At 55.2% G+C, this 57,453-nt stretch carries 52 protein-coding genes, 9 tRNA genes, 3 rRNA genes, 1 other RNA gene and 2 pseudogenes (1 of these 67 only partly in view); 9 read left to right on the forward strand and 58 right to left on the reverse strand.

Features of this window, described 5'->3' with window-relative positions:
* Positions 1-257, forward strand: a 257-nt coding sequence (locus D3H35_RS34955) for a methyl-accepting chemotaxis protein (RefSeq protein ID WP_411675163.1), incomplete at its 5' end; no start/stop codon positions are given.
* A gap of 156 nt (positions 258-413) precedes the next feature.
* Positions 414-974: a hypothetical protein gene (locus tag D3H35_RS21360; RefSeq protein WP_119151265.1), complete on the forward strand. Its 561-nt coding sequence runs from the start codon at positions 414-416 to the stop codon at positions 972-974.
* On the opposite strand, the gene D3H35_RS21365 is transcribed toward D3H35_RS21360, so the two are convergent.
* The 5 genes from D3H35_RS21365 to D3H35_RS21385 all read right to left on the reverse strand — a co-directional run bounded on the left by D3H35_RS21365 (position 975) and on the right by D3H35_RS21385 (position 3,795).
* Positions 975-1,259: a sterol carrier protein domain-containing protein gene (locus tag D3H35_RS21365; protein ID WP_119151266.1), complete on the reverse strand. Its 285-nt coding sequence runs from the start codon at positions 1,257-1,259 to the stop codon at positions 975-977.
* Entirely contained in the window at positions 1,237-2,154 is a 918-nt protein-coding gene (locus D3H35_RS21370) for a GNAT family N-acetyltransferase (protein ID WP_119151267.1), read from the reverse strand. Before D3H35_RS21370 ends, D3H35_RS21365 begins: the two co-directional genes overlap by 23 nt.
* A 147-nt stretch (positions 2,155-2,301) precedes the next feature.
* Positions 2,302-3,072, reverse strand: a complete 771-nt coding sequence (locus D3H35_RS21375) for a sugar phosphate isomerase/epimerase family protein (protein ID WP_119151268.1) — start codon at positions 3,070-3,072, stop codon at positions 2,302-2,304.
* A gap of 124 nt (positions 3,073-3,196) precedes the next feature.
* Complete coding sequence (locus tag D3H35_RS21380; RefSeq protein WP_119151269.1) at positions 3,197-3,595, reverse strand: hypothetical protein; 399 nt, start codon at positions 3,593-3,595, stop codon at positions 3,197-3,199.
* Entirely contained in the window at positions 3,592-3,795 is a 204-nt protein-coding gene (locus D3H35_RS21385) for a TetR/AcrR family transcriptional regulator (RefSeq protein ID WP_158594217.1), read from the reverse strand. The genes D3H35_RS21380 and D3H35_RS21385 overlap by 4 nt, the downstream gene beginning before the upstream one ends.
* A gap of 97 nt (positions 3,796-3,892) precedes the next feature.
* On the opposite strand from D3H35_RS21385, the gene D3H35_RS21390 reads away from it, so the two are divergent.
* Positions 3,893-5,053 carry a C45 family peptidase gene (locus D3H35_RS21390; protein ID WP_119151271.1) on the forward strand — a complete coding sequence of 387 codons (1,161 nt, stop codon included), beginning with the start codon at positions 3,893-3,895 and terminating at the stop codon, positions 5,051-5,053.
* A gap of 83 nt (positions 5,054-5,136) precedes the next feature.
* Here the strand turns inward: D3H35_RS21390 and eno are convergent, their stop codons facing one another.
* From eno to D3H35_RS21420, 6 genes and pseudogenes are all read right to left on the reverse strand, one after another.
* Entirely contained in the window at positions 5,137-6,429 is a 1,293-nt protein-coding gene (gene eno, locus D3H35_RS21395) for a phosphopyruvate hydratase (RefSeq protein ID WP_119151272.1), read from the reverse strand.
* A 454-nt stretch (positions 6,430-6,883) separates the two neighbouring features.
* Positions 6,884-8,427: pseudogene (gpmI, locus tag D3H35_RS21400) on the reverse strand (2,3-bisphosphoglycerate-independent phosphoglycerate mutase).
* Position 8,428: 1 nt separating this feature from the next.
* Positions 8,429-9,184 carry a triose-phosphate isomerase gene (tpiA, locus tag D3H35_RS21405; RefSeq protein WP_119151273.1) on the reverse strand — a complete coding sequence of 252 codons (756 nt, stop codon included), beginning with the start codon at positions 9,182-9,184 and terminating at the stop codon, positions 8,429-8,431.
* A 10-nt stretch (positions 9,185-9,194) separates the two neighbouring features.
* Positions 9,195-10,376 (reverse strand): phosphoglycerate kinase, encoded by a 1,182-nt coding sequence (locus tag D3H35_RS21410; protein WP_119151274.1) that lies wholly within the window; start codon positions 10,374-10,376, stop codon positions 9,195-9,197.
* Between the two features lie 176 nt (positions 10,377-10,552).
* Entirely contained in the window at positions 10,553-11,557 is a 1,005-nt protein-coding gene (gap, locus tag D3H35_RS21415; protein WP_119151275.1) for a type I glyceraldehyde-3-phosphate dehydrogenase, read from the reverse strand.
* 79 nt (positions 11,558-11,636) lie between these two features.
* Positions 11,637-12,659: a sugar-binding transcriptional regulator gene (locus tag D3H35_RS21420; protein WP_119151276.1), complete on the reverse strand. Its 1,023-nt coding sequence runs from the start codon at positions 12,657-12,659 to the stop codon at positions 11,637-11,639.
* A gap of 229 nt (positions 12,660-12,888) precedes the next feature.
* On the opposite strand from D3H35_RS21420, the gene D3H35_RS21425 reads away from it, so the two are divergent.
* The 3 genes from D3H35_RS21425 to sda all read left to right on the forward strand — a co-directional run bounded on the left by D3H35_RS21425 (position 12,889) and on the right by sda (position 14,163).
* Positions 12,889-12,963, forward strand: a tRNA-Arg gene (locus tag D3H35_RS21425).
* A gap of 146 nt (positions 12,964-13,109) precedes the next feature.
* Positions 13,110-13,691, forward strand: a complete 582-nt coding sequence (clpP, locus tag D3H35_RS21430; protein ID WP_119151277.1) for an ATP-dependent Clp endopeptidase proteolytic subunit ClpP — start codon at positions 13,110-13,112, stop codon at positions 13,689-13,691.
* 217 nt (positions 13,692-13,908) lie between these two features.
* Complete coding sequence (gene sda, locus D3H35_RS21435) at positions 13,909-14,163, forward strand: sporulation histidine kinase inhibitor Sda (RefSeq protein WP_119151278.1); 255 nt, start codon at positions 13,909-13,911, stop codon at positions 14,161-14,163.
* Between the two features lie 156 nt (positions 14,164-14,319).
* Here the strand turns inward: sda and D3H35_RS21440 are convergent, their stop codons facing one another.
* The 18 genes from D3H35_RS21440 to D3H35_RS21525 form a co-directional block, all read right to left on the reverse strand.
* Positions 14,320-15,090 (reverse strand): SIMPL domain-containing protein, encoded by a 771-nt coding sequence (locus D3H35_RS21440; RefSeq protein ID WP_119151279.1) that lies wholly within the window; start codon positions 15,088-15,090, stop codon positions 14,320-14,322.
* Positions 15,091-15,262: 172 nt separating this feature from the next.
* Complete coding sequence (locus D3H35_RS21445) at positions 15,263-15,532, reverse strand: HPr family phosphocarrier protein (RefSeq protein WP_119151893.1); 270 nt, start codon at positions 15,530-15,532, stop codon at positions 15,263-15,265.
* A gap of 102 nt (positions 15,533-15,634) precedes the next feature.
* Positions 15,635-16,576 carry a DNA-binding protein WhiA gene (gene whiA, locus D3H35_RS21450; protein ID WP_119151894.1) on the reverse strand — a complete coding sequence of 314 codons (942 nt, stop codon included), beginning with the start codon at positions 16,574-16,576 and terminating at the stop codon, positions 15,635-15,637.
* A 7-nt stretch (positions 16,577-16,583) separates the two neighbouring features.
* Entirely contained in the window at positions 16,584-17,576 is a 993-nt protein-coding gene (locus D3H35_RS21455) for a gluconeogenesis factor YvcK family protein (RefSeq protein ID WP_119151895.1), read from the reverse strand.
* Between the two features lie 7 nt (positions 17,577-17,583).
* Positions 17,584-18,474 carry an RNase adapter RapZ gene (rapZ, locus tag D3H35_RS21460; protein ID WP_119151280.1) on the reverse strand — a complete coding sequence of 297 codons (891 nt, stop codon included), beginning with the start codon at positions 18,472-18,474 and terminating at the stop codon, positions 17,584-17,586.
* A 129-nt stretch (positions 18,475-18,603) separates the two neighbouring features.
* The gene (locus D3H35_RS21465; RefSeq protein ID WP_119151281.1) at positions 18,604-19,554 is read right to left on the reverse strand and encodes an ROK family glucokinase; all 951 of its coding nucleotides are present in this window, start codon (positions 19,552-19,554) and stop codon (positions 18,604-18,606) included.
* Between the two features lie 593 nt (positions 19,555-20,147).
* Positions 20,148-21,095 (reverse strand): thioredoxin-disulfide reductase, encoded by a 948-nt coding sequence (trxB, locus tag D3H35_RS21470; RefSeq protein WP_119151282.1) that lies wholly within the window; start codon positions 21,093-21,095, stop codon positions 20,148-20,150.
* Positions 21,096-21,141: 46 nt separating this feature from the next.
* On the reverse strand, positions 21,142-22,881 hold the full coding sequence (locus D3H35_RS21475; protein ID WP_119151283.1) for a tetratricopeptide repeat protein: 1,740 nt from the start codon (positions 22,879-22,881) through the stop codon (positions 21,142-21,144).
* 225 nt (positions 22,882-23,106) lie between these two features.
* Positions 23,107-24,057 (reverse strand): ribose-phosphate diphosphokinase, encoded by a 951-nt coding sequence (locus tag D3H35_RS21480; protein WP_119151284.1) that lies wholly within the window; start codon positions 24,055-24,057, stop codon positions 23,107-23,109.
* Between the two features lie 70 nt (positions 24,058-24,127).
* Positions 24,128-24,934: a histidinol-phosphatase HisJ gene (gene hisJ, locus D3H35_RS21485; RefSeq protein WP_119151285.1), complete on the reverse strand. Its 807-nt coding sequence runs from the start codon at positions 24,932-24,934 to the stop codon at positions 24,128-24,130.
* Positions 24,935-24,949: 15 nt separating this feature from the next.
* On the reverse strand, positions 24,950-25,612 hold the full coding sequence (gene hisIE / locus D3H35_RS21490; protein WP_119151286.1) for a bifunctional phosphoribosyl-AMP cyclohydrolase/phosphoribosyl-ATP diphosphatase HisIE: 663 nt from the start codon (positions 25,610-25,612) through the stop codon (positions 24,950-24,952).
* On the reverse strand, positions 25,609-26,367 hold the full coding sequence (gene hisF / locus D3H35_RS21495; RefSeq protein ID WP_119151287.1) for an imidazole glycerol phosphate synthase subunit HisF: 759 nt from the start codon (positions 26,365-26,367) through the stop codon (positions 25,609-25,611). The genes hisIE and hisF overlap by 4 nt, the downstream gene beginning before the upstream one ends.
* A 52-nt stretch (positions 26,368-26,419) precedes the next feature.
* Positions 26,420-27,157 carry a 1-(5-phosphoribosyl)-5-[(5-phosphoribosylamino)methylideneamino]imidazole-4-carboxamide isomerase gene (hisA, locus tag D3H35_RS21500; RefSeq protein WP_119151288.1) on the reverse strand — a complete coding sequence of 246 codons (738 nt, stop codon included), beginning with the start codon at positions 27,155-27,157 and terminating at the stop codon, positions 26,420-26,422.
* Positions 27,158-27,957: 800 nt separating this feature from the next.
* Positions 27,958-28,560, reverse strand: a complete 603-nt coding sequence (gene hisH / locus D3H35_RS21505) for an imidazole glycerol phosphate synthase subunit HisH (protein WP_119151289.1) — start codon at positions 28,558-28,560, stop codon at positions 27,958-27,960.
* Positions 28,561-29,172 (reverse strand): imidazoleglycerol-phosphate dehydratase HisB, encoded by a 612-nt coding sequence (gene hisB / locus D3H35_RS21510; RefSeq protein WP_119151290.1) that lies wholly within the window; start codon positions 29,170-29,172, stop codon positions 28,561-28,563.
* On the reverse strand, positions 29,169-30,458 hold the full coding sequence (gene hisD, locus D3H35_RS21515; protein WP_119151291.1) for a histidinol dehydrogenase: 1,290 nt from the start codon (positions 30,456-30,458) through the stop codon (positions 29,169-29,171). Before hisD ends, hisB begins: the two co-directional genes overlap by 4 nt.
* A 15-nt stretch (positions 30,459-30,473) precedes the next feature.
* Positions 30,474-31,112 (reverse strand): ATP phosphoribosyltransferase, encoded by a 639-nt coding sequence (gene hisG, locus D3H35_RS21520; RefSeq protein ID WP_119151292.1) that lies wholly within the window; start codon positions 31,110-31,112, stop codon positions 30,474-30,476.
* Positions 31,109-32,323, reverse strand: a complete 1,215-nt coding sequence (locus D3H35_RS21525; RefSeq protein ID WP_119151293.1) for an ATP phosphoribosyltransferase regulatory subunit — start codon at positions 32,321-32,323, stop codon at positions 31,109-31,111. The genes hisG and D3H35_RS21525 overlap by 4 nt, the downstream gene beginning before the upstream one ends.
* Before the next feature lie 240 nt (positions 32,324-32,563).
* Here D3H35_RS21525 and D3H35_RS21530 point away from each other — a divergent pair, with 240 nt between their 5' ends.
* Positions 32,564-32,695 (forward strand): DUF4023 family protein, encoded by a 132-nt coding sequence (locus D3H35_RS21530; RefSeq protein ID WP_119151294.1) that lies wholly within the window; start codon positions 32,564-32,566, stop codon positions 32,693-32,695.
* 262 nt (positions 32,696-32,957) lie between these two features.
* Here the strand turns inward: D3H35_RS21530 and D3H35_RS21535 are convergent, their stop codons facing one another.
* The 5 genes and pseudogenes from D3H35_RS21535 to D3H35_RS21555 form a co-directional block, all read right to left on the reverse strand.
* Positions 32,958-33,434 carry an acyltransferase gene (locus D3H35_RS21535; protein WP_119151295.1) on the reverse strand — a complete coding sequence of 159 codons (477 nt, stop codon included), beginning with the start codon at positions 33,432-33,434 and terminating at the stop codon, positions 32,958-32,960.
* 2 nt (positions 33,435-33,436) lie between these two features.
* Entirely contained in the window at positions 33,437-34,099 is a 663-nt protein-coding gene (ppaX, locus tag D3H35_RS21540) for a pyrophosphatase PpaX (RefSeq protein ID WP_119151296.1), read from the reverse strand.
* Entirely contained in the window at positions 34,062-35,144 is a 1,083-nt protein-coding gene (lgt, locus tag D3H35_RS21545; RefSeq protein ID WP_119151297.1) for a prolipoprotein diacylglyceryl transferase, read from the reverse strand. Before lgt ends, ppaX begins: the two co-directional genes overlap by 38 nt.
* Before the next feature lie 24 nt (positions 35,145-35,168).
* Positions 35,169-36,100 (reverse strand): annotated as a pseudogene (gene hprK / locus D3H35_RS21550) (HPr(Ser) kinase/phosphatase).
* Positions 36,101-36,217: 117 nt separating this feature from the next.
* Positions 36,218-38,134, reverse strand: coding sequence for an LTA synthase family protein (locus D3H35_RS21555; protein WP_119151298.1), 1,917 nt, complete (start codon positions 38,132-38,134; stop codon positions 36,218-36,220).
* Between the two features lie 347 nt (positions 38,135-38,481).
* On the opposite strand from D3H35_RS21555, the gene D3H35_RS21560 reads away from it, so the two are divergent.
* Together D3H35_RS21560 and D3H35_RS21565 are read left to right on the forward strand one after the other, a co-directional pair.
* On the forward strand, positions 38,482-39,804 hold the full coding sequence (locus tag D3H35_RS21560; protein ID WP_158594218.1) for an FAD-dependent oxidoreductase: 1,323 nt from the start codon (positions 38,482-38,484) through the stop codon (positions 39,802-39,804).
* Entirely contained in the window at positions 39,798-40,181 is a 384-nt protein-coding gene (locus tag D3H35_RS21565; protein WP_119151300.1) for a hypothetical protein, read from the forward strand. Before D3H35_RS21560 ends, D3H35_RS21565 begins: the two co-directional genes overlap by 7 nt.
* A gap of 168 nt (positions 40,182-40,349) precedes the next feature.
* On the opposite strand, the gene D3H35_RS21570 is transcribed toward D3H35_RS21565, so the two are convergent.
* From D3H35_RS21570 to D3H35_RS21685, 24 genes are all read right to left on the reverse strand, one after another.
* Positions 40,350-41,471: an ABC transporter ATP-binding protein gene (locus tag D3H35_RS21570; RefSeq protein WP_119151301.1), complete on the reverse strand. Its 1,122-nt coding sequence runs from the start codon at positions 41,469-41,471 to the stop codon at positions 40,350-40,352.
* A 90-nt stretch (positions 41,472-41,561) separates the two neighbouring features.
* Positions 41,562-42,650, reverse strand: coding sequence for a PucR family transcriptional regulator (locus tag D3H35_RS21575; protein WP_119151302.1), 1,089 nt, complete (start codon positions 42,648-42,650; stop codon positions 41,562-41,564).
* A 106-nt stretch (positions 42,651-42,756) separates the two neighbouring features.
* On the reverse strand, positions 42,757-43,704 hold the full coding sequence (locus D3H35_RS21580) for an MraY family glycosyltransferase (protein ID WP_119151303.1): 948 nt from the start codon (positions 43,702-43,704) through the stop codon (positions 42,757-42,759).
* Positions 43,705-44,243: 539 nt separating this feature from the next.
* Positions 44,244-44,319: transfer RNA gene (locus D3H35_RS21585), tRNA-Lys, on the reverse strand.
* A gap of 6 nt (positions 44,320-44,325) precedes the next feature.
* A tRNA-Tyr gene (locus D3H35_RS21590) sits at positions 44,326-44,409 on the reverse strand.
* Between the two features lie 56 nt (positions 44,410-44,465).
* Positions 44,466-44,541 (reverse strand) — tRNA-Phe (locus tag D3H35_RS21595).
* Between the two features lie 18 nt (positions 44,542-44,559).
* Positions 44,560-44,636: transfer RNA gene (locus D3H35_RS21600), tRNA-Asp, on the reverse strand.
* Between the two features lie 13 nt (positions 44,637-44,649).
* Positions 44,650-44,725 (reverse strand) — tRNA-Val (locus D3H35_RS21605).
* A gap of 19 nt (positions 44,726-44,744) precedes the next feature.
* Positions 44,745-44,821: transfer RNA gene (locus tag D3H35_RS21610), tRNA-Met, on the reverse strand.
* Between the two features lie 153 nt (positions 44,822-44,974).
* Positions 44,975-47,903: ribosomal RNA gene (locus D3H35_RS21615) — 23S ribosomal RNA — on the reverse strand.
* Positions 47,904-48,067: 164 nt separating this feature from the next.
* Positions 48,068-48,143, reverse strand: a tRNA-Ala gene (locus D3H35_RS21620).
* Between the two features lie 16 nt (positions 48,144-48,159).
* A tRNA-Ile gene (locus D3H35_RS21625) sits at positions 48,160-48,236 on the reverse strand.
* A gap of 66 nt (positions 48,237-48,302) precedes the next feature.
* Positions 48,303-48,419, reverse strand: a 5S ribosomal RNA gene (gene rrf, locus D3H35_RS21630).
* A gap of 103 nt (positions 48,420-48,522) precedes the next feature.
* Positions 48,523-50,074, reverse strand: a 16S ribosomal RNA gene (locus D3H35_RS21635).
* The 16S, 23S and 5S rRNA genes sit together here with 8 tRNA genes alongside, the layout of an rRNA operon.
* Before the next feature lie 396 nt (positions 50,075-50,470).
* Positions 50,471-50,737: a pro-sigmaK processing inhibitor BofA family protein gene (locus D3H35_RS21640; RefSeq protein WP_119151304.1), complete on the reverse strand. Its 267-nt coding sequence runs from the start codon at positions 50,735-50,737 to the stop codon at positions 50,471-50,473.
* Positions 50,734-50,994 (reverse strand): DUF2508 family protein, encoded by a 261-nt coding sequence (locus D3H35_RS21645; RefSeq protein ID WP_119151305.1) that lies wholly within the window; start codon positions 50,992-50,994, stop codon positions 50,734-50,736. The genes D3H35_RS21640 and D3H35_RS21645 overlap by 4 nt, the downstream gene beginning before the upstream one ends.
* A gap of 132 nt (positions 50,995-51,126) precedes the next feature.
* On the reverse strand, positions 51,127-51,726 hold the full coding sequence (gene recR / locus D3H35_RS21650; RefSeq protein ID WP_119151306.1) for a recombination mediator RecR: 600 nt from the start codon (positions 51,724-51,726) through the stop codon (positions 51,127-51,129).
* Between the two features lie 46 nt (positions 51,727-51,772).
* Positions 51,773-52,084, reverse strand: a complete 312-nt coding sequence (locus D3H35_RS21655) for a YbaB/EbfC family nucleoid-associated protein (protein WP_119151307.1) — start codon at positions 52,082-52,084, stop codon at positions 51,773-51,775.
* 14 nt (positions 52,085-52,098) lie between these two features.
* Positions 52,099-53,877: a DNA polymerase III subunit gamma/tau gene (dnaX, locus tag D3H35_RS21660; protein ID WP_119151308.1), complete on the reverse strand. Its 1,779-nt coding sequence runs from the start codon at positions 53,875-53,877 to the stop codon at positions 52,099-52,101.
* A 35-nt stretch (positions 53,878-53,912) separates the two neighbouring features.
* Entirely contained in the window at positions 53,913-55,067 is a 1,155-nt protein-coding gene (locus D3H35_RS21665) for a two-component system sensor histidine kinase NtrB (protein WP_119151309.1), read from the reverse strand.
* Positions 55,068-55,211: 144 nt separating this feature from the next.
* An RNA gene (gene ffs, locus D3H35_RS21670) (signal recognition particle sRNA small type) lies at positions 55,212-55,309 on the reverse strand.
* Between the two features lie 75 nt (positions 55,310-55,384).
* A complete protein-coding gene (locus D3H35_RS21675) occupies positions 55,385-55,819 on the reverse strand; it encodes a hypothetical protein (RefSeq protein WP_119151310.1) in 435 nt (144 codons plus the stop codon).
* A 106-nt stretch (positions 55,820-55,925) separates the two neighbouring features.
* On the reverse strand, positions 55,926-56,123 hold the full coding sequence (gene rpmE, locus D3H35_RS21680) for a 50S ribosomal protein L31 (RefSeq protein ID WP_119151311.1): 198 nt from the start codon (positions 56,121-56,123) through the stop codon (positions 55,926-55,928).
* 95 nt (positions 56,124-56,218) lie between these two features.
* Positions 56,219-57,453, reverse strand: the 3' portion of a protein-coding gene (locus D3H35_RS21685; protein ID WP_119151312.1) for a radical SAM protein. The gene runs 22 nt beyond the window's last position; 1,235 of the gene's 1,257 nt are visible here — the last part of the coding sequence; the start codon falls outside the window, past its right edge; the stop codon is at positions 56,219-56,221.

Consider the following 57,453-nt stretch of genomic DNA (forward strand, 5'->3'; position numbering starts at 1 on the left):
CGGGAATTTCGAGAAGCTTTCGTCATGATCGCCACATGTCAAAGCTGATCGACGACATAGCGAGCCAGACCCAGCTGCTAGCCCTGAACGCCAACATTGAGGCGGCACGCGCTGGAGATCATGGCACAGGCTTTGCGTCGTTCGCCAAGAGGTATCCAAGCTCGCGCTGCAAACCCGGAATCCGCCGTCCGCATCACCGAACAGATGACAGCAGCGACGCGCGAAGCGCCGTCTTGAGGAAGCCGTCGAACGGATGAAGGCATCCGTTCTCGAAAGCTCTTCCGCCATGGAAGAAACGACCGAACGCTTCAAAGGATTCGCCAAATTCATCGCCGATACGACGGCCAACTGCAGCGAATGAACGGCAACCTCCGCGCCGTGACGACTCGACCTCCTCCCTCTCCGAGGCGGTCATGAGTACGTCCGCGATGGTCGAGCAGATGGCGGCCGGAACCGAGGAAGCGCTCGCCTCCGTCGACGTCCAGCAGCACAACATCCTCTCCATGAACGAATCGGTTCGGCAAGCTGTCAGCACCGGCATGTCGCTCCGTTCAGCCGTTTCCCAGTTCAAGCTTCCGGCAGAGAACGGAATGACCCCTCTTTCCTCCGCAATCGAGAGCTGGATGGAAGGAGCACTCGGGGTACGAGCCATTATGCTGTCCATGATTGAGTGCCGCGCTCCCGAAGACATCCGGGCTTGGAACGAGCGCAAGCTCGCGATGGAGCAGCAGCTGGAGCAACGGTTCGAAGAGCTTGCCGTTCATTGTGCGGATTCGCGAGATAGCCGCTGTCTCGCCGAGCTTCGCGAAGCTTGGGAAAGCTTCCATCGGACCAAAGATCGCAATGCGGGCTACATGCTGAACGGCGAATACGAAAAAGCGCGCCAAGGTCTGACCCAACAAGGACGGCAATTGTTCAAGGCGGCGCTGGATCATGCCATTCAATGGATGGAAGACGAGCCTATCGCCGTCTGATCAGAAGAAATCCGCCAAATAAGTCGGGCCGCGGGGAATCCGGCGCTCCATAATCGCCAGCGCCTCCTCTTCGGCCTTCAATCTCCCTACAGAGGCGAACGCTGCCGGACGTCGTCCTCCGGCGAGCATTGCAGTCCATGTCTGAATGTCGCACGCAGCCGAGGGAATTCCCGGAGCCGCCATCTCTGTCCGCTCGACCAAGGCCGATCGTCCGTTCGCGGGAATCGTCAACCGGAACCAGCCGTCGTTCCAATCCGCCCGTTCATCCTCTACCCGGATCGCCAATACATCCTCCGCTCGGAAGCCGCAAAGGAATACGGCTCGATGAACCGCTCCACATCCACGATACGCGACATGAAATAAGGCAACAGCTCTTGCTTGAACCGCGGCTCCGGCAGCAAGAAAGGCAGGTCATCGTCCTCCGGGCCATCATGACGAGCTGATCGATCATCGAATCGTGATTGCCAATGAAGCTCCACAACGCCGCCCGAGCCGTTTCGGTCGTATGCACCCACTCATGTATCCGCATCTTGCGGTCCGCCGCCTCATACAGCAAATAACCTTCCGCGATTCCGTCCGGATTTCGGTATAGAGCGGCCACCCCCGGCTTGGACAGCACCTTTCTCTCCCACCAGTCGTCCGTTCTCGCCAGCGTACAGCTATATTTTGCAGCGTATTGTTCGTACACGTCGTTCAGCAGTTCCGAACGTTTCGGCACAATGGCAACCGTCCCCGGCACATCTGCCCGAGGAGGAAAATGCTTCGTCTCGATCGTGTACTGCTTTCTCGTCACCGTCAGCTCATACCCGTATTTGCGGTAAAAGGGAACCGAGAACGGATGCAGCATGCTGATCGTCTGTCCCGCTTCGCGCATTTTTCGGAGCGCATGGTGAAGCAGCTTGGTCACTCCCCCTTGCCTGCGCGCGTCCGGCCAACTGGATACGCTCGCGACTCCGCCCATTTTCATCCGAACACCGTGGATCCACACCTCAAGCGGCAAAATAGACAAATTCGTCAGCAGCCTGCCATTCTCGTCGAACAGCCCCCAATGATTGTCTGCACGGAACGATTCGCGCTCCTTTTCCACTCGCTCCGGCGGCATTTGAATTTGAAAGGCGAACTGCCACAGCGCCATCAGATCATCGAATTCGTTCTCTCGAACATTCCTTAACGTCATCATTGGATGCTTATCCTCTTTTCCGTTGATTTCATACCTATGCTTTCATCTTAACCGAACCGTGCGAGCAAGGCCAAAAAAAGAACCCGGCATCGCTGCCGGACCCTCAATTCGTGTCATATTTACCAATCCAAGATGTATGGCGGGGACTTAATTCCAGCCGCGTTCCTTGAACCACGCAAAATTGAGCTGCGCACTCTCCAGAGACGAGATGTCGTACCGCTCCTGCTCGATAATGACGTACTCGACGCCCGCTTGCTCGCTTGCGGCAAGAGCGGTGTCCCAGTCGACCGTGCCGCGGCCGATTTCCGTATCGACGCCGTCGGGTTTGAAATCCTTTGCGTGAACGAGCGGCAGGCGACCCGCATATTTAGCGACGTAAGCAGCCGGGTCTTGCCCTGCGACTTTTATCCAACCAAGATCGAATTCGGCGAACAGCTTGTTTGCCGGGATGCTTTCCAACAATTCGTCGATAATCAGCTTGCCGCTTGGAGCCGGCTTGAATTCGAACGCGTGATTGTGGTAGCCGAACGCAAGCCCCGCTGCCGTCACGACATCGGCGGCGCGCCCGAGCGTATCGATGAACTTAGCCACATCGCCCGCTGTCGGGTTTTCCGGCAACGGATACCCCGGCACGACGAATTTCGGAAGTCCGAGCTCGATCGCGTATTCGATCTGTTGCTTCAAGTTCTCTTCCAGCTTCTCCGGCTCGTTCACGGTCAATCCGACGTGCGCGGACGATGCATGGAGACCGTTGTCGGCGAGAGCCTGCTTCAAATCTTTGGCGGAAACTCCGTAATACCCGGCCAGCTCTACGTTCTTGTATCCGATTTCAGCAATCTGTCTAATGGTGCCAAGGAAGTCTTTTTCCGCGAGGTCGCGTACGGAATACAATTGAATGCCCAACTGCGGTTTACTCATCTGTTCATCCACCAATCTATCGTTAGAGTGTCATCCCCCCTTCATTATAGGCAAAAAAGTCACTCCCCACGAGGAAGGTTTTTGCCCACTTTTTATGGCATTTGGGGTTTCCACTTTATCCGAGCTAGCCGCGCCGCAGGAGGCCGATAATTCTGCAGCCTCTATCGACGAACTCCCGCACCAGATTGTCGTCGGCATCGTGATTGATCATTCCCAGTCCGCTGACGTATGAGAAGTACGACCAACCGGTAGCCTCGGGATCTCCCGGCAACAGCTCGCCCGCCGCCTGCCCTTGCTCGATGAGACGAGTCAGTGCGGTGACGATTTCGCTCGAATAGGCGAAGACGGCCTTCGACTGCTTGTCGAACACGGCTGGCTGGCTTAGAACGATTTGAACGATTCTTAAATACGACCCCTTCCGAATATGAGATTCGACCTGTTCCTTGACGATAAGCTCCAGAATGCGCCCGGGCGCTCCTTCTTGGCTAAGAAGCTTTCGCAGCCGCGAAGACTCCTCCTTCAAGGACCTTGTATAATCGCGTCCAGCAGCTCCTCCTTGCTTGAAAAATACGTAAACACCGCCGCATGGCTCATACCCGCTTCCTTGGCGATCTCGGACACGGTCGTCGCGAAAAACCCCCTCGTGGAAAACAACGAAGAGGCTGCATCTATAATTTGTTGTCGCTTCTTTTCCCGCAATGCTACATTGACCGTTCTTGACATTCGCATCACCCCGCCCAATTATATCATCTAAGCTGAATATTTACATTAACTGATCAGTCAGTTATATTATAATTGAAAAGCAGAAGGAGGCAATCACATGTCACTATTCAAAAGCGAAACCCAGCTCCCTTTGGACACGAGCGGCTTCATGACCGTCCGGCACCTCACCTTGAAAGGGACATCCTATGAAATCGGCAGCCATCTGGCGTCGTTGGCGCGATCGCGCCACCATGTGGAGCCCCGCCGTCAACCTTCCGAGACGTTGCGCAACCGGTTCCAGAGGGAATACGTCCAGAGGCGCTACCCTATCCATTTCGAGAGGATGAAAGGGATTGCGGCCGCTTTTGACTCAAAGCTGGATGACGACGAATTGGACTTCAACCAATTGATGTACAATATGGAGCCCTTCGGATGCTCCGCCGTGTTCTATCCTCCTTCAAAGACAAAATCGGGGCAAGGGTTCCTCAGCCGCAACTTCGACTTTTCCTTGAAGACGATGGACGACCGGGAAGCGTCGGAGAATCATCCCGCCGTCGTCGGCAGCCCTTATATCATGGAGCTCTATCCCGATGACGGTTACGCTTCGCTGGCTATGTGCAATTACGATCTGGTGAACGGCGTTCTCGACGGAATCAACGAGAGAGGACTTGTCGTATCCATTCTCGCCGACGACGAATCGGCGAATACATATCCGCGGGAGCCCGCTTTCACTCGCCAAGTAGGCTTGAACGAATTGCAGATCATGAGGCTGATTCTCGACTCCTGCGCCAACGTGGAGGAGGCTAAGCAGGCGCTGTTGTCCCATCGGCTATACTACGCCCACATCCCGCTCCACTACTTGATAGCCGACCGCAGCGGCAAAAGCTTCGTCTTCGAGAGCTCCTACACGAACAACCGCTATCACATCCTGGACGGCGGGACGGAGCCTTTCATCGTCTCCAATTTTCTTCTTCATCGGTATGCGGACGGCACCCCTTTGCCCGAGGACGACAATCCTAACGGCATGTATGCCAGGTACAACAGGATAAGGGAGAAAATCGCCGCCCATTCCGAGCCTTTCTACACCGATGAGGAAGTCCGGGAGTACAATAGATGCGCCTATATCGATCCCTCCTTCGACAAAACCTCCCGAACCTTATGGCACTCGGTCTACGATACGTGCGAGAACAGCATGAAGGTCGACTTCTACGTGAAGGATTTGCCGGAAGGCAGCCAGCGTTCCGAATCGTTCACGTTTCGGTTGAAGCCGCATCGATAAATCGGCCATATAAAAAGCAGAGAAGCGATAAGCGCCTCTCTGCTTTGTTGTATGGAGCGGTTATTTCATGTGCTATAAGAGTATTACTTGAGGTTTTTCAGGTTGTAAAATGCGTCTTTGCCGCCATAGATCGCGGTGGAAGCCAAGCGATCCTCGATGCGGAGCAATTGGTTGTACTTAGCGACGCGGTCCGTACGGGAAGGTGCGCCCGTTTTGATTTGGCCGGCGTTCGTAGCGACTGCGATGTCAGCGATCGTGCTGTCTTCGGATTCGCCGGAACGGTGGGAGATAACGGCCGTGTAGCCTGCGCGTTTAGCCATTTCGATCGCGTCGAACGTTTCAGTCAGCGTACCGATTTGGTTAACTTTGACGAGAATCGAGTTGCCTACGCCTTGTGCGATACCGTCGGACAGACGCTCGGTGTTCGTAACGAACAGGTCGTCGCCTACGAGCTGGACTTTGTCGCCCAATTTCTCGGTCAGCAGTTTCCAGCCTGCCCAGTCGTCTTCGGAGCAGCCGTCTTCGATCGAGACGATCGGATATTTCTCTACCCAGCTAGCGAGCAGATCCACGAACTCGGCGGACGTGTAGGACTTGCCTTCGCCTTCGAGGTGGTATTTGCCGTCTTTGAAAAACTCGGTGGAAGCGACGTCCATGCCCAGGAAAATTTCGACGCCTGGCTTGTAGCCCGCTTTTTCGATAGCTTCAATGATCGTGGACAGAGCTTCTTCGTTGGAACCAAGGTTCGGTGCGAAGCCGCCTTCGTCGCCGACAGCCGTGTTCAGGCCTTTCGCTTTCAGAACGGATTTCAGCGCGTGGAAAATTTCCGTACCGGCGCGAAGAGCTTCCGAGAACGTAGGCAAGCCGATCGGCAATACCATGAATTCTTGAACGTCAACGTTGTTGTCGGCATGAGCGCCGCCGTTAACGATGTTCATCATTGGAACCGGCAACGTTTTGGCATTGAAGCCGCCGAGGTACGTGTACAGAGGAACGTCAAGAGCGTCAGCCGCAGCGCGGGCAACCGCGATGGATACGGCAAGAATCGCGTTGGCTCCGAAGTTGGCTTTGTTCGGCGTGCCGTCGAGCTCGATCATTTTGCGGTCGATAGCGACTTGATCGAGAGCGTCGTAGCCGATGATTTCAGGAGCGATCGAAGCGTTGACGTTCTCAACGGCTTTCAGAACGCCTTTGCCGAGGTAACGGTCTTTGTCGCCGTCGCGAAGCTCAACGGCTTCGTATGCGCCGGTCGATGCGCCGGACGGAACGATTGCGCGTCCTTTGGCGCCGGATTCGAGGGATACTTCGACTTCCACGGTCGGATTGCCGCGGGAGTCGAGCACTTCGCGTGCGTAAACGTCGGAAATGATAGTCATGAATATGCACTCCTTTGTTCTTATGGGACCTTGGCCCCTAATTTAATTAACCCACTAAAGCTTCAAAACCAACCCACTACTCCTGCACCCAGCCGCATTCGAGCAGACGGTAGATGCAGGCGGCACTTTCCGTTTTTCGAAAAGACGGTAGATGCAAGCGGCACTTTCCGTTTTCGAGCAGCTAACTGCATTTCATACCGTTAATCAACTGACGGACGTATGCGAGCGGTAAGCAACTGCAGTTCGTACATCTAAATCACGGGAAACCGACGTATACATGCAGCTTCTCCGGCACTAGCAGCAAGTTCTGCAGTTAACTCGCCCAAATACGCCTTCCGAACCTAATTTAACTGTATCTTCTGCATTTAATCAAGCCGGGAGGCAACAATTCCCGTTTGTAGGGACTCAGCCAAACCCGGTCTGTCATTTTATCCAAGCGCCGACCTGCCAATTGCTAGCCCTCAATAAGAGTCGCGCCCGTCATTTCCTTCGGCTGCGGAAGCTGCAGCAGCGACAACAGCGTCGGGGAGACGTCGGCCAGAATGCCGCCGTCGCGCAGCTTGACGTCCTTGCTCGTTACGATGAACGGAACCGGGTTCGTCGTATGCGCGGTGAACGGACGCCCGTCGTCGTCGATGACGAGATCCGCGTTGCCGTGATCGGCCATGATGACGGCTACGCCGCCCTGCGCGAGAATCGCCTCGACGACTTTGCCGAGGCAATCGTCGGTCGCTTCGACCGCTTTGATCGTCGGCTCCAGCTTCCCGGAGTGTCCGACCATGTCGGGGTTCGCGAAGTTAAGAATGATCGCGTCGTGATGACCCGCTTCAATCTCCTTCACAGTCGATTCAGCGAGCTCGTACGCACTCATCTCCGGCTGAAGATCGTAAGTGGCTACCTTCGGCGAATTGATGAGGATGCGAGTCTCTCCGTCGAGCTGATGGTCGCGTCCGCCGCTGAAGAAGAACGTCACGTGAGGGTACTTCTCCGTCTCCGCCGTGCGAAGCTGCTTCAACCCGTTCTGCGCGATCACTTCGCCCAGCGTATTGTCGAGCTCCTTCGGCTTGTAGGCGACAAAGCCTCCGACCGTCTCTGCGAACAGCGTCATGCAGACGAAGTACAGGTTTTTCGGATATTTCGGCCCGCGGTCGAAGCCGCGGAAGTCTTCGTTCGTGAACACGTTGGAAAGCTGAATCGCGCGGTCCGGACGGAAGTTGAAGAAGATAACCGCGTCTTCGGATTCCACCAGACCGACCGGCTTGCCCTCCGCCCCCACGATAACCGTCGGCATGACGAACTCGTCCATGACCGACTTCTCGTACGATTCCTTCACGGCCTGAATCGGATCGGAGTAGGCCGGGCCGTCGCCGTATACCATGGCGCGGTAGGATTTCTCCGTCCGTTCCCACCGCTTGTCGCGGTCCATCGCATAATAACGCCCTTGCACCGTAGCGACTTGTCCGACGCCGATTTGTTCGATTTTTGCCTGAAGCTGCTCCAGATAGCCGACCGCGCTGTCCGGGGACACGTCGCGTCCGTCCAGAAAAGCATGAATGAATACTTCCGTCAGCTCTTCCTTCTTCGCAAGCTCAAGCAAGGCGAACAAATGGGCAATGTGGCTGTGAACGCCGCCGTCGGACAACAGCCCGTACAGGTGCAGCTTCTTGCCGTTTGTCTTCGCATGGCGAACGGCGCCAAGCAGCGTCTCGTTATCGTAGAATTCGCCTTCGCGAATCGACTTGGAGATGCGGGTCAAATCCTGATAGACAATGCGGCCGGCTCCGATGTTCAGGTGACCGACTTCGGAGTTGCCCATCTGTCCTTCCGGCAAACCTACCGCTTCCCCGCAAGCCGTTAATTCGGTGTGAGGGTAAGTGGCCCAGTAGCGGTCGAAGTTAGGCTTGTTCGCTTGAGCGACGGCGTTGCCGTGCGTCTCCCCCGAAGGCCGAAGCCGTCGAGGATGATGAGCGCGACCGGTTTTGGACGTGGGGAGCCCATCTTATTTCGCTCCTTCGACCAGCGCCACGTAAGACGCCGGCTCCAAGCTGGCTCCGCCGACGAGAGCGCCGTCGATGTCCGGCTGGCCCATGTACTCGGCTACCGTGTTCGGTTTTACGCTTCCGCCGTACTGAATGCGAACCTTCGAAGCGACATCTGCGCCGTACAATCCGGCAACGACGCCGCGAATGTAGGAAATCGTCTCGTTAGCGTCGGCAGCCGTCGACGATTTGCCCGTTCCGATCGCCCAGATCGGCTCGTAAGCGATGACGACTTCGGACGCTTGCTCGGCGGACAAGCCGACGAACGCGCCTTCCGTCTGTACGCGAACGACTTCGTTCGTCGTGCCGGCTTCGCGCTCTTCGAGCTTCTCGCCTACGCATACGATCGGAGTGAGTCCATGCTTGAACGCAGCATGCGTCTTCTTGTTAACGATCTCTTCCGTTTCGCCAAAATATTGACGGCGCTCCGAGTGACCGATGATGACGTAATGAACGCCGAGATCCTTCAGCATAACGCCGCTGATTTCTCCCGTGAAAGCGCCGTTGTCTTCGAAGTGGAGATTTTGCGCGCCGACTTTGATCGTCGTGCCCTTAACCGCCTCGACAAGCGCCGGCAGCGCCGTGAAAGGAGCGCAAATGACGCTCTCCACACCGGCTACTTCGGCTTTGCCTTTCACTTCGGAGACGAAGGATACCGCTTCGCCAGCCGTCTTGAACATTTTCCAGTTGCCTGCAATAATCGGAGTTCTGCTCATCGTCTCTACCTCACTTATCGTTAAGCGCTACGACGCCCGGAAGTGCTTTGCCTTCCATGAACTCTAGGGACGCGCCGCCGCCTGTGGAAATATGGTCCATTTTGTCAGCCAGGTGGAACTTCTCAGCAGCAGCAGCCGAATCGCCGCCGCCGATAACCGTGTAAGCGGAAGTATCCGCGCAAGCTTGAGCGACTGCACGGGTACCGTGAGAGAAAGGCTCGATTTCGAAAACGCCCATCGGCCCGTTCCATACGACGAGCTTGGAGTTCTTGATGACGTCGGCGTAGATTTCGCGGGTTTTCGGCCCGATGTCGATGCCTTCCCAGTCGGACGGGATACCGTCAAGACCTACGATATTCGTGTTAGCCGTCGCGCTGAAGTCGTCGGAGATGACGATGTCGACGGGAAGAAGCAGGTTTTTGCCGGCTTTCTTCGCTTTCTCGATGAACTCAAGCGTCAGATCCAGCTTGGAGTTGTCGCACAGCGATTGGCCGATTTCGTAGCCTTGCGCTTTGAAGAACGTGTAGGACAAGCCGCCGCCGATGAGGATGTTGTCGGCGATCTCGATCATTTTGTTGATGACGTCGATTTTGTCCTTAACCTTGGAGCCGCCGACGATTGCGGTGAACGGGCGCTCAGGGTTGTTCAGCGCTTTGCCCAGAACGTCGAGCTCTTTCTCCATCAGCAGACCGGATACGGCCGGGAGATGATGAGCGATGCCTTCGGTGGAAGCGTGAGCGCGGTGAGCGGCGCCGAACGCGTCGTTCACGTACAGGTCGGCCAGCTCCGCGAATGCTTTCGCCAATTCGACGTCGTTCTTCTCTTCGCCCGCGTAGAAACGAACGTTCTCAAGCAGCAGGACGTCGCCGTCCTTCAAAGCTGCGACAAGACCTTTCACGCTCTCGCCGATCGCTTCGTCAGCCTTAACGACCGGCTTGCCGAGCAACTCCGACAAACGAGCCGCAACAGGCGTCAGGCGCAGACCTTCCACGACTTCGCCATTCGGACGTCCCAAGTGGCTGGCCAGGATGACTTTCGCGCCATTTTCGATCAGGAATTTGATCGTAGGCAGCGTCTCGCGAATGCGAGTGTCGTCCGTAATCGCGCCATTCTCCAGCGGAACGTTGAAATCTACCCGAACAAATACCTTCTTGCCTGCCAATTCCACGTCGCGAACGCTCTTCTTGTTCATGGTCCCAGCCTCCTATGCAACAAATATGTCTCTACGCATGAAGCAGGACCCCGATGTCGGAGTCCGCTTATGGATAACGCATGACGCATTCAATCGCTAACCTCGTTAAGTAAAGCGTGTCCCGGAATTGCGAATGCAAGTCCGGGACGAATGCGAGCCTAAGATGAAACTAAATATTACAGACCTTTGCTGGCGATGAACGCCGCAAGATCGACGACGCGGTTGGAATAGCCCCACTCGTTGTCGTACCAGGAAACGACTTTAACAAGGTTGCCTTCGACGACCATCGTGGACAGCGCGTCGATCGTGGAAGAAGCAGGGTCGCCGTTGTAGTCGCTCGATACAAGCGGCTCGTCGGAGTAGTTCAAGATGCCTTTCAGAGGGCCTTCAGCGGCAGCTTTCAGAGCCGCGTTAACTTCTTCAACCGTTACGTTGTTTTTTACTTCGGCAACGAGATCGGTTACGGAAACGTTAGGCGTAGGAACGCGGAACGACATGCCGTTCAATTTGCCTTTGAGCTCAGGCAGTACGAGGGAAACGGCTTTCGCAGCGCCAGTGGACGAAGGAATGATGTTTTCCGCGGCAGCGCGAGCGCGGCGAAGGTCTTTGTGCGGAAGGTCAAGCACTTGTTGATCGTTCGTATACGAGTGGATCGTCGTCATCATGCCTTTGACGATGCCGAATTGCTCGTGGATGACTTTCGCGAAAGGAGCCAAGCAGTTCGTCGTGCAAGATGCGTTGGAGATGATCGTATGTTGAGCAGGATCGTATTTGTCTTCGTTAACGCCCAGAACGACCGTAATGTCTTCGTTGGTAGCAGGAGCGGAGATAATAACTTTCTTCGCGCCGCCTTTCAGGTGAAGCTCGGCTTTATCTTTAGCGGTGAAAATACCCGTCGATTCAACGACGATTTCAGCGCCGACGGAAGCCCAAGGAAGGTTGCCAGGATCGCGTTCTGCGAACACTTTGATCGACTTGCCGTTGACGATAAGAGCGCCTTCGCCTACTTCAACGGTTCCGTCCAGACGACCATGAGTTGTGTCATACTTGAGCAGATGAGCGAGCGTGCTTACGTCCGTCAGATCGTTGATTGCTACGATCTCTACGTTAGGGTTGTTCAGGGATGCGCGAAACACGTTGCGGCCGATCCGGCCAAATCCGTTAATACCGACTTTTACCATGATGGTTTCCTCCTTGAAAGGCTTAAATTGTTTGATCTATTGTCAGGCGCCGTTAGCGCCAAGACCACATAATTGGAACTTACAAATGCCGTAATGCTTCCTCGGCGGCCGCTTCGTCGGTGACGAGAATGTCGTCGTGTCCGAAGCGCAGCACGGATGAGATCGCCTCGCCTTTGCTGCGGCCGCCCGCTATGCCGATAACGACGCCGGCCGCTTCGATGTCTTCGAGCCTGAGACCCGCCGTCGCCATTCGATGCACGACCTGACCGTTCCGGTCGAAGTAGTAGCCGAACGCTTCCGCCAGCGCGCCTTCCCGCTTCATCTCTTCCATCGTGTCCGGGCCGACCTTCCGTCTTCTTGCCATCGTCATCGCGTCGCCGATGCCGTGAACGACGATCCGCGCTCCGCGAATCATATCGACGACTTCCTTCACGTTCGGCTCTTGCATAATCGTCTGATAAGCTTCCTCGCTCAGATGGTCGGGAACATGGAGCATTCGATATCTCGCACTCGTCAGCTTGGCTAATTCCGCGGCGATCGTGTTCGCTTGGTAATCGACGCTTTCGCCGAGTCCGCCTCTTGCCGGCACGAACCAGTTGTCCCGCATCGGAGCGGATACCGGAAATTGCGACGCCATTCGCGCCATCGTGGAGCCGCCCATTACCGCCACTACGTCGCCTCGCGAGAGGCTTTCGCGCAGCACGCGGCCGCCGGCGCGTCCCATCTCCCGTTTCACATGATCGGATTCGTCGGAATCTCCCGGCACAATAACAACCTTGGACAATCCGAACGCTTCGCGCATCGCTTTCTCCAGATCGGACAGCCCGAACAATTCCTTCACGAGCGGCTCCAGCTCTTCGACAAGCTGGCGGCCGGCCTCGCTAAGCGCCATTCCTCCGGCGCTCGTATCCACGAGCCCTTGCTCGCGCAAAATATCGAGCTCCGTCCGGAGCACGCGCTCCGTCAAATCCACGCTGATCGCCAACGTTCTGCGGCCAATCGTCCCCGATAAAAAAATCCGCTGCAAAATTTCATACCGCTTGTGCATGACTTGCATTAGATCGGGTATTAGCTTGCGTTCGATCTCGAGTATTTTCCGCATTCTTTCCGAGTCTCCCCCTGCGGCCGGTTGGCATCGGCGTGAACGCGGGCGGTTTGGGTTGGACTTAAAATGTCCCGCCGCTTCTTTTTATGTCCCACTTACATTTTATCCGAATCCCGCTTTTGTTGCAACCCTAAACGTCCATGAACCCGTCAAATTTAACAGCATCGTTTTGCTTGCTTTTTCTAGTGCCATGACCTATAATAACTCTTGCTGTTCCAATAAACATGCGCCCGTGGTCCAATGGATATGACGTAGGCCTCCGGAGCCTGAGATAGGGGTTCGATTCCCTTCGGGCGCGCCAACTTCTAGCTTTGACAGAACCGACCGTTCCATACGGCCGGTTTTTTTGTTTTTTCACCCTTTGACTTTCTTTGACTTTAGACGCGGAATTGGATATGATTAAGAAACCAATTTTCAATCCAACCTTAATAAGGAGGGGGAATCACAATGAGTTTCGTCCCTATGGTCATTGAACAGAGCAATCGCGGAGAGCGGGCCTACGACATTTACTCCCGTCTGCTGAAAGACCGCATTATTTTTCTAGGTACCGGCGTCAACGATGTGGTTGCCAACTCCATCATCGCCCAAATGCTGTTCCTGGCGGCCGACGATCCGGAGAAGGATATCCACCTTTATATTAATAGCCCGGGAGGATCCATCACCTCCGGTATGGCCATCTACGACACGATGCAGTTCATTAAGCCGGACGTTTCCACGATCTGCGTCGGCATGGCCGCCTCCATGGGAGCGTTCCTGCTGACTGCCGGCGCGAAGGGCAAGCGCTTCGCTTTGCCGAACAGCGAAATTATGATTCACCAACCTCTCGGCGGAGCCGAAGGACAAGCAAGCGATATCGAAATCCGGGCACGCCGGATTCTGAAGATGCGCGACAAGCTGAACAAAATCCTGTCCGAGCGCACCGGTCAACCGATCGAACGCATCGAGAAGGATACCGACCGCGACAACTTCATGGACGCGGACGTCGCCCAGCAATACGGCCTCGTAGACAAAGTCATCGAAAAGCTGTAAGCGCCGCAATAGAAAAAAAGCTGCCTTCTGCCCTTTGCCGGCGCGGAAGCAGCTTTTTTCTATTACCACACATTTTGTGTACTGTCAACAAAAATTCACGGCGGTGAATCCCCCCTCTTCGGATCGAGAAATTCGTGATATGCTTTATCCTGAGGTTATCCCATAAACCTCCAGTTCTAGTTCGATCTTAGGAACTCTGGAAAAGGGGGACTGCACAATGAACCAAAAGGCCTATCCGTACTTAGTCAAACCAAACAGACAGCCCGAAATCCCGCTTCGATTCGATGAACCCATCGACTACGTGCCGGCTCGCCGGTTAAGCGATAAAGCTGCTCTGCTTCGTCCGCTTCAGGACGAGCACTTGCTTGAGGTGTACCGGGAAGCGAAGAAGATGAATCTCTCTAGCGAATTCATCGAATTGCTGGAGGAAGCCATTTCCATCCGCCAATTGGAGCATCGCCGGGAAGCTTAGGGATCAGGGAATTCCAACAAAACCGAATGGTTGCCGCCGCCCTAACGGGAGGCGGCTTTTTGTTTTGTCCAAGCCTGTGCGCGCCCAAAAAAGACTGTTCCGACAAGTCATCAAATGGACGACTCGGGAACAGTCTTCTTGGGCGTTGCTTGTATCTTATTTCAAGCCGTATTGAACCGTCACGCTGGCGGAAATCTCGATTTGCCCGACTTGCACGGAGCTGGAGGCGGATGCCCCAGACTCGGATGCGACCTTAGCCACCTGATCGTACATGATGACAGGCACATTCTGAGCGTTTCCTTGCACGATATTCAGCACGCCGCCGAGCTGCCGCTTCGCGGACACGGCCAGTACGCCCGCTTTCGCGTCTGCGTTCGCCATTGCTTGTTTCAAGGCGTCAAGCTCGTATTGGTCCTTCTTCTCCGTCGAGAATTGGACGCCGTCCGTCCGGTTCGCTCCGGCGGCGGTCAAGTCGTCCAGCAGCTTGCCAATCCCGTCCAGCTTGCGATACGTAACCTGCAGCGAATGGGAAGCGTTGTAGCCCGTCAGCTTGCGTCCTTCCTTCTCGGTATAATTATATTCCGGCTGCACATAAAAGCCTGTCGTCTTAACGTCCTTCTTGCTAATGCCGTATTTCTCGTACAATGCTTTCTCCACCGCGGCGAACTTGTCGGCGTTCGCCTTCTGAGCCGCATTGGCCGTCGTTCCTTGAGAATCGACCGAGACGTTCAAGTACGCGACGTCCGGCTCCACCAAGATCGAACCGCTTGCTCCTACCGTTACCGTATTCACAACCGCCGATTGTGCGCTTGCGGTCGTCGGCGTTTCTGCCGCCACGATCGTTCCCTCCCCTTTGCCAAACCCGATCCACCCGATGACGACGACGGCCAACGCCACCGTCAGCACTTGCCATGAACGCTGCTTCATTTGTACGAATACCCCTTTCAGCTTGTTTGATCCTATGGACGCAAGCCGTTACCAAAATGTTTCAATTTCCGGAAAAGAATTATTCCACGCCTTCACTCCACGACGAAAATTGCTTTTAAAAAGGCAAAAAGCCCCCGCGTCGGGAGCTTTGAGCGGTTCCGCTTATGGACGTTTACTGGTTCTCCAGCTCTTCTTTGCTAACGAGTTGGACTAAAGCGGTTACAGCCTGCTCTGCGTCGGAGCCTTCCGCGCTGATGGCAACTTCCGTACCCGAGCTGATCGCCAAGCTCATAATACCCATGATGCTCTTGGCGTTCACTTTCTTCTCGTCCTTCTCCACAAAGACATCGGAGGAGAATTTATTGGCTTCCTGCACGAAGAGTGCGGCCGGTCTGGCGTGAAGCCCCGTCTTTAGCCGAACAACCACCGGCTGTTTCGTCATGGAACGGATACCCCCTATCTTTGATTCGCCCCACATATGGGAATCGCCGAAAATCTTTTCGAACAATATTATAACATTGTTTAGAACCAAAGCGCTATACGCTTATGCGCCGCCATTCCGGATTTTTTCCGCCCATTCGTCAAGTTTCCGTAGCCGGTGATTGACGCCGGACTTGCTGACCTGGCCTTTCAGCATATCCCCGACTTCCTTCAAATTAATATCGGGATACTGAAGCCGGATCTCGGCTACTTCGCGCAGCTTTTCGGGCAGGCTCTCCAGCCCTACCTCTTTCTGGAGCAGCTTAATGTTTTCGATCTGGCGCACCGCCGCGCCGATCGTCTTGTTAAGGTTCGCCGTCTCGCAATTGACGATCCGGTTCACCGAATTGCGCATGTCGCGCATAATGCGAACGTCCTCGAATTTGAACAGCGCTTGATGCGCGCCGATCAGGCTCAAAAACTCGATGATTTTTTCGCCTTCCTTGATGTAGAGGATGAATCCCTTCTTCCTCTCGATGAACCGGGCGTTCAGTTGAAACCGATTGGCCAGCTCCACAAGAGCTTGACAATGCTCCTCGTACATTGATGCGATCTCCAGATGATACGACGAACCCTCCGGATTGTTGACCGAACCGCCTGCGAGGAAAGCGCCGCGCAAGTAAGCCTTCTTGCAGCATGTCTTGCGCACGATATTCTTGTCGATGCTTGGATGGAATTGAAACCCTTCCGTGGCGGTTATAATGCCAAGCTCCTTAAGCAGCTCTTCGACCCCCGCCGGAATTCGCACGACGTATACGTTGTTCTTTTTGAGCCGCATCTTTTTGCGCACGAGCAATTCGGTCGGAATCGAGTAGTGGCGCTTAAGCAGCGTATACATCCGTCTGGCGATAGCCGCGTTCTCGGTTGCAATATCGAGCACGATTCGCCTGTTCGTAAGAGAGACCGAGCCGTTCATCCGAATGAGTGCGGACAGCTCCGCTTTCTCGCAGCAGGCTTCGGCTTCGACGAGCGTCAGCTCTTTCTTCGTCTGCGCGGCAAAGGACATGGACATCTCACCCCTTTCGCTGCATCCAGTCTTCCACCAGCTGATAAATATGCTCGCTCAGCCGGTCGGCGTCATGGCGCAAATAGGTGCGGAACAGCACGAGCTTGTCGGCGATAACCTTGTACCCTCTGCGTTCCACTTCCTCCAAGTCCAGATGGACCGCCTTCGAGCCTTTCTCGGCATAGAGGCTTTGGACTTGCGGAGGAATTTCCCCGTTGTTCACAATGACATAATCGAATAGATGATGGCCGATATGCGCATGTACGGCGCTAAGATGATCGCTGACCGAGTAGTTGTCCGTCTCCCCCGGCTGCGTCATGACGTTGCAAATAAATATTTTTACCGCGTCCGATTGAACGATAGCTTCGGCCAGCTTCGGCACGATCAAGTTCGGAATAATGCTCGTATATAAGCTTCCCGGGCCGATCAGGATCGCATCCGCGTCGCGAAGCGCTTGCACGGCTTCCGGAAGCGGTTCGACGTCGGCGGGTTCAATGAATACGCGCTTGATTTCGAGACCGGATTTCGGAATGGTCGATTCGCCTACGACGATCGTGCCGTCGTTCATCTCCGCTTTCAGGACGATAGCCTGATTCGCCGCCGGAAGCACTCTTCCGCGTACGGCGAGCACTCGGCTCAGCTCCGTTATGCCGGTGACGAAATCGCCGGTAATATCGGTCATCGCGGCCAATATCAGGTTGCCAAGACTATGTCCGGCCAGACCTGTGCCGTTCTGGAACCTGTACTTCAGCATCTCCGCCAGTAACGGTTCGGCATCTGCGAGAGCCGTAAGGACGCTGCGAATGTCGCCGGGCGGAGGCATCTGCATCTCTTCCCTTAAGATGCCCGAGCTCCCCCCGTCATCCGCGACAGTGACAATTGCGGTAATATCGAGCGGCTTCTGCTTGAGCCCCCGAAGCATAACAGACAAGCCCGTCCCGCCTCCGATGACGACAATTCTCGGAAGACGAACGGCTTTCGGCTTTTGCTGCGCCTGCATCATGCCCTCACCCGTGACCGTCGCGACCGGCGTCGCGATGATGCACGCGCACCGTTTCGGTCTCGCCCGCCGAGAGCATTTTACCTAAGTATTCCGCCAGAGCGACGGATCGATGCTTGCCGCCGGTACAACCGATGCCGATGACGATCTGACTTTTGCCTTCTTTGTGATACAAGGGAATGAGATACTGCAGCATGTCGAGCAGCTTCGTCAGAAACAGCTGCGTATCCGGCCACTTCATGACGTAATCGTACACTTCTTGATCTTGACCGGTCTTCGGCCTCAACGTGTCCACGTAATGCGGGTTTGGCAAAAACCGGACATCGAAAATGAGATCGGCGTCGATCGGAACTCCATACTTGAAGCCGAACGACGTCACATTGATCGATATGGCGTTTTTGTCTAAATTACTGAACCGGCCGATAATCTTTTCCTTAAGCTGCGCAGGCTTCAGATTGCTCGTGTCGATGACTTGCGTCGCCCAGCCCTTCAGGTCCTCCAGCAGCTTGCGCTCCATATGAATGCCGTCCAAAGGCATTCCTTCCGGAGCCAGCGGGTGACGGCGGCGGCTCTCCTTGTAACGCTGAACGAGCACAGAATCGATCGCGTCCAGAAACAAAATTTCGTTATGAATCGTAAATTGCTCCCGCACGTAATTCAGCGATTCGGACAGCGCGGTAAAAAACTCACGGCCCCTCAGATCGATAACGAGAGCGACCTTCGCGATCCGGCCCTGCGATTGATCGATGAGCTCCGCGAATTTCGGAATAAGTACGGGAGGCAGATTGTCGACGCAAAAAAAGCCGAGATCCTCGAGGCTCTGCACCGCGATCGTCTTGCCGGCGCCCGACATGCCCGTAATGATGACTAGCGTTGGTTTCGAAGTGAGCGTATCCATCCGATTTCCTCCTCCTGAACGTAAGAGCGGTCCACCCGGCCAAGGGATGACGGGCAGCCCTCGCCTTAGAAAGAAAACAGCGCCTGCTCCCTGCGGCTCTCGGCCGGCGGTACAGGCGCCTTGATAGGATTATGCGTCCAGCAAAAGCCCGGCCGCACCGACCACGCCGGCATTGTTCCCGAGCTCGGCCGCCACGATATCGACGCCTTCCTGCGCTTTATCCAAAGCGTACTTGTGGAACACCGTGCGGATCTGCTCGAACAGGAACTCTCCCGCCTTGCTGACTCCGCCGCCGATGATGAAGCGCTGCGGGTTTACGACGACCGCTACCGTGGCCATCGACTTGCCGATATAGTAAGCCGCACGGCTTACTATGCGCTGCGCCACTTCGTCGCCGTTCTTGGCGGCGTCGAATACTTCCTTGGCCATAATGTTCTCGACGTCTGCGAGAGTCGTTCGATCTCCGCGCGAGACGGCGTCATGAGCCATCCGGATAATCCCCGTAGCCGAGGATACCGTCTCCAGGCAGCCCATCTTGCCGCAGCCGCACTGAATCGCTTCAAGATCGGGCACAATCGACATGTGCCCAAGCTCCCCGCCCATGCCGGAGAAGCCTTCGATCAGACGGCCGTTAACGACGATGCCGCCGCCGACTCCCGTACCGAGCGTATACAGGACGCAGCTATGCACCCCGCGCCCTGCGCCCCCCCATGCTTCCCCTAGAGCGGCAACGTTAGCGTCGTTGTTCACTCTTACTTTCTTATTTAGCTCCGCTTCCAGGATGTCTTTCAGCGGCACGTTATCAAGCGGTAGATTAGGAGAAAACTTAATAAAACCTTTCGCCATGTCAATAAAACCGGCGATGCCGATCCCGACTCCGGCGACTTGTTCCCAGTCGTACGGAGATTCCTCGACGATGCGGCGGGCATATCCCGCAATGTTGGCAAGAATCTTCTGCGTCCCTTGCTCGGTTCCGGTCGGCCCCTCAAACGTATGAAGAAGGTCGCCCTTCGCGCTGCAAATGCCCACTTTAATTGCTGTTCCGCCGATATCGACACCGACGTAGATCGTCTCAGACATACCAAGGCACCTCTAATATAAAAGATACGTTATTCAAAACAACCACAGTACCCACTATAAGCGAACGCCCCCCACGGTCAAGACGTAGGCGAGTTGTGGCCGCTCACACTGGTGGCTAGCCCAAAATTGGTGGGTTACTGTGGCGGATGAGCGCCGCAGCCGATGATTAGCCCAAAATTAGTGGGTTACTGTGGCGGATGAGCGCCGCAGCCGATGATTAACCCAAAATTGGTGGGTTACTGTGGCGGATGAGCGACACAGCCGATGATTAACCCAAAATTGGTGGGTTACTGTGGCGGATGAGCGCCGCAGCCGATGATTAACCCAAAATTGGTGGGTTACTGTGGCGGATGAGCGACACAACCGATGATTAACCCAAAATTGGTGGGTTACTGTGGCGGATGAGCGCCGCAGCCGATGATTAGCCCAAAATTAGTGGGTTACTGTGGCGGATGAGCGACACAGCCGATGATTAACCCAAAATTGGTGGGTTACTGTGGCGAAGTGGGATTAAGAGACGCATCCGACCCGCCATAATAAAAAGAGCGGACGGACACTGGTCCCCGCTCTTTTCGTTATGCGATTTTGTCGCCTTACACCGACTGGCTCCAGTCATGGGTCGCGTGGCCTTCCAAATACTTCTCGCAATCGAGAGCCGCCATGCAGCCGCTGCCTGCCGCCGTAATCGCTTGACGGTATTTGGTATCCTGCACGTCGCCGCAAGCGAAGATGCCCGGCACGTTCGTCTCCGAGGAATCCGGCTTCGTCACGATGTAGCCGTGCTCGTCCGTCTCGATTTGACCGCCCAGAAACTTCGTGTTCGGCGTATGGCCAATCGCCACGAACAACCCTTGAGTCTCGATAACTTCCTCTTCGCCGGTTTCGTTGTTGAGCACTTTCAGCCCCGATACGACGTTGTCTCCGGCGACGACCTCAACTGGCGTGCGGTTGAGGCCCAACGTGATTTTCGGATTTTCGCGGACGCGATCCTGCATGATCTTCGAAGCGCGCAGCTCGTTGCGACGGTGGACGAGCGTTACTTCCGATGCGAAACGGGTCAGGAAGTGAGCTTCCTCCATCGCCGAGTCTCCGCCGCCGACGACGATGATTTTTTTCCCGCGGAAGAAAAAACCGTCGCAAGTAGCGCAAGTGCTAACCCCGTGGCCGACGTTCTCGCGTTCGCCGGGGATGCCGAGGTACTTTGCGGAAGCGCCGGTCGAGATAATGAGAGTCTCGGCTTCGAGCGTTTCTCCGCCTTCCAAATTCAACGTGAACGGGCGTTTCGCCGTGTCCACGGAGTTGATCCAGCCGGTGCGGAATTCCGCGCCGAAGCGCTCCGCTTGCTTGCGCATATTGGCCATCAGATCGGGACCCATGATTCCTTCGGGGAAGCCTGGGAAGTTCTCAACCTCCGTCGTCGTCGTCAATTGGCCGCCCGGCTCCGGACCTTCGATGACCAGAGGGCTCAAATTCGCCCGAGCGAGGTAGATAGCCGCTGTAAGTCCGGCAGGTCCTGTGCCGATTACGATGCTTTTGTACATGGTTGTTCCTCCTTGCGTCTAACGCCTGCGCGCTGAGTGACTGTTGTTATTTTTTCCCCCGGAAAGACGGGGACGTTAAATCGAGCTTTTCGCGAATGCCGCACGCTTCGTCGATCCGGTTCGCATAACGGCTGATGCTCGCTTGGGAAGCTCCGTAGCGGTCGACCAGATCGGAATACGTTACCGTTCTTCTGTGCATCTTGGCGGTCCAATATTCCAACGCCGCCGCCCAGCCCGAAGATTTGTGCAGCTTGGGCACTTCCGGGTAGACACGCGATAAGTAGTCGACCCATAAGGTCATCATGTCGTGCTGCTGAACGACGTCATAACGCCCCGACATGCCTTCAAGCGCTTGCTCCAGCACGATCTGCCAGCTGCTGTCCCATACCGGAAGCCGCTCCGACTTGCGGCGCGCTTCCAGCGTCAGAGGCCGTCCGCCGAACGTTACGGACAACGAATCCTGCACTCCGATCGAACGGAGGACGAGAACCGCCACCCTCTTCAGCTCGTCTTCTTCCTTCGGGTCGACGAGAAAAGCCTTCAACGACTCGATAACCTCCTCGTCTGCGACGAGGCCGAGAGCTTGAATGACTTGAACCTTCGTCTTGCGGTCTCCATGACGGAGCGCCCAGAAGAACGAGGATCGGATAAGCGGATCTTGCTTGAGCGCTTCCGATACGAGTCCCGGCTTCGTCTCCCACTGCCGGAATTGCTCCTCGAACGGAAGGTGGTAATGATAATGAACCGGCGGCTTCTCCTCGCCGGATCTTACTTGAGGCAGCCGCCGCAGATGGAAAGCGGCCACGGACGAATTGGGATCCAGCTTCTGCGCTTGGTTCCAGTGCCTCTCGGCCTCGTTGTACCGGCCGAGATTGACGGCGGCCACAGCTGCAAAATGATGCAGGCTCGGTTCATTCGCGAGCTCTCCCGTACGGATGAGCCTGCGAAAATGGCGATAAGCCTCCCGATGATCTCCGATAATGCCGAGCGTCGTCGCCAGCTTGAATACATGCTCCGGATGGAACGGCACCGTTTTTCGCAGCTTCTCGAGCAGTTCGCGCAGCGGACTTTCCTGATTGCCGTGCTGATAGAAAATCGCCATGTTGCACAGGGCGTGAAGATTGCCCGGCTCGGCTTCCAGCACTTCCGATATCGTCGAGATCGCCTTGTCGAACAGTCCCATGTAGTAGTATGCCAATCCAAGGTTGTTGCGGACGGCGACGAAATCTGGCTGGCGAACCAGTATCTCCTCCAGCATCCGAACCGCTTCGGCGAATCTTCCCGCTTCCAGAAGCTCGCGCGCCTTGTCGTGGGCATACAAATTCTCGCGGGACTTGATCGTCGACAGCTTCGTCGGGCGATTCAGCTCGTAACCGAGCAGGTCGAGCAATTCGTCCGCCTCGTCGAGAAACTGGCCTTCCTCGTCATGCTCAAGATAGTGAACGAGCGCCTCTTCCGCGGCTTCGTACTGTTCCATATTGGCGTAATTGTTCGCCAAGTAGTAGTAGCATTCGGTCATGGCAGGGTCGATCTGGTCAATGACGGAACGAAGGATGACGTTCGATTCCTCGTATCGTCCCATTTCCGACAAGATGCCCGCCATGTTGCAGTGGTTAACCGGGTTCTCCGGTTCATATTCTACGGCCCGGCGGAAATATTTCAATGCCTTGTCGTAATGGTATCGATCCAGCGACTGAACCGCTCTTTCGAAGAAGAAAGTGGCGTCCAGACGCATGGGAATCACTTTGGAACGACGGCTGCTAGCCGCGCGCTTCCGCTGACTCATCGGCAAGGCACCTCCCCGGTTGTTGTCGTTTCGTCGCGCCTTTTCATCATCCAAGATTATAACACAGCGCGCGCCATCCACGAAACAATATCCAACTGGGAGTCTGTCTTGTTTAGAATTATTATAATATAAGTTTAGATATAAATAAAGCACTGCACTTCGCCAAATAAAAAGAAAAGCTGTCCGAGGATTGTTAGCTACAATCTTCGAACAGCCGTTTATTTATTATACCCCTGCGTCCTTGAAGAGCGTGCTGATCGAGCCGCCTTCCATAATAATGCGGATCGCTTCGGCCAGCATCGGCGCGACCGAGATCGTCTGGAAGCGCGTCGAACGGTCATCCGGCAGCAGGATGGAGTCGGTTACGACAACTTCCTTGATGCTCGGATGGTCGAGCTTCTGAAGAGCGTTGGCCGAGAACAACGGATGTGTCGCGCAGACGTAGACGTCTTCCGCTCCGCGTTCCTTCAAGCCTTCAACGACGTTAACGATCGTCGATCCCGTATCGATCATATCTTCGATGATGATCGGCGTACAGCCTTCCACATCCCCGATTACGTGGGTGATGACCGATTCGTTGTGCGCCGGGCGCTTCTTGATCATAATGGCGAACGAGCAGTCCAACTGGTTGGCCAGCTTCTCCGCCGTGGAAGCTCGTCCGGCGTCCGGAGATACGACGACCGGGTTGCGGATATTTTTCGCTTTCAAGTAATCGCTGATCAGATCGAGCGCAGTCAAATGATCGACCGGAATATTGAAAAAGCCCTGAATCGCGTTAGCGTGCAAATCGATCGTAATAATGCGGTTGGCGCCGACCGTCGTCAAAACGTCCGCGACCATCTTGGCCGAGATCGGCTCCCGTGGTGCCGCTTTTCGTTCTTGACGAGCGTAGCCGTAATAAGGCAGCACAATGTTGATCGTACGGGCGGAAGCCCGCTTGGCAGCATCGATCATAATAAGCAATTCGACAAAATAATCGTTGATGGGATGCGACAGCGACTGGACGATGAATACGTCGCAGTTGCGGATCGTCTCCTCATAGTGAACGTACACCTCGCCGCTCTTGAATCTGGAAAGCTTGATTTTCCCGAGCGGGAGTCCAAGCTGGTCGGCCATCTTCTCGGCCAACTTCGGGTTGGAAGAACCCGAAAAAATACGAAGTTTGCTGCTGTCCATGTGCCCCTCCACCATATCTAATCCGTTACCCTGACATCCATCCCTATTATACATGAGTAAGTCCCCTTCTTCAAAAAGGAATTAACGTCCGCTTACGTCCTTCAAACGTCGCCAAGTGCGAATATCCGACATTTTTCAACATCGTTTGCGCTTCTGCTCCTTTTTGTCCGACCTTACCCGGGTGATGGGCATCCGAGCCGAACGTTACCGGAATATGATAGGCTTTTGCCCGCTCCAGCATGCGGAAGGAGGGATACATTTCTTTGGCCGCCGTATGAATGCCCGCCGCATTCAATTCGATGGCCAGCCCATGCTTCGCTACCGTCTCAAGAGCGGCGTCTTCCAGCGTGCTGACGTCCTCCTCGGGCCGGAATCCGAATCTCTTGATTGCGTCGATATGTCCGATGTAATCGTACAGCCCTGTCGCAGCCGCCTTGCGAACCGCATCGTAATACCGCTCGTACACTTCGATCGCCCGCTTCCCTTCCCAGTTGTGAACTTGCCGAAAATCGGTAATGTCCCACGTCCCGAGAAAATGAACTGAACCGATCACGTAATCCCAAGGGTAAGCTTCGATAATGCGGGAAATCGGTTCCTCGTAGCCCTCTATAAAATCGCCCTCGAGCCCGACTTTTACTTTTATCCGGTTTTTGTAGCGTTCCTTGAGGGTCAAGCATTCCTCAACGTACCGCGGAAGCTCGTCCATCGGCATCGCCATCTCCGGATAGTAAGTGGCCGGATCGACATGAAGAAGGGGCATGTGGTCGGATAAGCCGATTTCCTCCATGCCCTTCTCAATGGCGCTTTCGATATATTCAGGCAGCGTTCCGACGGCGTGACCGCAACGGACGTTGTGCGTGTGATAGTCGATGCGCATCGTCATACTTCCCGCCTAATCTTTCTTGACCGGCTTGCGGTGCCTGAATTCCAGCTCCTGCAGCACGTCGTCGAACGGAATTTGCTGCTCGCGCAGCAGGACCATTAGATGGAAAATAAGGTCGGCCGCTTCGCTGCGAAGCTCCTGCGAGTCGCGGTTTTTGGCGGCGATGATTACTTCCGCGGTTTCTTCTCCGACCTTCTTAAGTATTTTGTCCAGGCCCTTCTCGAACAAATACGTCGTGTACGCGCCCTCGGTACGTTCCGCGTCGCGCTGCGCGATCGTCTGCTCCAGGCGGGACAGCGGACCGAAACGATCGGCTTCAGGCGCGATCCCGCCGCCTTCCGCATCGCGATAGAAGCAGCTGTAAGCGCCGGTATGGCAGGCAGGCCCTTGCTGCTTCACCTTGACCAGCAGCGTATCTCCGTCGCAATCGTAGCTTAGGCTAACGATCTGCTGCGTGTGTCCGCTGGTCGCGCCCTTGTTCCACAGTTCTCCGCGCGAACGGCTCCAGAACCAGGTTTGACCGGATTCGAGCGACTTCAGCAGCGATTCCCGGTTCATGTAAGCAAGCATGAGCACTTCTTTGCTGATCGCGTCCTGCACGACGGCGGGAACGAGCCCGTGCGCGTCGAATTTGACCTGATCGAGCAAGGATTGCGATTGTTCTTGAGTCATCGTACGTTCACTCCTCTGCCGCGCAACGTTTCTTTAACCTCGCGAACGGTCAATTCTTTGTAGTGGAATATGCTTGCCGCCAGCGCCGCGTCCGCGAGCCCCTCCGAGAATACGTCGGAAAAATGGTTCGCGTTGCCCGCGCCGCCCGATGCGATGACGGGAATGCCGACGCTCTCCGATACGCGCGCGGTCAGCTTCAGGTCGAAGCCGTCCTTCGTTCCGTCGGCGTCCATGCTGGTTAGCAGAATTTCGCCGGCTCCGCGGCGTTCCGCTTCCTTCACCCACTCCAGCGCCCGAATCCCGGTCGAATTACGGCCTCCGTGCGTGAACACTTCCCACTCGCCCCACTCCGCATTAAACTTCGCGTCGATGGCAACGACGATGCATTGCGCGCCGAACGTCCGCGAGCCGTCCGTAATGAGCTGAGGGTTGCGAATAGCCGCCGTGTTGATGCCGATCTTGTCGGCGCCCGCCCGGAGCAGCCGCTTCATGTCCTCGACCGCCGAGATTCCTCCGCCCACCGTGAACGGAATCGATATTTCTCCTGCCGTTCGGCGGACGACGTCGACCATCGTTGCTCGCCCTTCGACCGAAGCGGAAATGTCGAGAAACACGAGCTCGTCCGCGCCTTCACGGTCGTACAGCGCCGCTAATTCCACCGGATCCCCGGCGTCGCGCAAATTAACGAAGTTAACTCCCTTAACGACCCGTCCGTCTTTGACGTCCAGGCAAGGAATGATTCGTTTGGCCAGCATGAGGGCTCGCCCCCTTTCTAGAGTTGAATAGATCGTTTCGCGCAACCTGCTATTAGAGAGCCGCCGTCTTCCGTACGGCTTCGGCCAAGTCAATGCTTCCGGTATACAGCGCCTTGCCGACGATCGCTCCGCCGACTCCATCCTTCGCATGCACCGCGAGGCGGTCCAAATCTTCCGGCTTGCTCACGCCGCCGGATGCGATAACGGAGCGGCCCGAAACTTTAGCGAGATTAACGATGGCTTCCACGTTGGGACCGCCCATCATGCCGTCGCGGGAAATATCGGTGAAAATGAACGTCTGCGCTCCTTCGCCCGCGAGCTGTACGGCCAGATCCTCCGCTTTCACCTCGGACGTTTCCAGCCAGCCTCTCGTTGCGACGAGCCCGTTGCGCGCGTCGATGCCGATGGCGACTTGAGCGCCGTACTTGGCGAGAACGCGCGATACGAATGCGCGGTCTTCAATCGCCGCGGTGCCCAGAATGACGCGAGATACGCCGAGACCGATCAACCGCTCGACATCCTCTTCCTTCCGAAGTCCGCCGCCGACTTGCACGGGAACGTTAACGGCTTTAGCAATTCGGCCGATCAACTCGTCGTTGACGGGATGTCCCGCTTTCGCGCCGTCGAGATCGACGAGGTGAATCCACTTCCCGCCTTGCGCCTCCCAATCGCGCGCCGCCGATACCGGATCGTCGTTGTACACCGTCTCCTGGTTATAATCGCCTTGGACTAGCCGCACCGCTTTGCCGCCGCGGATGTCGATGGCGGGATAGATGATGAAATTGGACATTTCGTATTGAGCCTCCAAATCAATGAGCTGGTTTTGATGCGCTTGCGCTCCGGCCTAACGGTGGCCGGAGTTGTATCGCTTTGCGGCACTGCTATCTTCCTCGTCCGCAGCATTCGGCGGAGTTGTGACATTTCACGGCACAATTACCTCGCTCACATGCTGCGTACGTTGGAATTGTGACGCTTTGTGCCACTACTGCTTCCGTTGCCCGCCGCATTCGGCGGAGTTGAGACATTTTCCGGCACAATTACCTCGCTCACATGCTGCATACGTCGGAGTTGTGATGCTTTGTGCCACTACTACTTCCCTCGTCCGCCGCATTCGGTGGAGTTGTGACTTTTTCCGGCACAATTACCTCGCTCATATGCTGCATACGTCGAAGTTATGTCGCTTTGTGCCACTACTGCTTCCCCCGTCCGTCGCATTCGGCGGAGTTGTGACATTTTCCGGCACAATTACCTCGCTCACATGCTGCATACGTCAGAGTTGTGACGCTTTATGCCACTACTGCTTCCCTCGTCCGTCGCATTCGACGGAGTTGTGACTTTTTCCGGCACAATTAACTCGCTCACATGCTGCATACGTTGGAATTGTGACGCTTTGTGCCACTACTGCTTCCCTCGTCCGCCGCATTCGGTGGAGTTGTGACTTTTTCCGGCACAATTACCTCGCTCATATGCTGCATACGTCGGAGTTATGTCGCTTTGTACCACTACTGCTTCCCTCGTCCGCCGCATTCGGTGGAGTTGTGACGTTATAAGTCACATCCCCTCACCCCCGCGCAAGCCGCTTTTTCAAGCTCAAGAAGCTAGCTCCACGAAACGCTTCAGCAACGCCATTCCCAAGTCGCTGCTCTTCTCGGGGTGGAACTGCATCCCGAACAGCGAGCCTCGTCCGACAATAGCGGTAACCGGCCCGTTGTAATCGGTCACCGCGAGCAAATCCTCTTTCCGCTCCGGCAACGCATGGAACGAATGAACGAAATATACGTGCCCTGCATCAACGTCCTTGAACAGAGGACTCTCTTGCTTGAACGACAGCTCGTTCCAGCCCATATGCGGCACTTTGAAATCGCCTTGAAAACGAACGACGCGTCCCGGCAGCAGATCGAGCCCGCGATGAACGCCGTGCTCCTCGCTTTCGGTGAACAGCAACTGCATGCCCAGACAGATGCCCAGCAGCGGCTTGCCCGAAGCGGCGTATTCCTTCACGACCGCATCGAGCCCCGTGTCCCGCAAGTTGATCATCGCATCGCCGAAAGCGCCGACACCGGGCAAAATCGCACCCTCGGCAGACAAAATAACCGCCGGATCGGAAGTGACGACCGTCTCGCAGCCGAGACGCTCTACCGCTTTGCTTACGCTGTGCAGGTTGCCCATGCCGTAATCGATGATTGCGATCACCTACAGCACCCCTTTCGTGGATGGCACGCCTTTCACGCGAGGATCGATCAAGGTCGCTTCGTCCAGCGCGCGGCCCAAAGCCTTGAACACCGCCTCGATCATATGGTGGGTATTGCGCCCGTAGTGGACGATAACATGCAGCGTAATCCGGGCTTCCAGCGCAAGCTTCCATAGAAACTCGTGAACGAGCTCCACCTGAAAGCTGCCTACCTGCGCGGACGGATATTCGGCGCGGTACTCGAAATGCGGTCGGTTGCTCACGTCGACAACGACTTGAGCAAGCGCCTCATCCATCGGAACGAACACGCTGGCGTAACGTTTGATCCCTTTTTTGTCGCCGAGAGACTCCCGAAGCACCTGTCCCAAGCAAATGCCGATGTCCTCAACCGTATGATGATCGTCGATGTCCACGTCGCCGCGGGCTTCCACGTTCAAATCGAATTGGCCGTGTTGGGCGAACAGATCGAGCATATGGTTCAAAAAGGGAACGTCCGTCTCTAAGCCGACTTGCCCCGATCCGTCTACATTCAGCGACAGCTTGATGTCGGTTTCGTTCGTTTTGCGGGATACCGAGCCTTTCCGGCCTTGATTTTCTTGCGTGAATTCACTCATTTGCCGTCCCGTCCTTCCAATCGGATTTCCACCGCTCTCGCGTGGCCTTCAAGCCCTTCATGACGCGCCAGCAGCGCGATTCCGGCTGCGTCTCTGCGCAGTGCTTCCTTGCTGTATCGGATCAAGCTCGATTTTTTCAGAAAATCGTCCACGTTCAGCGGAGACGAGAACCGCGCGGTTCCGTTCGTCGGCAGAATGTGGTTAGGCCCTGCGAAATAATCGCCGACAGCTTCCGCGCTGTAAGGCCCGAGGAAAATCGCCCCTGCGGTTTCGATCCGTCCGAGAAGCTCCAACGGATCTTCCGTCATAATCTCCAGATGCTCCGGCGCAAGCTTGTTGACGACGTCGACGCCTTCGCTCATATCCTGCGTCACGATAATGGCTCCATGCTGCTCCATCGACTTCGAGGCGATCTCCCGCCTCGGCAGCGTCGCAAGCTGACGTTCAAGCTCCGCCGCAACCGCATCGGCCAGCTTCGCCGACGGCGTTACGAGCACTGCGGAAGCCATCTCGTCATGCTCCGCCTGCGACAGCATGTCCGCGGCTATGTAACCCGGATCCGCGCTGTCGTCCGCCAGAACGACGATCTCGCTCGGGCCCGCGATGCTGTCGATGTCGACCGCTCCGAACACGGCGCGTTTCGCCAGCGCCACATAAATATTGCCGGGGCCGCAAATTTTATCGACGGCAGGAATGCTGTCTGTCCCGTAAGCCAATGCCGCAACGGCCTGAGCGCCTCCGACCCGGTACATCTCGGTCACTCCCGCTTCCGCGGCCGCCACGAGAATATATGGATCAATGCCTTGACGGCCTCCAGTCGCGGGCGGCGTCACCATCACGATTTCCGGCACGCCCGCCACCTTGGCCGGAATGACGTTCATAAGCACCGACGAAGGATAGGCCGCTTTGCCGCCCGGCACGTATAGGCCGACCCGGCGCAGCGGACGAAGCACCATGCCGAGCATCGTTCCGTCCGGCTGTACGTCTACCCACGTGCTCCGCTTCTGCTTCTCGTGGAAGGAGCGGATGTTGGCCGCCGCTTGCCGGAGCGCTTCCACGAATTGTGCGTCCACTTTCTCGTACGCCGCTTGAATCTCTTCCTGCGGAACCCGCAGCTCCTCCGGAGTCAGCGTCGTCTTATCGAACGCCGCCGTATACCGCAGCAGAGCCGCGTCGCCTTCCCGCCTGACCGCTTCGACAATCTCGGCTACCGCCGCGTTTTGCGCGGGAGTTCCGTATTCATTTTCCCGCTCCAGCTTGAAGCCTTGCGCAGGTCCCTTATACATCGCAATTCGCCTCCCTTATCCCTGAACCGTCATCGATTGTCCAAGGCGATCGCACAACGCTTGGATGGCCGTATTTTTCAAACGGTAGCTGACCCGGTTCGCGATGAGCCGACTCGTCACCTGAAACATCTCTTCCATCTCGACCAGTCCGTTCTCGCGGAGAGTCTGGCCCGTCTCCACCATGTCGACGATGCGGTCCGCAAGACCGATCAGCGGGGCAAGCTCAATCGAGCCGTTCAGCTTAATCACTTCAACCTGCTGACCCCGCTCGCGAAAATATTGAGAAGCTACGTTAGGATACTTCGTCGCCACGCGAGGATGGATAACCGGCTTCCAGTCCGGAAGACCGATAACCGACATCCGGCAGCGTGCGATGCCGAGATCGAACAGCTCGTAGACATCCTTCGTCTCTTCCATCAGCACGTCTTTGCCGACAATGCCGATGTCCGCGACGCCGTACTCGACATAAGTCGGAACGTCTACCGGCTTCGCCATGATGAATTCCATGTTCGCTTCAGGAACCGGAATGATGAGCTTGCGCGAATCGTCGAAGTCCTCCGGAATCGGAAGTCCCGCCTGCCGGAACAGCTTGCTGGCCTGCTTGTAGATTCGCCCCTTGGGCATCGCTACCTTCAATATGCCGTTATCCGTCATGCCCGCTCCCCCTTCCCGTCGAATACAATAAGATGCTCGAACAGCGTTCCTTGATAGACGAAGCCGTCTTCCACCTTCACCGTATCCGGCCACTCTTCTCCGATAACGCCGGCCGCCACGACGGCCGAGCCTTCCGTTCGAAGCTTTGCCGCTTCGGCCAGCGCCCGCACTCGCGCCGCCGCCGTATACATAATCAACGTCTTCCCGGAGCCTTTGCCCGACGCAGCTTCGTCTTCGACAACTTCGAGAATGCGAGTCGTTTTAAGCGCAAAACCGGTAGCCGGAGCCGGACGGCCGAACTGCGCCAGCAGATTGTCGTATCTGCCGCCGCTGCATACCGGGAAGCCCATATTGGATGCATACCCTTCGAATGTCATGCCCGTATAATAGGTGAAATCCCCGATCATCGTCAGGTCGATGAGAACATGCTCCTGAACGCCGTAAGCTTCCAGTACGTCCCATACCTCGCACAGATGGCGAATAGCTTTATGCGCTTCTTCGTTGCCGCTCAATTGAAGCGCCTGCTCGCATACTTCCTGACCGCCTCGCAGGCGCAGAATGTCTTCCAGCTCGCGCTTCGATCCATCCTCCACCGATAAATTCCGCAGAATGTGACGGTAGCCGACGTGATCTCTCTGCAACAGGCATGCTTTCAACGCGTCCTGCTCCGCATCCCGGCCAAGAAGCGTCTCCTCGAACAATCCGTTCAGGAAGCCGACGTGGCCTACCGCGATTTTGAACGACTTGACTCCCGCCGACTTGAGCGACTCGATCGCCAAGGCGATCATCTCCGCGTCCGCTTCCGGAGAAGGATCTCCTACCAGCTCCACGCCGGTCTGAAAAAATTCCGCATCTCGCCCGGCTTCCTCCTCGAAGGCGCGGAACACGTTACCGTGGTAGCTAAGACGCAACGGGAAAGACTGCTCCTTCAACAGGGAGCCGACGACGCGGGCAATCGGCGCCGTCATATCCGAGCGCAGCACGATCGTCGTTCCGCGATGGTTAAGCAGCTTAAACAGCTTTTGGTCGGATGTGGCGCTCGCCACTCCTACCGTATCGTAATATTCCAGCGTCGGGGTCATGATCTGCTCGTAGCCCCACCGGCGCATGCATTCCAGTACGTCGCGCTCGATTCGGCGCAGCTTGGCGACCGCGTGCGGGAGATAATCTTTAACTCCGGTCGGTTTTTCGAATACTTTTGGCTTGGACAAGAGGATACCCTCATTTCTTTAATACGTTAAAGTGCTACCAAGTTACCATATTACCAAAAGAAAATGAATAATGGCTATTTTACCACTCTCCCGCGCTAGCGTCAATTGGCATTGCTGAGCTCGTCCGCCGTTTTATCGCTCTTAGCTTTGCCATCCGACGCCGACAAAAAGAATCATGATTTGCCGCCAACGTGGTTAAAGTAAATCGAACGTTATCTACGAGGAGGCAAAGCTACCGATATGGACAGCACCCGACAATTCGTCGACAAAGTACAGGACACGCAGCGCAAAGCGAAAAACAATAAGCGTCGCTCCGGCAACGGCAGTCAGGGAGAGCATCTTCCGGGCAAGCAGCACAGCACGAACAAGTAACGGCATTCTTCCCGCCATACGCCTTCGAAGCTTCCGCGAAGGCGTATGGCGGCCCCTCCTGCTCCTGTCCGACTATTGAAGTGTTTCCCCCGTTTCATCGTCCGCACGCTTTGTAACCCAGCTATTTTTGGTTATTAACGCCGGAAATAGACGGGAATAATCGGACTGCAGCCCCTGCGAGAACAGCGCGCGAGTCTCAAAAAAAGGCTGGCAGGGATGCGCTCCCAACCAGCCTTTTTATCGCTGCGGTCTGCCATAGCCGTCATCCAAGCTCCCGTAGCGGATTGCCGCCGACTTTGGCGCCAGGCGCCACGTCTTTATGGACGACCGCTCCGGCGGCCACGACGGCCCCGTCGCCGATTGTGACGCCGGGCAGCACCGTCACGTTGGCTCCGATCATCACGTTCTCGCCAATGACGATCGGGCCGATCCGGTATTCCTTGATTAGATATTCATGGGTAAGCAGCGTCGTATTGTAACCGATAATCGAATTGTCTCCGACTGTAATTCGTTCGGGAAAAAAGACGTCAACCATGACCATGAGCGCGAATGCCGTATGGCGTCCGACCTTCATTCCGAGAACGCGACGGTAAATCGCGTTTTTGACCGGCAGGATAGGGCAATACCGGGCCAGTTGAATAAAAATGAAGTTCCGAACCGCCTTGAACGGCGACACCGTCCGATAGACTTGCCACAGCGCGTTCGGTCCCTCCACCGGATACCGCTCCACATTCCTCAATCTTAAGCTCCCCCGATTCCGCACATGGCCACAAGCTCGTCCATATCGAGCACGACATGATCCGCTCCGGACTCCCGCAGCTTCGCTTCGCCTTTCAATGACCAGGCTACGCCGACGGCTACCGCTCCCGCCCTTCGCGCCGATTCGATGTCAACCGGACTGTCGCCGACCATGATCGTCTCCTCCGGCAACGCTCCGAGCGCCTCGATCGCTTTCAGCACCGGCTCCGGATGAGGCTTCGGATGCTCGACATCGTCGAGAGCTACGATTGTCCCCATGTATTCGTAAATGCCGAACAGCTTCAATGCGCGCTCCGACGTTTGACGCATCTTCGTCGTCACGACGCCCAGCTTGATGCCCGCTTGATGGAGCTGGGGCACGACTTCGGCTACTCCCTTGAACAAGGTCACCATCTCGTCGTGCCTGCCATGGTTGTATTCTCGGTAAAGCCGCGTAAGCTCCTCAACGTCATCGCGTCCCGAGAAAAGCTGCAATTGCACGCTGAGCGGCATGCCCATGCTCGGAATAATGTGCTCCCGGTCAAAATCGGGAGGGACGATGCCCTTCAGCGCATGAAGAAACGACTGGATAATCAGTTCATTCGTATCGATAATCGTACCGTCAAGATCAAAGAGAACGGTCGTTATTTTCTTTTTTAAGCTCATCTGTTGATGTCTCCGTTTTCTCCGCTGCTTGTTCTTGCTCGCCATTCTCGCGTTCAATCGCACCGGGCTTCTCGTTCGAATCCGTCGCCGCATCCCCAGCCGCTGCCGTCTCTGAGGTCGCAACTGCCGGATTCACGCGCCGCACAATCGGATCCACATAACGCTCGCTCGCTTGTCCTGTCCGTCTGCGAATAACGATCAGGGCGATGCCGACTACAATAATGAAGATCGCCATCAGCTGCGAGCTGCGAACGTTGCCGTATGCCGGATCGAGGAAGCCTTCATCAAACACGACCTTCATAGGCGACCATAGCCCGTCCACGAGCGAAGCAAGCCATGCCGGACCTTCGAACGCCAAGCTGTCCGTACGCAATCCCTCGATATAGAAGCGGCCGATGGAGTACCAGATGAAGTAACCTAGGAACAGCTCTCCGGCTTTCAAGAACCGCTGTCTGCGCACAATGAAGAGAAGAGCCAAGCCTACCAAGCTCCACAGCGATTCGTACAGGAACGTCGGATGATGATAAACCCCGGTAATATTCATTTGATCGACGATGAAATCGGGCAAATGAAGCTTATCGCGAAGAAAGGATTCCTCTACCGGTCCGCCGTAAGCTTCCTGATTGACGAAGTTGCCCCATCGGCCGATCATTTGCCCGGCCAGCAGGGACGGGGCGCAAACATCGATGATGCGCCAGACCGAATAGCCTTTTTTCCTTATATAGATAATGCCGCAGATCAGAGCTCCGAGAAGAGCTCCGTAAATGGCGATCCCGCCGTTCCATATCTGGATAATCTCGCCGGGATGCTTGCTGTAATAATTCCACTTGAACAGCACGTAGTACAGCCGGGCGCCGATAATAGCCGAAGGCACTCCGTACAGAAGCAGATCGAGGAAGAAATCCGGTACGATTCCGAACCGCTTTCCTTCCTGTATAGCCAGAAGCAAGCCTACTAACGCAGCCGATCCGAGAATGATGCCGTACCAGTGCACCGGCAAAGATCCGATCGAGAATGCAATAGGGTTAAGTTCCAATGGAAACATGCTCTTCCTCCGTCGCTCTATCGATTATTCGAAATCGTCTTCGGCAATCGCTTCGGTCAGCTTGTTCGTGAACTGCTGCGCCGCGTTGTAGCCCATCCGCTTCAAGCGGAAATTCATGGCCGCCACCTCGAGAATAACCGCCAAGTTCCGGCCGGGACGCACCGGAACGGTCAGAAGAGGAACTTCAGTGTCGATAATCTTGGTCGTCTCTTCGTCCAGACCGAGACGGTCGTATTGTTTGTCCTGCTGCCAATTCTCCAGCTTCACGACCAAGCTGATATGCATTTGGTTGCGCACCGCTCCCGCACCGAACAACGTCATGACGTTCAGGATGCCGAGACCGCGAATTTCAAGCAGGTGCCGAATAAGATCCGGGGCGCTGCCGTATAACGAATTGTCCGATGTCTGGCGAATTTCCACCGCATCGTCGGCCACGAGCCGGTGTCCGCGCTTGACAAGCTCCAGCGCCGTTTCGCTTTTGCCGATGCCGCTGCCGCCGGTAATGAGCATGCCGATCCCGTACACGTCGACGAGTACGCCATGAATGGTAGCCGAAGGGCCAGCTTCCTTTCCAGGAAGGTCGTGATCCGGCTGAGCAGAATCGTTGTAGCCATGCCGCTGCGCAGTACCGGGAAGTGACGTTCGTTCGCGACTTCCACGAGCTCCGCCGGAGGTTCGAGCCCTCGCGTGATGATAATGCACGGAGTAGCCTCGTCGCAAAGGCGCTCCATACGGTCGCGTCTGGCCGCTGCAGTCAGCGTATCCAGAAACGCCAGCTCCGTCCGTCCGAGAATTTGCGCCCGGTCCGTCGGATAATAGTTGAAATACCCGGCCATTTCCAAGCCTGGCCGATTCAGGTCGTCCGTTTCAATCGTCCGGCGCATGCCGTCTTCCCCGGCGACCACTTCGAGGTGAAATTGCTGCACGAGCTCGGAAACTCTCACTTTTTTAGCCATCGTACAGCTCCTTTGTACTTTCTCTTCCTTCATCGTATCGAAAATAGCCCGACAAATCAAACAAAAAGACGGGAGCCTCCTCCCGTCTTTCAGCCTAGCCCGCATCCCTATTCCCGACTAGCGGAACTCGCGGATCAAATCGTTGTAAATAAGCTTATCGGAGTTGCCGAGCTGCTTGCTCGCTTCCTGGGCTCCCGCCCGGCACGGCTCCAAGTCCACAGGAGCCCGGGTGCCAAGATCGTAACAGACCCCTTTGTTGAAGTCGCCGTCCTTCGAAGCTTTGAAATACACTTTTCCGTCCGTGAACGAGCCGTAACGGAACACGACCAAATGATTTTGCATCGTCATCATGTCGTTGCCCATCAAGTACAAGCCGCTTGTATCAATGCCGAGCAAGTTCAGAATCGTCGGCTCCAGGTCGATCATGCCTGCGGTCTGCTGCATTTCGCCTTTGGCGTCAACACCAGGCACATGCAGGAACAGCGGCACTTCGTTCTTTATCTGATCGAGCGTCAAATCGTCATACGTTTCGCCGATGAACTTCGCGATGTCCTCGTCCGGCTTGATTCCGTTATCGTGGTCGCCGTACATGACGAGAATCGTATCGTCCCACAGCCCCTCCTGCTTCAAGCGAGAGACCAACTCGCCGACCGCATAGTCGACATAGTGAACCGCGTACAAATAATCGCCAAGTATGTTCCCTTTATAAGGAGTTACATCGATCGTCTTATACTTGGCCGGAATGTTCGTGTAAGGGTGATGGCTGGACAAAGCCACCATAAAGCTATAAAAAGGCTGCTTGCCGGCTTTCATCGCATCGATTCCTTGGTCGAAGAACTGCTTGTCCCCAAGCGCCCAACCGACGATTTCGCCCGGCTTCAGATCCTCCATCCCATAGAACTTGTCCAGACCGTAGTTGCCGGAATACATCGCTTGACGGTTCCAGAAGCTTTTCTCGAACGCGTGGAATGCATAAGAAGCATAACCTTGCTCCTTCAGAAGTCTAGGCAGCGAATCGTACTTGTGCTGTGGGTATCTCACGTATACCGAGCCGGAAGGCAGCGGGTAAAGCGAATTGTTCGTCAGGAACTCGGCGTCGGACGTCCTTCCTTGACCGACTTGCGTATAGAAATTGCTGTAGTACATCATCTCTTCGCGCAGCTTGTTCAAGTTCGGCGTAATTTCTTGCCCGTTCACCGACTTGCCGATAACGAAGTTCTGGAACGATTCCAGCTGTATGACGATGACGTTCTTGCCTTTGGCCGCACCGGTTGACGGCGAGCCTGCGGCAAGCTTCTTCTGGTGATCGTCGAACCAGGCTTTAATGGATGCCTCTTGCTCGGCAGTCACTTTGTTCGAACTGAACACATTCTCGTCCATATAACGCTTAATATCGTAAGCATGGAAGCCAAGCAGTCCCGTTACATTGAATATGGACATGTTCCACCAGTTGTTGAGGAACAGCGTTTTGCCATTTTTGGACGTATAGTCTGTAATCGGATAGTACACCGCTCCATAAGCGATGGCTGCGGCGAGCACCGTCAACGGAATTCGCTTCCACATCCCGACCGGCCATCTCCGGAACCATCTGCGTACGAAAAACAGCGGAATCGTGATCAGGATGTCCAGGAAAAAGACGATGTCCTTCCATGCGATCAGGTTCTCTATGCTTCCCCCGAGCGCACCGACCTGACCGGCCTGCTGCAGCACCGGTATCGTAATGAAATCGCTGAAATAGCGGTAATACACCAAGTCCGAAAAAATGATGGCCGAAAGCACAAGGTTAAGGATCCACAGCGCAACCCAGCGGGAAAACCGCGGCAGCAGCAGCGTCCAGAACGAGACGACCATAATCGAGCCGAAGGTAATGACGATCATCCGATTGGAAGTAAATACGAGACCTAAATATTTGTCGAACAAATAGAGCTTGAGCATAATAAAAAACAAAAAACACCCGTATTCGACAACATCAAGCGGAATGCGAACGATTTGCAAAATGCGCTTTTTCCATTCCGACCCATCCAGCAATTGCAACCTCTGTCCCCTCACCTTCGTATAGCTTACAGCGACATCATCATAGCAAAACGTGACATTTTACACAATCTTAACGTTACGTTAACAAATCGCAGCATGTATAATAATCATGATTTCTACGGACAAAGGAATGGGGCCCTCATCTTGCTGAAAATGAAAAAACATGTCACAGTCTGGACTTATATCGTCATTCTCTTGGCAACGGTCGTCACCGGCTGCAACGCGGCATCATCCAATAATTCTCAGGCGAACAAAAACAAATTCATCGAAAAATACCAACCGCCGGCTAACCCGCCAAAATTCGCCGCCGCTTACGACGTCATCGTCATTGGAGGCGAAGCGGAGGGGTGGCTGCAGCCGTCTCCAGCGCTCGCAACGGCGCCAAAACTCTGCTCGTCGAAAAACGCAACGGCTTGGGCGGGCTGCTTACGTTCGGAATGCTCAACTTCCTCGATATTAAGCACGGCTCGGACGGCAAGTCCATCAACAAAGGGCTGTTCACCGAATGGCACAAACTAGTCGGAGGAGACAGCGCCTTCGACATCGAGCTGGGCAAAGCCGCCTTCTATAAGATGGTTGCCGACGAGAAGAATCTGACGCTGTCGCTTAGCACTCAGCTCGTATCGGCCCAGCTCGGAGCAGACGGCAGCACCGTTGAGGGAGTTAAGCTGCGCAACAAGAACGGCGAGTTCTCCGTCTCCGGCAAACGATTCATCGACGCCACGATTGATGCGGACTTCGCCGCCATGAGCGGAGCTCCGTTCTTCATCGGAGGAGAAGACATCTTCGACAAAAGCAGGCTTATGTCCGTAACCCCCGTCATTCACTTGAAGGGGATCGATTGGGCAAAGCTGAAGAAAGCGTCCAAAGCAAGCGGCTGGAAGTTCGGCAAGGTCGATTTCAATGATACGACTGCGTGGGGCTTCGCCGAGCTGTTCACTCTGTACAAACCGGTCGAGAACAACACCCGCTTGCGCGGACTGAATCTCGTCCGAATTCGCCAATCGGACGGCGATCATTTCTATATCAACGCGCTCCAAATATTCGGCGTCAACGGCCTGAACGAGAATGAGAAGAAAACGGCTTTGGAAGTAGGCCGGCGCGAAACCGACCACATTGTCGAATACTTGCGCAAAGAAATGGCCGGGTTCGAGAAGGCGACGGTCGCCAGCGACGCAACCGAGCTTTACGTTCGCGAGACGCGCCACCTTAAGGCGCTGTACCAGCTGCCGATGTCGGATGTCTGGCGCAACCAGGATCATTGGGACAGCATCGGGCACGGCGGTTACCCTGTCGATATTCAAGGCACGTCGCTTAAAGATCTCGGGACGGTCGTCTCCAATCCGAAGACGTACGCCATTCCGCTCCGCTCGCTCATTCCGCAAAAATTAACGAACATGCTCGTTGTCGGCCGCGCCGCAGGCTATTCCTCTATCGCAGCCGGAAGCGCGCGCGTCGTCCCTACCGGGATGACCACCGGGGAAGCCGCGGGAGCAGCTGCCGCGCAGTCCATTAAGAGCAACGTTAATTTTCACAAGTTCTCCGCGGACGAAAAGCTGGTCGAGACGCTTCGTACGACGTTGGAGAAGCAAGGCGCTCTAGTAAAACATTTCAATTCGAAATACCCTTACCAAGGGAATGGTACGATAATGCAGTTACGTTCTTGGTAAACTACGGCCTGACGCCGGCATCCTACTCCAATGACCTTAAAGTCGGAGACCCGCTCAAGACGAACCATCTTGCCAACGTCATTGCGGGAGGAATGAAACGAATTAACCCCGAGGCATTGAACAAAAACGAAAACAGCATTCGCAGCCTTTACGTCAAGTCCAACGATACGCTCCTTACTCGCGATCAAGCGGCGAAATATTTGATTACCGCCTTCTCCAACGAGAAGAGCGGCGCCAACGACTGGGATTCGGCGCTTAGACTGAAGCTCATCGACAAGACTACTCATGACAAGATCGCCAAAGAGCGGACTTTGACCAAAGCCGAAGGTTATGCCATCGCTGCCGGTCTGCTGTCCAAATTCGTCATCCAGCATTAAAATACGCGTAAAACGCCCCAATACCCGTCAGACGGCTTCAAGCCCTTTTGACGGGTATTCCTTATCCAACCCAACGCGCGCGGCATAAGCCGCTTCCCTGCTCGCCGCCGCATGACAAAAAACCGCCCGGCCGATTGGCCGGGCGGTTCGTGTATGATTCGAGAGAAATTAAGCTTCGAAAATGTTCAGTTCGCTGTCTTTGTCGAAGACATGAATTTTGTTCATGTCGATCGCCAGCTTCACGTTCTGACCTTCTTGCAGTCCGGAACGGCCGTCAACGCGAGCGATGACGCTGTCTTTGCCCAGACCTGTCAGGTACAGGAACATCTCGTGACCGAGGTTCTCGGATACTTCGATGCTGGCGTTGATTACGCTGTTCGGGGAAGCTTCGATGAACACAGGCTCTTCATGGATATCTTCCGGACGAATACCGAGAATCAACTCTTTGCCAACGTAGCCTTTGGAGCGAAGTACTTTCGCTTTGCCCTCTGGAATTTCAACGTTAACGCCCGTTGCGCGGAAGCGAACGGCACCGCCTTCTTCAGCTACTTGACCCGTGATGAAGTTCATCGCAGGAGCGCCGATGAAGCCTGCAACAAACAGGTTAACCGGGTGGTTGTACAGAACTTCAGGCGTAGCGGCTTGTTGAATGAAGCCGTCCTTCATAACGACGATACGATCGCCCATCGTCATAGCTTCCGTCTGGTCATGGGTTACGTAGATGCAAGTCGTTTCCAGACGTTTCATCAATTTGGAGATGTTAGCCCGCATTTGCGTACGAAGCTTGGCATCCAAGTTGGAAAGCGGTTCGTCCATCAAGAAGACTTGCGGTTCACGCACGATTGCGCGGCCCAAAGCAACACGTTGACGTTGACCGCCGGACAGAGCTTTCGGTTTACGCTCGAGCAAGTGCTCGATTTCCAGCGTGCGAGCCGCTTCGCGTACGCGACGGTCGATTTCGTCTTTGCGAAATTTACGCAATTTCAGACCGAACGCCATGTTTTGGTACACGTTCATATGAGGATAAAGAGCGTAGGATTGGAATACCATCGCGATGTCGCGATCTTTCGGAGCTACGTCGTTCACGACGCGGTCGCCAATGTACAGCTTGCCTTCGGAAATTTCTTCGAGACCGGCGATCATACGCAGCGTCGTCGATTTACCGCAACCGGAAGGTCCAACAAGGACCAGAAACTCTTTGTCTTGAATGTCAAGATTGAAGTCGGTTACCGAAGCTTTGTCGGTACCCGGATATTTTTTGAATACATGCTCTAAACGTACGCCTGCCATTAATATTTCCCCCTAAACATCGTTTGAAGGTACAGCATTATCTTACCTCACGACCGGGCAAAATGACTATGCACAAAGCGTACAAAAAATTCATTTCCTTTTCGTAACTTTGTACAATAGCAACAGAATCCTCATCATAACGGCGTCGTTGAAAGACCTCACGTCGAGCCCGGACTCCTGTTTCAGCTTGTCTAAACGGTACAGCAGCGTATTCCGATGAATAAACAGCTTTTTGGCCGTTTCGCTGACATTGCAATCCATCGAGAAGAACACGTCAAGCGTCGCCACCGTCTCCACATCCGTAAACATATCCGAGCGGCCCAGCATCTCCTCCACGAACTTGGCGCGAACCGGCTCAGGAATGCTGTTCAGCAGCTTTTCCAGATGAACCAGCCATGGCAAATGCACCTGCATTCCCATATGGAACTTCCGCCCCAAATAGATCGTTTCCCTGAGATTGGCGACCGTATACACGACGCTTTCCGAAGGAACGATCGGCAGAGCGACCGCCACATGACAATCCCCGCCCCATTCCCCCGTCACCAACTGATGAAGTCCCGAGGCAAGAGAGGACAGCGTCTCTTTGATTTCCTCGTCTATGGCACTATCGTCGTCTAATGTCTCCACTTCCGCCAGCAGCCTATCCGAGCCTAAAACTAACCATTCATGCTCGCGGAGCGGAATGAGCAGCGTATCGTCCTCGATGAACGAACGAATCGTTTTCTCCAGCTCCGCGTAAGAAGGCTCTTTGTCCTCCAACTGCTCGCAGTAGAGAAGAAAAGGAATCATTCCATCGAACAAACGGTTATAGAGCTCCATGCGATCGGGCACTTCCGTCCGCCATTCTCCGGAGGAGATGCATTGACCGATCCATTCGCCCAGACGCTTGGACTGACGCTCCAGATTCGAGCCTGCGGAACCGGGCTTCACTCCTTGCTTAAGCGCCCAGCCAAGCAATTCGCGCTCCAACGGAGTAAGCTTGGCCGTCGTCTCAAGCACCTGTATTTCAGAGCCTTCCAGGCGTATAACCAGACGGGCCCCTTGCTTTAAGGTACATACGCTTCCAACTTCGAGACGCTTGGAACCGCCATCCTTTTCCCATTCCGCGTTCGTAATCGTTCTCGTTGCGACGGGCGCGCCGAGCAGTTCCGACAACTGATCCAGTCTCGCCTTATTCATGGCACAGCCCCTTGCTGGCGGAACGGATGTGACGCTAGTTCACGAATCGTCCGTCTGTAGTCAGGTCTATTGTACCATAGTTCTTATTTGCCTCGTTATTATCGGTTCACCTAAGAGCCAACAGTATTACGATCGAGAGCAGCGAAAAGACAGCGGCAACCAGATAAAGAAAAGAAACCGTCTGGACTTGAGTCAGCCCCCATTTCATAAGACTGTGATGGGTGTGCAGATTGTCCGCGCGATGCAGCCCTTTGCCTTCAAGCAGACGACGGGTAAAGACGATAGCCGTATCCATGATCGGTACTCCCAGCGCCAGCATAGGCACGAACAACGAAAGGAAGGTAGCTCCTTTCAACGTTCCTTCGACGGAAGTAACGGCAAGCGTGAAACCGAGGAAGGTCGCCCCGGCATCTCCCATGAATATTCTCGCAGGATGGAAGTTATACGCAAGAAAAGCCAGACAGGAGCCGGCGAGCGCAACCGTCACTAAGGCAGTTAACGACTGGTTGCCGAGCAATGAAGCGGCGAACAACGTCATCGAGGAGATGACGCTTACGCCGGAAGCCAAGCCGTCGATGCCATCGATGAAATTCATCATGTTAATTAAAGCGAATACCCAGAGCGCCGTAAAAAACGCAGCCCATGCGGGGGAGAACAAAATCATGGAGGAGGATGAGGGTGAAGACACTCCTTGAATGGTAATGCCCTGCCACCAAGGGATTAGAGCTACGCCAATATAGACAATCAGACGCGGCCATACCGGAAATTCAAGCGCCCGGGATTTGAAGCCGTCATCCACGAGGCCAATCAGAACGAGAAGCGCTCCGCCGATCAAGAGCGTCCGAAACAAGGGGATATCTCCCATGAACACGAAGGAGGTTACCATAACCCCAGCGAACAGCGCCACTCCGCCGGACAAGGGGATCGGCTCCGAGTGGATTTTGCGACGGGACGGCTTGTCCACGAATCCGAATCTTAGCGCAGCAACGCGAACAATAGGCACAAGGACAATCACAAGGGTGAAAGCGAACACTAGCGCATACAAGTAGATCATGAAAATCCTCCGATCGGGCCGGTATACTTTAGCCGTTCCCTAACGGATGCAAGAAAATGCGCCTGTTCGCTTGTTTAACCTGCGATCGTTGGGTTACTCGCACTCTCCTCACATCATACGTCCATTTAGCCAGCTTTCGTCGGGTTACTCGTGTTCCTCGCAATCCATTCGTCCGTTTAACCAACCTTGGTTGGGATATTCGTGTTCCTCGCACTCCATTCGTCCGTTTAACCAACCTCTGTTGGGTTATTCGTGTTCCTCGCAATCCATTCGTCCGTTTAACCAACCTCTGTTGGGTTATTCGTGTTCCTCGCATTCCATTCGTCCGTTTAACCAACCTCTGTTGGGTTATTCGTGTTCCTCGCACTCCATTCGTCCGTTTAACCAACCTCTGTTGGGTTATTCGTGTTCTTCGCACTCCATTCGTCCGTTTAACCAACCTCTGTTGGGTTATTCGTGTTCTTCGCACTCCATTCGTCCGTTTAACCAAGTTTGAATGCAAAAAAACAGACGCTTGCGCGTCTGCTTGGTTGTGGTGGTGGTGAGTCATGTAGGATTCGAACCTACGACACCCTGATTAAAAGTCAGGTGCTCTACCAACTGAGCTAATGACTCAAAAACTGGTGGAGGATGATGGATTTGAACCACCGAACCCGAAGGAAGAGATTTACAGTCTCCCGCGTTTGGCCACTTCGCTAATCCTCCACGACATATTCCGTTAGGGTACCCGGCTTTTGCCGTCCCTATTCGGAAAAATACAATGGTGGCTCGAGACGGAATCGAACCGCCGACACGAGGATTTTCAGTCCTCTGCTCTACCAGCTGAGCTATCGAGCCATATTCAATTGTGAAAAGTGGCGGAGCTGACGGGATTCGAACCCGCGATCTCCTGCGTGACAGGCAGGCATGTTAGGCCACTACACCACAGCTCCGCGATATAAATCATGGTGGAGGCTGAGGGGATCGAACCCCCGACCCTCTGCTTGTAAGGCAGATGCTCTCCCAGCTGAGCTAAGCCTCCATGAGTTGAAGAGAAATGTTGGTAGCGGCAGAGGGGATCGAACCCCCGACCTTTCGGGTATGAACCGAACGCTCTAGCCAGCTGAGCTACGCCGCCACATATCGCGCGACAAATTTGTCGCAAACCGCTTGTCCTCACATAACAACGCGAAGCGTTATAATGCGGGATAGCAATCAATTCAGAGCTTGCGCCCTGAAAACCGGATGCGAAAACGAAATGAGCGAGAAAACATCGTCTTACCTGTGTTTGTAGGATAAGCCCTCGACCGATTAGTACTCGTCAGCTGCACACGTTGCCGCGCTTCCACCCCGAGCCTATCAACCTGGTGTTCTTCCAGGGGTCTTACATACTGGGAAATCTCATCTTGAGGCGGGCTTCGCGCTTAGATGCTTTCAGCGCTTATCCCTCCCGCGCTTGGCTACCCAGCGATGCTCCTGGCGGAACAACTGGTACACCAGCGGCGCGTCCATCCCGGTCCTCTCGTACTAAGGACAGCCCCTCTCAAATTTCCTACGCCCGCGACAGATAGGGACCGAACTGTCTCACGACGTTCTGAACCCAGCTCGCGTACCGCTTTAATGGGCGAACAGCCCAACCCTTGGGACCTACTTCAGCCCCAGGATGCGATGAGCCGACATCGAGGTGCCAAACCTCCCCGTCGATGTGGACTCTTGGGGGAGATAAGCCTGTTATCCCCAGGGTAGCTTTTATCCGTTGAGCGATGGCCCTTCCATTCGGTACCACCGGATCACTAAGCCCGACTTTCGTCCCTGCTCGACTTGTAGGTCTCGCAGTCAAGCTCCCTTATGCCTTTGCACTCTTCGCGCGATTTCCAACCGCGCTGAGGGAACCTTGGGGCGCCTCCGTTACTCTTTAGGAGGCGACCGCCCCAGTCAAACTGGCCGCCTGACACGGTCCCTCCACCCGATAAGGGTGGCAGGTTAGAACTCCGATACGATCAGGGTGGTATCCCAACGGCGCCTCCACCTAAGCTGGCGCTCAGGCTTCCAAGGCTCCCACCTATCCTGTACAGACCGTACCAAAGTTCAATATCAAGCTCCAGTAAAGCTCCATGGGGTCTTTCCGTCACGTCGCGGGTAACCTGCATCTTCACAGGTACTAAAATTTCACCGGATCTCTCGTTGAGACAGCGCCCAAGATCGTTACGCCATTCGTGCGGGTCAGAATTTACCTGACAAGGAATTTCGCTACCTTAGGACCGTTATAGTTACGGCCGCCGTTTACTGGGGCTTCGGTTCACAGCTTCGGGTTACCCCTAACCGCTCCCCTTAACCTTCCAGCACCGGGCAGGCGTCAGCCCGTATACTTCGCCTTACGGCTTCGCACAGACCTGTGTTTTTGCTAAACAGTCGCTTGGGCCTCTTCACTGCGGCCCCCTCGTGCTATTCACACTACCGGGCACCCCTTCTCCCGAAGTTACGGGGTCATTTTGCCGAGTTCCTTAACGAGAGTTCTTCCGCGCGCCTTAGACTATTCATCTCGCCCACCTGTGTCGGTTTACGGTACGGGCACCTTCATCTGGCTAGAGGCTTTTCTTGGCAGCGTGAGCACGGGACCTTCGGTACTGCAATTTTCCCTCCCCATCACAGCTTGAGGTTACGTAGCACGGATTTGCCTATGCTACCCTCTTGCTGCTTGGACGAGCTCTTCCATCCGCTCGCGTCCTTGCCCTCCTGCGTCCCCCCATCGCTCGTAACGATTTACGGTGGTACAGGAATTTCAACCTGTTGTCCTTCGACTACGCCTTTCGGCCTCGCCTTAGGTCCCGACTTACCCTGGGCGGACGAACCTTCCCCAGGAACCCTTAGGCTTTCGGCGGATCAGATTCTCACTGATCTTTTCGTTACTCATACCGGCATTCTCACTTCTATGCAGTCCACCAGTCCTTACGGTCTGACTTCAACCCGCATACAACGCTCCCCTACCCAAGCATACTAAGTATGCATGCCATAGCTTCGGTGGTGTGTTTAGCCCCGTTACATTTTCGGCGCAGAGTCACTCGACCAGTGAGCTATTACGCACTCTTTAAATGGTGGCTGCTTCTAAGCCAACATCCTGGTTGTCTTCGCAACTCCACATCCTTTCCCACTTAACACACACTTGGGGACCTTAGCTGATGATCTGGGCTCTTTCCCTCTTGACGACGGATCTTAGCACTCGCCGTCTGACTCCCGAGTATACATACATGGCATTCGGAGTTTGACTGGACTTGGTAACCCTTGGCGGGCCCCGCACCCAATCAGTGCTCTACCTCCATGATGCTTAACCTCGAGGCTAGCCCTAAAGCTATTTCGGGGAGAACCAGCTATCTCCGAGTTCGATTGGAATTTCTCCCCTACCCCCACGTCATCCCAGAGCTTTTCAACGCTCACGAGTTCGGGCCTCCAGTGCGTGTTACCGCACCTTCACCCTGCACAGGGGTAGATCACACGGTTTCGGGTCTACGACCACGTACTTATTCGCCCTATTCAGACTTGGTTTCCCTTCGGCTCCGCCTCTTCAGCTTAACCTTGCACGTGAACGTAACTCGCCGGTTCATTCTACAAAAGGCACGCCATCACCCCTAGATCGGGCTCTGACTTCTTGTAAGCGCACGGTTTCAGGTTCTTTTTCACTCCGCTCCCGCGGTGCTTTTCACCTTTCCCTCACGGTACTGGTTCACTATCGGTCGCCAGGGAGTATTTAGCCTTGGCAGATGGTCCTGCCGGATTCCCACGGGGTTTCTCGTGTCCCGCGGTACTCGGGATCCGTCTCGGAGGGAGCAGACTTTCGACTACAGGGTTGTTACCTTCTTTGACGGGACTTTCCAGTCCTCTTCGTCTACCCTGCTCCTTTGTAACTCCATGTGAGACGTCCCACAACCCCTGAGAGCAAGCTCTCAGGTTTGGGCTAATCCGCTTTCGCTCGCCGCTACTGACGGAATCACTCTTGTTTTCTTCTCCTCCGGGTACTTAGATGTTTCAGTTCCCCGGGTATGCCTCCAATGACCTATGTATTCAGTCAAGGGTAACTGCGCATTACCGCAGCTGGGTTTCCCCATTCGGAAATCCCCGGATCAAAGCCCACTTACGGCTCCCCGAGGCATATCGCTGTTCGTCGCGTCCTTCTTCGGCTCCTGGCGCCTAGGCATCCTCCGTGCGCCCTTATTAGCTTAACCTGTTGCAACTGTTAGCGTTAGCCAAAGGCTAATGCTCAGTCGTCAACTTCTTGATTCACAACTTCCGTTGCAAACCAACAGCAAGTAAGGCGAATGATGTCTTTCGCGCATTTCGTTTTCGCTATCCGGTTTTCAAGGTACAAACCAATCCGTAGAAGTGGATCTGGTGGAGACTAGCGGGATCGAACCGCTGACCCCCTGCGTGCAAGGCAGGTGCTCTCCCAGCTGAGCTAAGTCCCCATGGGAAGTATGAAGATGGTTGGCCTTAGTGGACTCGAACCACCGACCTCACCCTTATCAGGGGTGCGCTCTAACCAGCTGAGCTAAAGGCCAATATATTGCCTGCCTTTAGTCGGCTAGGCTTACGCCCATACGCATAAATGCGAATGGTAAAGCCCGGCTTGGCGACGTCCTACTCTCCCAGGACCCTGCGGTCCAAGTACCATCGGCGCTGGAGGGCTTAACGGTCGTGTTCGGGATGGGTACGCGTGGAACCCCTCCGCCGTTGCCACCAAACCGGCTGAAAGATTGCTCTTTCAAAACTGAACTCGAGCGCAATACGGATTACCACCTCGCTGACGCGAGCTGTGGACTTTGTTAGCCCTTGCGGGCTCCTTAGAAAGGAGGTGATCCAGCCGCACCTTCCGATACGGCTACCTTGTTACGACTTCACCCCAATCATCTACCCCACCTTCGGCGGCTGGCTCCCTTGCGGGTTACCCCACCGACTTCGGGTGTTGTAAACTCTCGTGGTGTGACGGGCGGTGTGTACAAGACCCGGGAACGTATTCACCGCGGCATGCTGATCCGCGATTACTAGCAATTCCGACTTCATGCAGGCGAGTTGCAGCCTACAATCCGAACTGAGACCGGCTTTGCTGGGATTGGCTCCGGATCGCTCCTTCGCAGCCCGTTGTACCGGCCATTGTAGTACGTGTGTAGCCCAGGTCATAAGGGGCATGATGATTTGACGTCATCCCCGCCTTCCTCCGGTTTGTCACCGGCAGTCAACCTAGAGTGCCCACCTTAACGTGCTGGCAACTAAGTTCAAGGGTTGCGCTCGTTGCGGGACTTAACCCAACATCTCACGACACGAGCTGACGACAACCATGCACCACCTGTCTCCTCTGTCCCGAAGGAAAGGCACATCTCTGTACCGGTCAGAGGGATGTCAAGACCTGGTAAGGTTCTTCGCGTTGCTTCGAATTAAACCACATACTCCACTGCTTGTGCGGGTCCCCGTCAATTCCTTTGAGTTTCAGTCTTGCGACCGTACTCCCCAGGCGGAGTGCTTAATGTGTTAACTTCGGCACCGAGGGGTGGACCCCCCAACACCTAGCACTCATCGTTTACGGCGTGGACTACCAGGGTATCTAATCCTGTTTGCTCCCCACGCTTTCGCGCCTCAGCGTCAGTTACAGTCCAGAGAGCCGCCTTCGCCACTGGTGTTCCTCCACATCTCTACGCATTTCACCGCTACACGTGGAATTCCGCTCTCCTCTTCTGCACTCAAGTCTCCCAGTTTCCAGTGCATCACGGGGTTGAGCCCCGCACTTAGACACCAGACTTAAAAGACCGCCTGCGCGCGCTTTACGCCCAATAATTCCGGACAACGCTTGCCCCCTACGTATTACCGCGGCTGCTGGCACGTAGTTAGCCGGGGCTTTCTTCTCAGGTACCGTCATCGAATGTGCAGTTAACACACCCTTATTCTTCCCTGGCAACAGAGCTTTACGACCCGAAAGCCTTCCTCACTCACGCGGCGTTGCTCCATCAGGCTTGCGCCCATTGTGGAAGATTCCCTACTGCTGCCTCCCGTAGGAGTCTGGGCCGTGTCTCAGTCCCAGTGTGGCCGTTCACCCTCTCAGGTCGGCTACGCATCGTCGCCTTGGTGAGCCATTACCCCACCAACTAGCTAATGCGCCGCAGGCCCATCCCTAAACCACAGATTGCTCCGTGTTTCCCAAGCCCGTCATGCGACAGGCTTGCGTATCCGGTCTTAGCATTCGTTTCCGAATGTTATCCCAGTCTTAGGGCAGGTTGCCTACGTGTTACTCACCCGTCCGCCGCTAACCTTATCGGGAGCAAGCTCCCTCAAAGATCCGCTCGACTTGCATGTATTAGGCACGCCGCCAGCGTTCGTCCTGAGCCAGGATCAAACTCTCCATTAAAGTGTTACACTTTATTGAAGAACCTCGATGGCTCTTTCAAAGCTGGTCTTACTTTTTGGTCCTTCCGACTCGGCCTAAGCCTCGTCTTCAGGGATCCGTATTACGCTCGATGTTCAGTTTTCAAGGAGCAATCGCTTGGCTTCTCAGCCTCGCTTTTTGTTGCCTGCCGCCGTAACAGCGACTTGATTAATGTATCACATCTTGCTAGGCGATTGCAACAGGTATTTTTTTCATTTCTTGCCGACCTGCTCGTCCGCTTCGTTCGACGGCGTCCTCGGTGTGAGGCGCGAGTAATAATGTATCATACCCGAACAAGCTCCGTCAACCTTTTTTGCTCAACAATTGTTTCAGCCGATTGATCCGACGAATTGGAAGCCGCCTGCATCCGCAAGCGGCTTATGCCAGCAGCGTATATTGGAGTCCGAGAACAAGACCGATGCCAGGCAAGCCTAGCAGCGTGACCGCTCCAATCGTAGCCGGATTGAGAGGAACATACCAGCCGGTTATCCACCCCGAGAAATTCAATGCGTAAATGACTAACGCCGATAAAACCAGGTGCGCGCCAAAGCGAGTGAGCCAGCCCAGCGGAAGCCTCTGCCGAATGAGCACGATGCCCAATAAACTGGCCGATACGATCAAGAGAATCATCCACATCGTTTTCATGCCCGTTTACCTCGACTTTTTACTCCGCTCACCTCGGCAACCCATTCAACCTTCGCTTTTCTGAGCAGCATGTCCAGCTTCTTTTCCGCCGCCTCCAGCGTATAGATTGCATAATCGACGCTGTCATGGCCGAGTGCGTCCTCAAACCGCCATCTCGCCAACTCCCATTCCCGTTCGGCCTCCCGCACATCCTCCGTCAATTGCTGTCGCTCTTCCGACTGCACCAACGTCCACACGCTCTTTTTTGCCCATCTCATGTTGATCCCTCCCGTGTACGAGCACGGCGCCCTTGAAGGACAACCTACTTCATATGTACACATGGAGGAGCTTAAATAGAACAAAAAGGACCCCTAAGGCGTCCTTTTCGTCTTCTCTATGGCGCTGCCGCACTAGCCGAGCTCGCGTCGTCCTTCCAATGCCTTGGACAAGGTCACCTCGTCAGCGTACTCCAGGTCTCCTCCGACCGGAAGCCCGGATGCGATACGAGTTACCCGGATGCCGAACGGCTTCACGAGTCTGGACAAGTACATGGCTGTCGCTTCCCCCTCGATATTCGGGTTAGTCGCCAAGATAAGCTCCTGCACCCGCTCGTCGCTTAATCGACGCACAAGCTCAGCTACCCGAATATCGTCCGGTCCGACGCCTTCCATCGGCGAGATCGCTCCGTGCAGGACGTGGTAATATCCGTTGAATTCCTTCGTCCGTTCCATCGCGACGAGATCCTTCGGCTCTTGGACGACGCAAATAACAGAGGCGTCGCGCGTCTTATCGGAACAGATTCGGCAAGGGTCGGCATCTGTAATGTTGCAGCACACCGAACAATAGGTCAGGTTGCGTTTTACGCTTACGAGCGCTTTGGCAAAATCGATCACTTCCTCCTCCTTCATGCGCAGCACGAAGAAAGCGAGCCGGGCGGCCGTCTTGGGGCCGATGCCCGGCAATCGGGAGAACGCGTCAATCAGCTTGGCGATCGGTTCTGGATAGAACAATGGCTTTATTCTCCTCTGATCCGTGTTCGCCTCTAGCTCGTGCTAGTTAGAACAAACCGGGAATTTTCATTCCGCCCGTATATTTGCCCATGTCCGCGTTCGCGAGCTCATCGGCTTTCGAAATAGCATCGTTAACAGCCGTAAGAACGAGGTCTTGCAGCATCTCGACATCCTCGGGATCGACGGCTTCCGGCTTAATGACGATGTTCAATACTTTCTTATGTCCATTGACCGTGACGGTAACGACCCCGCCGCCAGCCGTTCCTTCGATCGTTTTGCCGCCCAGCTCTTCTTGGGCTTTGAGCATTTGCTCCTGCATCTTCTTCACTTGCTTCATCATTTGATTCATGTTGTTCATTGTAAAATGCCTCCCTAGTCTTTGATTTCCACTAATTGCTCGCCGAACATTCGAACCGCTTCGTCAATCCACGGCTCGCGCGACGATTCGCCGCCGTCCTCGTGCACGAGGCGCAGCTCTTCCCCGGCCGCCGCCTCGCCTCCGGCGTTGCCGGCGGCGCCGGCGACCGCTTCTTGCCATTCCTTCTGCATGACGGTAGCCAGCGTTGAAGGATGTCCGAGGATTGAACTGATAACGCCTTCGATCATGCTCTTGTTAGCCGGCTTCTCGGTCGTCTCCCGATGAATCGTATTGCGGAAAGCGACGAGCATCGTGTCGTCTGCGTAAGCAACCGGTTCGCCGTCCACCAGCCAAGCGTGAACCGTCACCCGCTCTTCCTTCACCCGCTGCAAAATCTGCGGCCACTTCGATAACGCTTGGCCGTGATTCGGCGTGCCTTGCGAAGCGAGGAACGAGTCCAGCTTAACACGCGAGCGAACCGGCTTGGCCGCTTGCCCTCCGCCAAAGGACGACCTGCCCCCGGAGGAGCCCGAACCGCCGAGGCTCGCAGATGGTCCGCCTCCGCCCGCGGCAGCCGGAACGCCGTTCTTCACGACCGCGTCCAGCTTGCGTTCGAGCTCGGCCACTCTCATCTGCAGCCGCGCCGTCTCGCCGGAAGAGCCTTCCGTCGTCGGAGTCACGGACGATGGCGGCCCGCTCGACGCTCCGTCTTTCGCGGAACAAAGCTTCAACAGCGCGATCTCGAACATGGTCTGCGGATGGGCTGCATATTTCATCTCGTTCTGGTACCGGTTCAGCAAATCGATAATAGCGAACAATCGCCCTCTATCGAAGCTTGCCGCCATCTCCTTCAGCTGCTCCGGATCGGCTACGCGACCGGAAGAGCCTCCGGCATCCGGCGCCAGCTGCGCCAGCAGCAGGTCCCGAAAATAATGCATGAGCTGTTCCAGACATTTGTCCGCGCTTTTGCCAGCTCGCATCATATCGTCGATTTCGCGCAGGACGGCTGAGACGTCGCCTCCCCTTATCGCCGACGCCAGTCTGCCGAATTGCTCGGCCGGCAGTCCTCCGGTCGCTTCAACGGCGTGATCGAGCGTTACTTGTCCGCCCGTAAAGGAAGAAATTTGATCGAGCAGGCTAAGAGCATCCCGCATACCGCCATCGGACAGCCGAGCGATATATTTGAGCGCATCGTCCTCGGCGACAATGCCTTCTTCGGCGCATATTTCCCGCATGAGTCCCGCCTGTTCCTCCAAGGAGACCCGGCGGAACTCAAAGCGCTGGCAGCGAGAAATAATGGTAGGCGGAAGCTTGTGCGGCTCCGTCGTGGCCAGTACGAACATGACGTGGCCCGGCGGCTCCTCGAGCGTCTTCAGAAGCGCATTGAAAGCTTCGGTCGTCAACATGTGCACTTCGTCTATAATATACACTTTACGCCGAACTTCGGTCGGCGCGTACTTTACTTTGTCCCGTATGTCGCGAATTTCTTCGACGCCTCTGTTGGACGCCGCGTCGATCTCGACCACGTCCATAACCGAGCCCGAGGTAATTCGGGTGCACTGCGCGCATTCGTTGCACGGCTCGATAGCCGGCCCTCGCTCGCAGTTAACGGCTTTGGACAATATTTTGGCTGCGCTTGTTTTTCCGGTACCTCTCGGTCCGCTGAACAAATAAGCGTGAGAAAGCCGATCTTCGCGAATCGCGTTCTGAAGCGTCTGTACGATATGCTGCTGCCCGACCATGTCCTGAAACGTCTGCGGACGCCAGGCCCGGTACAAAGCAAGATGGGCCATTGCTAGTCGCTCCCGTCGGTTTGCCGTTTCGATTATTATACATCATCGCGGGAAACGGCTCCACCGGAACCATGCGAGAACGGAAGCCAAACGGTAAAAGTCGTTCCCGAAGGTTCCGATTCCGCCTCGATGGAGCCCCCCATATCGTGTACGATCCGTTGGCAAATCGATAATCCGAGCCCTGTGCCCTGGGGCTTCGTCGTGAAGAACGGATCGAACACTCTCTCCAGCATGTCCGGAGAAATACCGGTGCCCGTATCTTGAATATCGACTGCAATATGTCCGTGCCTATCCGCCCGGCGACGCTCGCGTATCGTTAGCGTGCCTTCGTTGCCCATAGCCTCGATAGCGTTCTTGCTCAAATTCAAAAAAACCTGCTTGAGCTGCTCCTTATCGACAACAATTGGCGGAAGGCTCTCTTCTTCTTCATATTGGACAATGACATCGTGCAGCATCGCCTCTCCCCGAATCATCGGCAGCAGTTCTTGAATAATCGAGCCGATCCGGATCGACTGCAGCTTCACTTTCTTCGGTTTGCTGAGCAGCAAAAATTCGCTGACAAGGTCATTGACTCTCTCCAATTCCATCATGACGATGCCAATAAATTCAGTCTCTTTGGCCATGCTCTTATCTGTAAGCGATTTCTGCAAAAGCTGCATGAAGCCTTTGATCGCCGTCAGCGGGTTGCGGATTTCATGAGCGGTTCCCGCGGCGATCTGTCCGATCGTCTTGAGCCTGTCCGAGCGGCGGATTTGCTCCTCCAACACGAGCAGATGCGATGCGTCCCGAAACAAAACGTAAGCTCCTTTGCCCTTCCCGTTAGGCTCCAGCACGTCGCCGTCCAGCATTAAAGATTTCGCGATTTCCCCCCTGCCCCATTTGAAAGATCGATTTGCGAATGAACACCCTTCCAGCAACGTCCGGTCAAAAAGCGGGCAATCGAGCTCCAAATGCCCGAACCACCCTTCGACCGGCCTGTTCAGCCAATCGGAACGGCGGCAGCCGAATAGACGGGCGACCATCTCGCTCATTTCGACGATTCGAAATTCGGAATCGATTATGATGACTCCGGCCCCCTCCTCCATATAGAGAAAACGTTCGGCGAAGCGACGGACATGCCTCTCTCGCCGAACGGAAATCGGATGGCCTGCCCTGCCGTCCGCGCCGTTCGACTGCAATGAAACATCCATGAATCGAAGCTGCCTCCTTTCGATTGCTTCACCGGGCGCTCATGTCAATAGCGCCGCTCATCCTCATCCCCTTAAAATCATGAACAAAAAAGCACCCGGCGTATAGTGCTTACGCCTAGGTGCTTAAATTGTACATATGTAAGGACCGCGCACTCGCCCTGAGCACAAGAACGGGACCACTTACGGCTGCTTCCTTCCGGACCTGACCGGTTTCATGGACGTCCCTCGCACAAGGCGCGGTACACGGCTAACTTAGTATAGCGAATTGTGCCGGGAAGTGCAACCTGTTTGCACAGGGAACCGTTCCCTGTATCCAATTATTTTCCCTGTCTTAACGACTTGACGTGAATGTTGTAGCGCGGAAAGTTGAACCGGAGCACAGAGGCGGCCTGTCTTTCCAACGCCGGCACATCCCGGTCGGCCAAACTCGGCGCGAGCTTCACCGTTACATACGCGTCCGAGCCGCTGAAGGTGACGTTCGTCCCCGCCACTCCCGGCAAGTTCCGAATCGACTGCGCCATCATATTGGCATCGTTCTTGTAGTTCAGCGCCATATGGCGTCCGGGAATTTTCGTGTGGCTGTTCGTCATGCCCAGATAGCCGTCGTCGCCGTAGCTTTGCGTCTTCACGCCGTCTTCCGTAGCCGTATTCGTATTCTTATTGACGCCGCAGCCGGTGAGCAAACCAATGGTTAACGTAAGAATCAGTACGGCAGCCGTTCTCGCTTTCCGCCTTCGCTGTTGATCGAACATGAAAAAAACCTCCCTTTATCCCGTAGGATGTGAAGGAAGGTTCGTCTCTATACGTTCTATTCGCAACCGCCGGCGCGCTAAGCGGCGACACCGATCGGCAGAGATCTTACAGACCGTATTTTTTCTTGAACTTGTCTACGCGGCCGCCGGCATCGATAAACTTCTGTTTACCGGTGTAGAATGGGTGGCAGTTGGAGCAGATCTCGACTTTAAGGTTCGAACGAATCGACCCCGTCTCGAACGTGTTGCCGCATGCGCAAGTAGCCGTCGTAATGTGGTACTGCGGATGAATGGATGCTTTCAAGGGGTTCACCTCTTTCTGCCCTGAATCTCATGCGGACCCAGAGTAATGGACATACAAGCGGATTATATCATGCGGGCATCGCCTTGACAAGGACATCAAGCTTGCCCGACAGGCCTCGGAGGAACGTGAGTATAGGAACCGATTACGACATCCGGAAGCTCCTCGCGGAAAATATCGAGCAGCGTCTTCATTCCGTAAATTTCGCCCTGAGCCTTAGGGATAAGGTTCAGATAGGCGTCCGGGTCGATATTGAGATTGCGCATTTGGATCAGCTTCAAGCCCGTCCGGCGGGCGAACCCGATCATCGCTTCGATCTCTTCTTCGCGGTCCGTCACTCCCGGGAACACCAGGTAGTTGATGGAAGTGTAGACGCCTTTATCCGTCGCGTACCGCAACGACTTCTCGACGTTCTTAAGCGTATAGCCGCGAGGCATGTAGTAAGCGTTGTAATGATCGTCCAAGGCGCTGATTGTGCTGACCCTCATCAGGTCGAGACCCGCGTCGGTAATAGCGCGCAAATGATCCGACAAGCCGGCATTCGTGTTGATGTTAATGTAGCCGTTCGACGTCTGCGCCCGAACTCGCTGAATGGCCTCGATGATTGTCTTGGCCTGGGTAGACGGCTCGCCTTCGCAGCCTTGACCGAAGCTGATGATCGCCTCCGGCGCCTTCAAATGCTCCAGCATAATATCGACGACTTCATCGACCGTCGGCTTGAACTTAAGACGAGTCTGAGGAGCCACGAAGCCGCTGTCGTCCGGCTGCTCGGAGATGCAGCCATAGCAGCCCGCGTTGCAGGAGAAGGATACCGGCACGGCGCCTTCCAGCCGTTGCAGGAATGTGTTGGACGCCGTCAAGCATTCATAAGTCAAGGCGCAATGCGACAGATGCTGATACAATCGGTTGTCGGGATACGTCTGAAGCAGACGATCCACTTGGACCTTCAGCTCGCGGCGGTCGCAATTTTCGGGATTCCACGGCTCCGGATCGTCGCTCTGCCCTGCGGCTGCATAGAAGCGCCCGTCTTTCCATACGACGGCTGTATAACCGAACAAAGGGAACTTCTGCGTCTTGTCCGTCTTCATATAGCCCGGCACGTAGAAGCGAGTAAACCCTTGAGGCAGCAAAGCGCCCACCGCCTGATAATCGCCCGCGAGAGGCTTCATCTCACCGGTCTTCGGATCCATACCGATTGCCCGCGTATGGGGCAAGCCGACCAGCGTGGCGCCTTCCGGCAACGGAATGAGCTCGTCCTCGAGCAGCTCGACAAGGTTATCCCCGCTGCGGGCGATACCGTGTAAATGAGGATGATCGAACACGTTGCCGTGTT

Source organism: Cohnella faecalis (assembly GCF_003570905.1).
GTDB lineage: Bacteria > Bacillota > Bacilli > Paenibacillales > Paenibacillaceae > Cohnella > Cohnella faecalis.

What these genes read in the sequence shown, in the direction of transcription:
- D3H35_RS21410 (WP_119151274.1), bottom strand. Translation starts at nt 10,376, where the DNA reads ATGAACAAGAAGAGCGTTCGCGACGTGGAATTGGCAGGCAAGAAGGTA.
- tpiA (WP_119151273.1), bottom strand. Translation starts at nt 9,184, where the DNA reads ATGAGCAGAACTCCGATTATTGCAGGCAACTGGAAAATGTTCAAGACG.
- rapZ (WP_119151280.1), bottom strand. Translation starts at nt 18,474, where the DNA reads ATGGATACGCTCACTTCGAAACCAACGCTAGTCATCATTACGGGCATG.
- D3H35_RS21390 (WP_119151271.1), top strand. Translation starts at nt 3,893, where the DNA reads ATGTCACTATTCAAAAGCGAAACCCAGCTCCCTTTGGACACGAGCGGC.
- hisD (WP_119151291.1), bottom strand. Translation starts at nt 30,458, where the DNA reads ATGTATAAGGGACCTGCGCAAGGCTTCAAGCTGGAGCGGGAAAATGAA.
- clpP (WP_119151277.1), top strand. Translation starts at nt 13,110, where the DNA reads ATGAGTTTCGTCCCTATGGTCATTGAACAGAGCAATCGCGGAGAGCGG.
- D3H35_RS21655 (WP_119151307.1), bottom strand. Translation starts at nt 52,084, where the DNA reads ATGAACAACATGAATCAAATGATGAAGCAAGTGAAGAAGATGCAGGAG.
- hisJ (WP_119151285.1), bottom strand. Translation starts at nt 24,934, where the DNA reads ATGCGCATCGACTATCACACGCACAACGTCCGTTGCGGTCACGCCGTC.
- D3H35_RS21475 (WP_119151283.1), bottom strand. Translation starts at nt 22,881, where the DNA reads ATGAGTCAGCGGAAGCGCGCGGCTAGCAGCCGTCGTTCCAAAGTGATT.
- D3H35_RS21375 (WP_119151268.1), bottom strand. Translation starts at nt 3,072, where the DNA reads ATGAGTAAACCGCAGTTGGGCATTCAATTGTATTCCGTACGCGACCTC.
- dnaX (WP_119151308.1), bottom strand. Translation starts at nt 53,877, where the DNA reads ATGGCCCATCTTGCTTTGTACCGGGCCTGGCGTCCGCAGACGTTTCAG.
- hisIE (WP_119151286.1), bottom strand. Translation starts at nt 25,612, where the DNA reads ATGACTCAAGAACAATCGCAATCCTTGCTCGATCAGGTCAAATTCGAC.
- D3H35_RS21570 (WP_119151301.1), bottom strand. Translation starts at nt 41,471, where the DNA reads ATGGCAGGCGTACGTTTAGAGCATGTATTCAAAAAATATCCGGGTACC.
- gap (WP_119151275.1), bottom strand. Translation starts at nt 11,557, where the DNA reads ATGGTAAAAGTCGGTATTAACGGATTTGGCCGGATCGGCCGCAACGTG.
- D3H35_RS21360 (WP_119151265.1), top strand. Translation starts at nt 414, where the DNA reads ATGAGTACGTCCGCGATGGTCGAGCAGATGGCGGCCGGAACCGAGGAA.
- eno (WP_119151272.1), bottom strand. Translation starts at nt 6,429, where the DNA reads ATGACTATCATTTCCGACGTTTACGCACGCGAAGTGCTCGACTCCCGC.
- ppaX (WP_119151296.1), bottom strand. Translation starts at nt 34,099, where the DNA reads ATGAGCTTAAAAAAGAAAATAACGACCGTTCTCTTTGATCTTGACGGT.
- whiA (WP_119151894.1), bottom strand. Translation starts at nt 16,576, where the DNA reads ATGTCCTTTGCCGCGCAGACGAAGAAAGAGCTGACGCTCGTCGAAGCC.
- hisG (WP_119151292.1), bottom strand. Translation starts at nt 31,112, where the DNA reads ATGACGGATAACGGCATATTGAAGGTAGCGATGCCCAAGGGGCGAATC.
- hisF (WP_119151287.1), bottom strand. Translation starts at nt 26,367, where the DNA reads ATGCTGGCCAAACGAATCATTCCTTGCCTGGACGTCAAAGACGGACGG.
- D3H35_RS21465 (WP_119151281.1), bottom strand. Translation starts at nt 19,554, where the DNA reads ATGTCTGAGACGATCTACGTCGGTGTCGATATCGGCGGAACAGCAATT.
- D3H35_RS21445 (WP_119151893.1), bottom strand. Translation starts at nt 15,532, where the DNA reads ATGACGAAACAGCCGGTGGTTGTTCGGCTAAAGACGGGGCTTCACGCC.
- D3H35_RS21530 (WP_119151294.1), top strand. Translation starts at nt 32,564, where the DNA reads ATGGACAGCACCCGACAATTCGTCGACAAAGTACAGGACACGCAGCGC.
- D3H35_RS21455 (WP_119151895.1), bottom strand. Translation starts at nt 17,576, where the DNA reads ATGCAGGCGCAGCAAAAGCCGAAAGCCGTTCGTCTTCCGAGAATTGTC.
- D3H35_RS21675 (WP_119151310.1), bottom strand. Translation starts at nt 55,819, where the DNA reads ATGTTCGATCAACAGCGAAGGCGGAAAGCGAGAACGGCTGCCGTACTG.
- D3H35_RS21440 (WP_119151279.1), bottom strand. Translation starts at nt 15,090, where the DNA reads ATGAAGCAGCGTTCATGGCAAGTGCTGACGGTGGCGTTGGCCGTCGTC.
- lgt (WP_119151297.1), bottom strand. Translation starts at nt 35,144, where the DNA reads ATGTTTCCATTGGAACTTAACCCTATTGCATTCTCGATCGGATCTTTG.
- D3H35_RS21385 (WP_158594217.1), bottom strand. Translation starts at nt 3,795, where the DNA reads ATGTCAAGAACGGTCAATGTAGCATTGCGGGAAAAGAAGCGACAACAA.
- hisA (WP_119151288.1), bottom strand. Translation starts at nt 27,157, where the DNA reads ATGTCCAATTTCATCATCTATCCCGCCATCGACATCCGCGGCGGCAAA.
- D3H35_RS21640 (WP_119151304.1), bottom strand. Translation starts at nt 50,737, where the DNA reads ATGAAAACGATGTGGATGATTCTCTTGATCGTATCGGCCAGTTTATTG.
- D3H35_RS21575 (WP_119151302.1), bottom strand. Translation starts at nt 42,650, where the DNA reads ATGAATAAGGCGAGACTGGATCAGTTGTCGGAACTGCTCGGCGCGCCC.
- D3H35_RS21645 (WP_119151305.1), bottom strand. Translation starts at nt 50,994, where the DNA reads ATGAGATGGGCAAAAAAGAGCGTGTGGACGTTGGTGCAGTCGGAAGAG.
- D3H35_RS21580 (WP_119151303.1), bottom strand. Translation starts at nt 43,704, where the DNA reads ATGATCTACTTGTATGCGCTAGTGTTCGCTTTCACCCTTGTGATTGTC.
- trxB (WP_119151282.1), bottom strand. Translation starts at nt 21,095, where the DNA reads ATGTACAAAAGCATCGTAATCGGCACAGGACCTGCCGGACTTACAGCG.
- D3H35_RS21370 (WP_119151267.1), bottom strand. Translation starts at nt 2,154, where the DNA reads ATGATGACGTTAAGGAATGTTCGAGAGAACGAATTCGATGATCTGATG.
- D3H35_RS21420 (WP_119151276.1), bottom strand. Translation starts at nt 12,659, where the DNA reads ATGCGGAAAATACTCGAGATCGAACGCAAGCTAATACCCGATCTAATG.
- D3H35_RS21480 (WP_119151284.1), bottom strand. Translation starts at nt 24,057, where the DNA reads ATGGACAGCAGCAAACTTCGTATTTTTTCGGGTTCTTCCAACCCGAAG.
- hisB (WP_119151290.1), bottom strand. Translation starts at nt 29,172, where the DNA reads ATGAGTGAATTCACGCAAGAAAATCAAGGCCGGAAAGGCTCGGTATCC.
- sda (WP_119151278.1), top strand. Translation starts at nt 13,909, where the DNA reads ATGAACCAAAAGGCCTATCCGTACTTAGTCAAACCAAACAGACAGCCC.
- D3H35_RS21665 (WP_119151309.1), bottom strand. Translation starts at nt 55,067, where the DNA reads ATGGATGTTTCATTGCAGTCGAACGGCGCGGACGGCAGGGCAGGCCAT.